46 protein-coding genes and 1 pseudogene (1 of these 47 running past the window's edge) are annotated in these 57,671 nt (G+C 33.8%); 35 read left to right on the top strand and 12 right to left on the bottom strand.

Annotated features, from left to right (window positions below; all coding sequences use genetic code 11):
* Positions 1-1,253, top strand: partial view of a choice-of-anchor J domain-containing protein gene (locus tag SLH52_RS09580; RefSeq protein ID WP_320209036.1) — the 3' portion only. 829 nt of this gene lie to the left of the window's left edge; the window shows 1,253 of its 2,082 coding nt (coding positions 830-2,082); the start codon falls outside the window, past its left edge; the stop codon is at positions 1,251-1,253.
* A 382-nt stretch (positions 1,254-1,635) separates the two neighbouring features.
* Here the strand turns inward: SLH52_RS09580 and SLH52_RS09585 are convergent, their stop codons facing one another.
* Positions 1,636-2,295, bottom strand: coding sequence for a hypothetical protein (locus SLH52_RS09585; RefSeq protein ID WP_320209037.1), 660 nt, complete (start codon positions 2,293-2,295; stop codon positions 1,636-1,638).
* A 383-nt stretch (positions 2,296-2,678) separates the two neighbouring features.
* On the opposite strand from SLH52_RS09585, the pseudogene SLH52_RS09590 reads away from it, so the two are divergent.
* Positions 2,679-3,276: pseudogene (locus tag SLH52_RS09590) on the top strand (GNAT family N-acetyltransferase).
* A 55-nt stretch (positions 3,277-3,331) separates the two neighbouring features.
* Positions 3,332-3,523, top strand: a complete 192-nt coding sequence (locus tag SLH52_RS09595; RefSeq protein WP_320209038.1) for a YwbE family protein — start codon at positions 3,332-3,334, stop codon at positions 3,521-3,523.
* Between the two features lie 154 nt (positions 3,524-3,677).
* On the opposite strand, the gene SLH52_RS09600 is transcribed toward SLH52_RS09595, so the two are convergent.
* The gene (locus SLH52_RS09600) at positions 3,678-4,121 is read right to left on the bottom strand and encodes an SRPBCC domain-containing protein (RefSeq protein WP_320209039.1); all 444 of its coding nucleotides are present in this window, start codon (positions 4,119-4,121) and stop codon (positions 3,678-3,680) included.
* A gap of 217 nt (positions 4,122-4,338) precedes the next feature.
* Here SLH52_RS09600 and SLH52_RS09605 point away from each other — a divergent pair, with 217 nt between their 5' ends.
* Together SLH52_RS09605 and SLH52_RS09610 are read left to right on the top strand one after the other, a co-directional pair.
* On the top strand, positions 4,339-7,071 hold the full coding sequence (locus SLH52_RS09605) for a GTP-binding protein (RefSeq protein WP_320209040.1): 2,733 nt from the start codon (positions 4,339-4,341) through the stop codon (positions 7,069-7,071).
* A gap of 231 nt (positions 7,072-7,302) precedes the next feature.
* On the top strand, positions 7,303-8,769 hold the full coding sequence (locus tag SLH52_RS09610) for a protein adenylyltransferase SelO (protein WP_320209041.1): 1,467 nt from the start codon (positions 7,303-7,305) through the stop codon (positions 8,767-8,769).
* Positions 8,770-9,260: 491 nt separating this feature from the next.
* Here SLH52_RS09610 and SLH52_RS09615 read toward each other — a convergent pair whose 3' ends face one another.
* Entirely contained in the window at positions 9,261-10,433 is a 1,173-nt protein-coding gene (locus tag SLH52_RS09615) for an oxalate decarboxylase family bicupin (RefSeq protein ID WP_320209042.1), read from the bottom strand.
* A 396-nt stretch (positions 10,434-10,829) separates the two neighbouring features.
* Here SLH52_RS09615 and SLH52_RS09620 point away from each other — a divergent pair, with 396 nt between their 5' ends.
* Positions 10,830-12,617: a S9 family peptidase gene (locus SLH52_RS09620; RefSeq protein ID WP_320209043.1), complete on the top strand. Its 1,788-nt coding sequence runs from the start codon at positions 10,830-10,832 to the stop codon at positions 12,615-12,617.
* 164 nt (positions 12,618-12,781) lie between these two features.
* Entirely contained in the window at positions 12,782-13,108 is a 327-nt protein-coding gene (locus SLH52_RS09625; protein WP_320209044.1) for a nucleoside triphosphate pyrophosphohydrolase, read from the top strand.
* A 151-nt stretch (positions 13,109-13,259) separates the two neighbouring features.
* Here the strand turns inward: SLH52_RS09625 and SLH52_RS09630 are convergent, their stop codons facing one another.
* Positions 13,260-13,679: a hypothetical protein gene (locus SLH52_RS09630; protein ID WP_320209045.1), complete on the bottom strand. Its 420-nt coding sequence runs from the start codon at positions 13,677-13,679 to the stop codon at positions 13,260-13,262.
* A 257-nt stretch (positions 13,680-13,936) separates the two neighbouring features.
* Here SLH52_RS09630 and SLH52_RS09635 point away from each other — a divergent pair, with 257 nt between their 5' ends.
* Positions 13,937-14,158, top strand: coding sequence for a YdbC family protein (locus SLH52_RS09635; RefSeq protein ID WP_320209105.1), 222 nt, complete (start codon positions 13,937-13,939; stop codon positions 14,156-14,158).
* Positions 14,159-14,715: 557 nt separating this feature from the next.
* Positions 14,716-15,378, top strand: a complete 663-nt coding sequence (bluB, locus tag SLH52_RS09640; protein WP_320209046.1) for a 5,6-dimethylbenzimidazole synthase — start codon at positions 14,716-14,718, stop codon at positions 15,376-15,378.
* Positions 15,379-15,626: 248 nt separating this feature from the next.
* On the opposite strand, the gene SLH52_RS09645 is transcribed toward bluB, so the two are convergent.
* The gene (locus SLH52_RS09645) at positions 15,627-16,412 is read right to left on the bottom strand and encodes a nucleotidyltransferase domain-containing protein (protein ID WP_320209047.1); all 786 of its coding nucleotides are present in this window, start codon (positions 16,410-16,412) and stop codon (positions 15,627-15,629) included.
* A 265-nt stretch (positions 16,413-16,677) separates the two neighbouring features.
* Between SLH52_RS09645 and SLH52_RS09650 the strand changes: the two genes are divergently transcribed.
* The 5 genes from SLH52_RS09650 to SLH52_RS09670 all read left to right on the top strand — a co-directional run bounded on the left by SLH52_RS09650 (position 16,678) and on the right by SLH52_RS09670 (position 23,171).
* Positions 16,678-17,439 carry an aminoglycoside adenylyltransferase domain-containing protein gene (locus SLH52_RS09650; protein ID WP_320209048.1) on the top strand — a complete coding sequence of 254 codons (762 nt, stop codon included), beginning with the start codon at positions 16,678-16,680 and terminating at the stop codon, positions 17,437-17,439.
* Between the two features lie 63 nt (positions 17,440-17,502).
* Positions 17,503-18,231, top strand: a complete 729-nt coding sequence (locus tag SLH52_RS09655) for a hypothetical protein (RefSeq protein ID WP_320209049.1) — start codon at positions 17,503-17,505, stop codon at positions 18,229-18,231.
* A complete protein-coding gene (locus SLH52_RS09660) occupies positions 18,224-18,979 on the top strand; it encodes a hypothetical protein (protein ID WP_320209050.1) in 756 nt (251 codons plus the stop codon). Before SLH52_RS09655 ends, SLH52_RS09660 begins: the two co-directional genes overlap by 8 nt.
* A gap of 25 nt (positions 18,980-19,004) precedes the next feature.
* Positions 19,005-19,178, top strand: a complete 174-nt coding sequence (locus SLH52_RS09665; protein WP_320209051.1) for a hypothetical protein — start codon at positions 19,005-19,007, stop codon at positions 19,176-19,178.
* 315 nt (positions 19,179-19,493) lie between these two features.
* Positions 19,494-23,171: a chitobiase/beta-hexosaminidase C-terminal domain-containing protein gene (locus tag SLH52_RS09670; protein ID WP_320209052.1), complete on the top strand. Its 3,678-nt coding sequence runs from the start codon at positions 19,494-19,496 to the stop codon at positions 23,169-23,171.
* A gap of 68 nt (positions 23,172-23,239) precedes the next feature.
* Here the strand turns inward: SLH52_RS09670 and SLH52_RS09675 are convergent, their stop codons facing one another.
* Positions 23,240-24,508 (bottom strand): MFS transporter, encoded by a 1,269-nt coding sequence (locus tag SLH52_RS09675; RefSeq protein WP_320209053.1) that lies wholly within the window; start codon positions 24,506-24,508, stop codon positions 23,240-23,242.
* 237 nt (positions 24,509-24,745) lie between these two features.
* Between SLH52_RS09675 and SLH52_RS09680 the strand changes: the two genes are divergently transcribed.
* Complete coding sequence (locus SLH52_RS09680; RefSeq protein WP_320209054.1) at positions 24,746-25,588, top strand: SDR family oxidoreductase; 843 nt, start codon at positions 24,746-24,748, stop codon at positions 25,586-25,588.
* 319 nt (positions 25,589-25,907) lie between these two features.
* Here the strand turns inward: SLH52_RS09680 and SLH52_RS09685 are convergent, their stop codons facing one another.
* A complete protein-coding gene (locus SLH52_RS09685) occupies positions 25,908-26,792 on the bottom strand; it encodes a helix-turn-helix domain-containing protein (RefSeq protein ID WP_320209055.1) in 885 nt (294 codons plus the stop codon).
* A gap of 153 nt (positions 26,793-26,945) precedes the next feature.
* Between SLH52_RS09685 and SLH52_RS09690 the strand changes: the two genes are divergently transcribed.
* From SLH52_RS09690 to SLH52_RS23360, 9 genes are all read left to right on the top strand, one after another.
* Complete coding sequence (locus tag SLH52_RS09690) at positions 26,946-27,086, top strand: hypothetical protein (protein ID WP_320209056.1); 141 nt, start codon at positions 26,946-26,948, stop codon at positions 27,084-27,086.
* A gap of 369 nt (positions 27,087-27,455) precedes the next feature.
* The gene (locus SLH52_RS09695) at positions 27,456-27,683 is read left to right on the top strand and encodes a hypothetical protein (RefSeq protein WP_320209057.1); all 228 of its coding nucleotides are present in this window, start codon (positions 27,456-27,458) and stop codon (positions 27,681-27,683) included.
* 131 nt (positions 27,684-27,814) lie between these two features.
* Positions 27,815-31,096 (top strand): lantibiotic dehydratase, encoded by a 3,282-nt coding sequence (locus SLH52_RS09700; RefSeq protein ID WP_320209058.1) that lies wholly within the window; start codon positions 27,815-27,817, stop codon positions 31,094-31,096.
* Complete coding sequence (locus SLH52_RS09705; RefSeq protein ID WP_320209059.1) at positions 31,093-33,006, top strand: ABC transporter ATP-binding protein; 1,914 nt, start codon at positions 31,093-31,095, stop codon at positions 33,004-33,006. The genes SLH52_RS09700 and SLH52_RS09705 overlap by 4 nt, the downstream gene beginning before the upstream one ends.
* 32 nt (positions 33,007-33,038) lie before the next feature.
* Positions 33,039-34,442 (top strand): lanthionine synthetase C family protein, encoded by a 1,404-nt coding sequence (locus SLH52_RS09710; protein WP_320209060.1) that lies wholly within the window; start codon positions 33,039-33,041, stop codon positions 34,440-34,442.
* A gap of 100 nt (positions 34,443-34,542) precedes the next feature.
* On the top strand, positions 34,543-34,749 hold the full coding sequence (locus tag SLH52_RS23355) for an FDLD family class I lanthipeptide (protein WP_413785505.1): 207 nt from the start codon (positions 34,543-34,545) through the stop codon (positions 34,747-34,749).
* Positions 34,750-34,848: 99 nt separating this feature from the next.
* Positions 34,849-35,049 (top strand): hypothetical protein, encoded by a 201-nt coding sequence (locus SLH52_RS09715; protein WP_320209061.1) that lies wholly within the window; start codon positions 34,849-34,851, stop codon positions 35,047-35,049.
* Between the two features lie 404 nt (positions 35,050-35,453).
* Positions 35,454-35,654 carry a hypothetical protein gene (locus tag SLH52_RS09720; RefSeq protein WP_320209062.1) on the top strand — a complete coding sequence of 67 codons (201 nt, stop codon included), beginning with the start codon at positions 35,454-35,456 and terminating at the stop codon, positions 35,652-35,654.
* A gap of 86 nt (positions 35,655-35,740) precedes the next feature.
* Complete coding sequence (locus SLH52_RS23360) at positions 35,741-35,932, top strand: FDLD family class I lanthipeptide (protein ID WP_413785506.1); 192 nt, start codon at positions 35,741-35,743, stop codon at positions 35,930-35,932.
* Between the two features lie 856 nt (positions 35,933-36,788).
* Here the strand turns inward: SLH52_RS23360 and SLH52_RS09725 are convergent.
* The gene (locus tag SLH52_RS09725; RefSeq protein WP_320209063.1) at positions 36,789-37,793 is read right to left on the bottom strand and encodes an LLM class flavin-dependent oxidoreductase; all 1,005 of its coding nucleotides are present in this window, start codon (positions 37,791-37,793) and stop codon (positions 36,789-36,791) included.
* A gap of 592 nt (positions 37,794-38,385) precedes the next feature.
* On the opposite strand from SLH52_RS09725, the gene SLH52_RS09730 reads away from it, so the two are divergent.
* Entirely contained in the window at positions 38,386-38,697 is a 312-nt protein-coding gene (locus SLH52_RS09730; protein ID WP_320209064.1) for a helix-turn-helix domain-containing protein, read from the top strand.
* 105 nt (positions 38,698-38,802) lie between these two features.
* Here the strand turns inward: SLH52_RS09730 and SLH52_RS09735 are convergent, their stop codons facing one another.
* Positions 38,803-39,420, bottom strand: a complete 618-nt coding sequence (locus tag SLH52_RS09735) for a TetR/AcrR family transcriptional regulator (RefSeq protein WP_320209065.1) — start codon at positions 39,418-39,420, stop codon at positions 38,803-38,805.
* A gap of 168 nt (positions 39,421-39,588) precedes the next feature.
* Between SLH52_RS09735 and SLH52_RS09740 the strand changes: the two genes are divergently transcribed.
* The 5 genes from SLH52_RS09740 (at position 39,589) to SLH52_RS09760 (ending at position 44,805) form a co-directional block, all read left to right on the top strand.
* A complete protein-coding gene (locus SLH52_RS09740; protein WP_320209066.1) occupies positions 39,589-40,566 on the top strand; it encodes an NAD(P)-dependent alcohol dehydrogenase in 978 nt (325 codons plus the stop codon).
* A 233-nt stretch (positions 40,567-40,799) separates the two neighbouring features.
* On the top strand, positions 40,800-41,216 hold the full coding sequence (locus tag SLH52_RS09745; RefSeq protein ID WP_320209067.1) for a DUF6326 family protein: 417 nt from the start codon (positions 40,800-40,802) through the stop codon (positions 41,214-41,216).
* A 996-nt stretch (positions 41,217-42,212) separates the two neighbouring features.
* Positions 42,213-42,413, top strand: a complete 201-nt coding sequence (locus SLH52_RS09750) for a hypothetical protein (protein WP_320209068.1) — start codon at positions 42,213-42,215, stop codon at positions 42,411-42,413.
* 45 nt (positions 42,414-42,458) lie between these two features.
* The gene (locus SLH52_RS09755; protein ID WP_320209069.1) at positions 42,459-42,614 is read left to right on the top strand and encodes an aspartyl-phosphate phosphatase Spo0E family protein; all 156 of its coding nucleotides are present in this window, start codon (positions 42,459-42,461) and stop codon (positions 42,612-42,614) included.
* 424 nt (positions 42,615-43,038) lie between these two features.
* Positions 43,039-44,805: a methyl-accepting chemotaxis protein gene (locus SLH52_RS09760; RefSeq protein ID WP_320209070.1), complete on the top strand. Its 1,767-nt coding sequence runs from the start codon at positions 43,039-43,041 to the stop codon at positions 44,803-44,805.
* Between the two features lie 565 nt (positions 44,806-45,370).
* Here the strand turns inward: SLH52_RS09760 and SLH52_RS09765 are convergent.
* Complete coding sequence (locus SLH52_RS09765; RefSeq protein WP_320209071.1) at positions 45,371-46,570, bottom strand: ornithine--oxo-acid transaminase; 1,200 nt, start codon at positions 46,568-46,570, stop codon at positions 45,371-45,373.
* A gap of 356 nt (positions 46,571-46,926) precedes the next feature.
* Between SLH52_RS09765 and SLH52_RS09770 the strand changes: the two genes are divergently transcribed.
* Together SLH52_RS09770 and SLH52_RS09775 are read left to right on the top strand one after the other, a co-directional pair.
* Positions 46,927-48,324 carry a sigma-54 interaction domain-containing protein gene (locus SLH52_RS09770; RefSeq protein ID WP_320209072.1) on the top strand — a complete coding sequence of 466 codons (1,398 nt, stop codon included), beginning with the start codon at positions 46,927-46,929 and terminating at the stop codon, positions 48,322-48,324.
* Positions 48,325-48,739: 415 nt separating this feature from the next.
* The gene (locus SLH52_RS09775) at positions 48,740-50,896 is read left to right on the top strand and encodes a PAS domain S-box protein (protein WP_320209073.1); all 2,157 of its coding nucleotides are present in this window, start codon (positions 48,740-48,742) and stop codon (positions 50,894-50,896) included.
* A 69-nt stretch (positions 50,897-50,965) separates the two neighbouring features.
* Here SLH52_RS09775 and SLH52_RS09780 read toward each other — a convergent pair whose 3' ends face one another.
* Both SLH52_RS09780 and SLH52_RS09785 read right to left on the bottom strand, forming a co-directional pair.
* On the bottom strand, positions 50,966-51,712 hold the full coding sequence (locus SLH52_RS09780; protein ID WP_320209074.1) for a MerR family transcriptional regulator: 747 nt from the start codon (positions 51,710-51,712) through the stop codon (positions 50,966-50,968).
* 577 nt (positions 51,713-52,289) lie between these two features.
* Positions 52,290-53,852, bottom strand: a complete 1,563-nt coding sequence (locus SLH52_RS09785) for an ABC-F family ATP-binding cassette domain-containing protein (RefSeq protein WP_320209075.1) — start codon at positions 53,850-53,852, stop codon at positions 52,290-52,292.
* Between the two features lie 764 nt (positions 53,853-54,616).
* Here SLH52_RS09785 and SLH52_RS09790 point away from each other — a divergent pair.
* From SLH52_RS09790 to SLH52_RS09800, 3 genes are all read left to right on the top strand, one after another.
* Entirely contained in the window at positions 54,617-55,279 is a 663-nt protein-coding gene (locus tag SLH52_RS09790; protein ID WP_320209076.1) for a phosphatase PAP2 family protein, read from the top strand.
* Between the two features lie 458 nt (positions 55,280-55,737).
* Positions 55,738-56,655 (top strand): hypothetical protein, encoded by a 918-nt coding sequence (locus tag SLH52_RS09795; RefSeq protein WP_320209077.1) that lies wholly within the window; start codon positions 55,738-55,740, stop codon positions 56,653-56,655.
* A gap of 191 nt (positions 56,656-56,846) precedes the next feature.
* On the top strand, positions 56,847-57,080 hold the full coding sequence (locus SLH52_RS09800; protein ID WP_320209078.1) for a hypothetical protein: 234 nt from the start codon (positions 56,847-56,849) through the stop codon (positions 57,078-57,080).
* Positions 57,081-57,671: the final 591 nt, after the last annotated feature.

The raw sequence follows: 57,671 nt of genomic DNA on the forward strand, positions 1-57,671 counted from the left end.
ATTATGCAGAGTACTTAACTGGTTATGGACACCCGATGGGTCATGTTAATTACTTCTTAGATCATCCAGAAAATTCACTTGTAGAGTGGGATGAGTTCCTAGCAGCTGGAATGGCTCCAGAAACGTTAGCAGATTACGGCCAAGCGTATTTACTACAGCTTTACTTAAGTGAACAATTTGGAAAAGAGTTTATTCAAGAGTTAATCAAAGACGAAGATAATGGTATAGAAAGCGTAAACAACCAATTGTCAGCATTTAATACAGGTATTGATTTCCCTGAACTATTTAGTAGATTTAACACAGCACTAGTTATTGATAGTTCTAAACCAGGAAATGGAATTTATGAGTTTGAAAGTATTGATCTACAGGTAAATTTTGAATCTGCAGCTGATTTTGAGAAGGATGGTGTTCCAGCTTGGGGAGGGAACTTCAAAGTTATTGAATTAGATGATAAAATTCGTACAATTAACTTTGATGGAATTGATTTCCTTCCAATCCCTTGGGAATTAGCTCAAGATCCACTAGGATCAGGTAATGAAGTATTGTGGGCAAGCGAAGGCGATGAAGTAGATAATTTTATCGTTTTAGAAGCTGACCTTAGTAATGTAAACGAGGCAACGTTGCAATTTGATAATTATATCGATATTGAGGAACAATGGGACTTTGGGATTGTACAAGTTTCAACTGATGGTGGCGAAAATTGGACAAGCCTAGCAAATGAAAATACTCGTTCGGATATCGTACCAGAAGGTTATCCAAAGATTAAAGAGAACCTTCCAGGGTTTACTGGACATTATGATGATTGGCAAAAAGAAACATTTGATCTTTCTGATTATACTGGTCAAGAGATTTTAGTTGGTTTCCGTTATATGACTGACTGGGGATTCAATGATTCAGGTTGGTTCATTGATAATATCGAAATACCAGAAATCGGCTATGTTCATGATGGAAATTCTTTAGATGGCTTACGATCAATTAATGAAGTAAAAGGACAATATGTTGAATATGCTGTAACGTTCATTAATGAAAGAGCCGTTGGCAAGAATGGCAAAAATAAAAAGTATAAAGTTGTCAATGTAGAACCATTTAATGTAACTGACGAAGATGCTCTAGAATTACGTCAATTATTTAAAAACGGTAAAAACTATATGATCGTCTGGTATGCACCACCTGTTGGTACAAAAGGTTTCGTTGATTTCACATACGAAATTATTACGAAAAGTGATTCAAAAAAAGACAAGAACGGTAACTAAAGTTTGTACCATGTAAATAAAAGAACTAAGCTCAACGCTTAGTTCTTTTTGTTTTTATCAAGATTATGTTCCTCTATACATACCAACAAAAGTGTATAGGATATTCTTACCTTTACAACTATATCAACTATAATTTTATAAAGCGTTTAACATAAATCGAACAAAAACAGGTAAGAAACAAGGAGAGATAAAAGAAAAGAAATACTTAGGGTAACTGGAATATGTCGATCTTGACAAAAAGTCAATTGAGTTTGGACAGAGTTGAAAGTTCGTAAAACAAAGGTTGAAAGAAAGTGAGTAGCATAAGCGCTACATATAAATCCATAAAATAGGGATGATTAATATTAGAAACGAAATAGCATTTGTTTCAAACCCAATGCCTCTATCCCTTTTTTTTAATATGTAAGACTTGAGATTTTGGAGAGATTTTGTAGCTTTCTTTATAATAAAGTGTGTTTATTTTACAACTCTTGCCGATTTCTACAATATTCCCTTCAACAACATCGATTTCTGCATGTGAAAGATTAATATTTTCACCTTTAATAAACTCGCTTACTAGTTTTTTTTTCTTAACTAAGGGGATAGTTTTTCTATCCCGTTCCACAATAATTTCTTTAGCAATTAACTTATTTATATGACTATTGGCTGATAATTTGATATGAAATTGCTTTGCAAATAACTCTTTTGCAAACACGACTCCGTTACATTTCATTTGGTCTGTTTGAAGTATTTGATCAATTGTAACACTGCCTGAACTTACAATCTTTTGTGCTTTTCCATTCGTAATATGTAAATTGCCCATATTCTCTATTTCAGCTATTTCAACATTCCCTTTTATTACACAAGAACCCGCATTTTTTAAGAGATCAGCAACAACTTTTGAGTGAAAGGAGCTAGATCCATGTGATGATATTACTTTAACGTTTACATCATGAGGAATAGTAACAGAACCGCGAATGTTTAACTTTTCTAGTTGGGCGTCTATGTCTTTCAATTTGCCACTCGTAACAGTAAGTTTCTTATCCTTCTGTTCCTTTTTCATAGTTCACACCACCAATAATTTAGTTAATATATATTGTGGAAATATTTATGTAACTGTAGATTTTATTTTAACATAGGGTACTCATTCTATCGATCGTTCTATAAATTTGTGATAATTTAATAAGGCTCTTTTCGTAAACTTTGTTGTTATTTTTTCTAAAAATGGACAGTAAGATAAGTTTTATAAGATTATTAATTATTATAGTAGAAAAGGTGCCACGAAACCTAGATGTATACGTGCTTAAATCTTAGAACGTAAAGCAACAATAAATGCGAAAACACCCTTTAGAAAAGACCCAAGTCATAAAGTATTGGTAAGTTTTTCACTTTCTTCACATTAATAGTGGAATGGACGACTTTCATGATCATTTATAGGAGGAAATCATGCATATTAGAAACTATAGTTCAAAGGACGAAACAGGCTGGGTAAGGTGTAGAGTATTATCATTTTTGGACACAGCTTACTTTGATAATGTAATAAGAGAAAAAGAAACTTACAACAACCCTGCAATTGAACTTGTGGCAGTAGAACAAGGTCAAATTGTTGGATTAATAGACAATGAGTACGAATTGGTGGAAAGGACAGTATGTTCAAGAGGAGAAGGTTTAGGAGGAATGATTTGGCATATAGCTGTTCATCCTGATTTTCGTAGGAACGGTATCGGTAATTTACTATTATGTGAGGCAGAAAAGATAGCCATAGAAAAAGGCTTAAATCGATTAGAAGCATGGACTAGGGATGATCCTTGGGTGCATAAATGGTACAAAAAAAAATCAGTTTATAAATGTAGAGTCCTATTTGCATGTGTATATTGATGGTAGCCTAGGAATGAAAGATACAATAGCAGCTAAAGTGTCAGCATTACATCCTGATCAAGCTTTTGCCTATTATAATGGTGAAGATAAAGATAATATAAAAACAAAGTACAAAAGAGTTCATGAATGTACTTGCTTTGAAAAAAGCCTTATCAATCATATATAATTGTTATAAATTTGCAAATACCGTATTACATAATAAAGGAGAACAGGTGATAACAATGAACGGTCAACAAAGGACAAACATTAAACGAGGGCTTGAAGTAGAGATTGTGTTAAAAAAAGATCAAATGACTGGAACACTAACCAGAGGTATTGTAAAAGACATTCTAACGAACTCACCTCATCACCCCCATGGTATTAAAGTAAGGTTAATTGATGGTCAAGTTGGAAGGGTGCAGAGAATCTTATAAATAGAAACTGTTTTCAACTAATGTTTGTGGTAGTAGTTGTTCAGCTTAGTAACAACGGAATATCCATAAACCCTCGTCTAGTTTAGTAATAATAGCAATAATTTATTAAGTTGATTGGACGATACTCCTATACTATTGCAATTTCAACTATTGTTTATAAATCCTGTTTATAAACAATTCCTTCTTCAAGGTATATCTTTAATAGGGTAAGTGCTTCTCCCCAACCTGTTGCACACCCTATACATGCCTTGAGGTCTTTATCCGATCTAGTATAACCAGTTTCGGTGAGGTCAATTAATGTACCTTCTTTATATGGCTCTAGCTTAAAAGTAACTGTAGTATGTTTTGTTCCTGGTGACCATTGAAAAACAAATTTTTTATTAGGGATACTCTCAATTATTTTCCCACCATCTTCAAGGTTTGCATTTTCAATTCCGAAATTACTCCATTTGAACCGAATATCACCCGTACCTTCCGCATTCATATGTAAAGATGTTTGGTCTGTAAACCATGCATTCCAGCCATCTGCAGAAGTAATCGTTTTATATACTATTTCTTTTGGAACTTTAATATATGTTTTATGGTGAATTGTTAACACTGTTCAAGCACTCCCTTCTGTTATGAATCTATAGTATTACATTAACATAAATTGTTAATAAGTTATTCATTTCTTGTGAATCATTACAGTTTTCTCTTTGTTTGTAACAAAAATGAAAGTGTATTGAAATCTACTTTGCTTATAATTTTGGTAGAATACAGTAACAGCGGTCAGTTTTGGCTTTATGGCTTAGCAATAAATACATCGGAGGAATGTCATGACTGTAGAACAACAATTAATTAATAAGTCTTATTACGAGACTTTTATGGGAGATTATCAATCAAGTTATCCTATTCGTGTGCTTGGTGAGCTTTTTGTTAACGAGCAGCAACGTGAACAGCCTGAGTTATCTTTTATTAGGTACGCTCAAGGGGAGGTTTACTACTTAAGTAATGATTACGAAGCAGCCATTTTTAAATGGGAAAAGGTTGAAAATGAGCTTAAACCTTGGGCTCAGAAAAATATTGCAGATGCATACCTTGAACTACAGATGTATGCTGAGGCTGAGCATGTTTATTCTTCAATTATAACAACCTCTAATACACTTACTTCAGAAATTTCTTTAAAGTTACATACTCTTTACATTGAACAAGGAAATACACAGTTAGCGAATAAAGCTATTAGAGATGCTGTTGCATTTAATCCAGATTATACGAATGTAACGAAGTTAGCTCAAAATTATTTTGAGGAACAAGAAGATTATTTTAGCATGATTGAGCTTGTAAAAAATGAAGCAGTACGATTAGGATCAATCGAGTGGTATAACACTTTAATGATATATATAGATGAAGGTTGGGCAAAATCAATAAACCCCGATCTTTTTAAAGAACCTTTGCTTATTTTGTACCAAATTGATTTATCTCATTTTGAGTCAATGGTCCAATCACTTTGGATGAGCTATAAAGACGAGGAATACTATTTTGGTTGGATTACAGTGATAAATGAGATATTAGTTGGAGAGGATGATGAAGACAACAAACTTCGTAAGTGGGAGAAGTTAAGTGAACTATATAAGAAATCATATATAGATTTTCTTCATGGACCATATTCAATTAAAGAGTTAGCAACAATTGTCCCTATCTATTTACACGTATGGAAACATATTACACCTGATAATAAAGCGATGTTTGTATCTGCAGCGATCTTATCTTGGAATGAGGTTTTTAATGGTGACATCCCTATTGATATTGTTCGACAATGCGAACAACACGTTTTAACAGATCATCTGTATGAGAACGGGCTTGAGGATAGTCTAACATTATTTGATGACATCTTAACTTGGTCAAACCAACACGCGTTACATGTAGGTAATCGTTTGAAGTGGATTGTAAACGAACTAACAACTTTACAAACACAACGTGTGCTAATTGCAAGTGCATTTGAAAATGGGAAAGCAACTTTTATCAATTCCTTGGTTGGCGATCATGTTTTAGCAGAGAATCGATCTACACCATTTGTCGTATTTAACAATGGAGAGAAGAAGGAAATCAAAGAGGTTTTGGATTCGGATGTTAAAGAAATTTCAAGTTTAAGTGAATTTCATCAAACGCTTTCTTTTGGTTCGATTGACACGAATACAATGTTTGATTTTAAGCTACCATCTACATTTCTACAACAACATCAAATAACAATGATGAATACGCCAGGTTTCTTAAGTCATAACCAAATGTTGTTTAAATATTTATCACTTGCAGATTCATTAATTTTTGTTCTTGATAGTAGCAATATTTTGACAGAAAAAGAGGTGGAATTGTTAATTAAGCTACAAGAAATGAATCCGTCTTTACCTGTGCATTTTGTTTCAATGACAGTAGAAAGAGATTATTATAAAGATATACATGAAGAAACGATAGCTGATACTAAGGCTATGATTCACAAGTATTTCCCGAATGCTCGAATTTTCTCATATACGAAACATGAAATGAACAAATCGAACTTTAATGAATTAGCGAATGCGGTGAAATCAGGTTTAACTAATAAAAAACTCATTCATGAACGTACGAAAAAGATTCTCTATTATATTCGAGAAACGATTACTTATATTTTGCAAAAACGCATTGAGAATGAACAAGCGTTAACGAATGAAATACAATCACAAGAAGAAATGGTATTGAAGCTAAATGGGGCAATTAACCAATTAAGTGATATAGAGAAAGAAAAAGTACAAGTGATTATAAATATGTTCAGATCGCGGAAAGAAGAGTATAGATCGGAATTGGAAGACAATATTCCAAGAATATTAAAAGAATGTTCAAATATGATTAGTGAGCGTAGTGATTTAGGAACGATCCATCATCAAATTAATGAAGAAATGAACATGAGAATACAACAATATATTGAACAAACGATTTTACCTAAATTACGCGATTCTATTGAACAATGGGTTGAAATCTCGGGAGAAGTACTACGAGATAGTCAGGAATTTTTAACTGAAATGAGCGTTGAATTTAACAAGATATATGAAGAAGAAAAAGTGAAATTAGAATGCGACTTCAAAATATTAGATGATTGGCGAAGAGATGCTAATAGATTGGCAGTAAAAACACATTTTACAAAACAGAATATCTTTTTGAGGCGAACTCCTTCTCAGATGATGCTGAAGAGTGCTGGAAAGTTGTTTGGAATGCTGCAGCCAAATAATGAAATGATATATAATAAATACAAAAGTTTTGTTGAAAATGAGGATTACGTTGATGTAACAGATGCCTTTACAAATCAATTGCTAGAAAGGTTCAATTGGTTTGAACAATCATTAGCAGAGGATATATCCTCTTTCTTTACACAACCGCATCAAGTGTTAGATGATAGTTTACAAGAGATGAAACAAGAAATTGACCAAAATTCTGAAACGTTAATGAATATGAGATCAAATCCGCATTTAGTAGATGACCCTGTATCGTTATTTACTTTAAGACATAAACTACAGGAACAGTTAATAAAAAACAAATAAAATGATTGATGGGTGCTACTTATCGTTATTTAGATTTATACTGAGATGAGACTTAAGTGTTGTTGTCAGGCCGTTTTTGTAATATAGCTGCTATTATTACTAAATTAGAACTGAAAACTGAGACTATATACGGTTGTCAATTTACCGAAAAACTATAATCAATGCAAAAACAGTGATATAAAATTGTAAAAAAATTAGGACTACAAAAATATGTATAGCAAAGGAGTTACAATGACAAGTAAAAAAGGAATCGGATGGAGCTTAAATCATAGTTATGCTCGTTTACCGAAGTCATTCTTCTCTAGTTTAAGCTTAAACCCTGTACGATCACCTAAGTTAATAATACTTAACGAGCAAGTTGCAGCTACACTAGGGTTGAACGTCCAGGAACTACAAAGTGAAGAAGGGCTCGCGACACTTGCAGGTAATGATGTTCCTGAAGGTGCTCAGCCTATTGCACAAGCTTATGCGGGACACCAATTTGGGCACTTTACTATGCTAGGGGACGGTCGGGCTTTACTAATAGGCGAACAGCATACACCTGAAGGTGAGCTTGTTGATATTCAGCTAAAAGGTTCAGGTAGGACGCCATATTCCCGTGGTGGTGATGGTCGTGCAGCTCTTGGACCGATGTTGCGGGAGTATATTATTAGTGAGGCGATGCATGCTCTAAATATCCCCACTACACGTAGTTTAGCAGTAGTAACAACTGGTGAGCCAGTTATACGTGAAACGGATTTAGCAGGTGCTATATTGACTCGTATCGCTGCTAGTCACATCCGTGTTGGTACTTTTCAATATGTTCGGAATGGGTGTACAGTTGAAGAACTCAAAATACTGGCAGATTATACTTTGGATCGGCATTTTCCTGATGTCGGTGCCGATGAAAATCGATACGTTGCATTACTTCAGGAAGTAATCGAACGCCAAGCTATACTTATTGCAAAATGGCAGCTTGTTGGCTTTATCCATGGAGTAATGAATACTGATAACATGACCATTTATGGAGAAACGATCGATTATGGTCCTTGTGCCTTTATGGATCATTATGATGAAGCTACGGTGTTCAGTTCGATTGATACACAAGGACGCTATGCTTTTGCTAATCAACCAATGATAGGTGGATGGAACCTTGCAAGGTTTGCTGAATCTTTGTTGCCCCTACTACATGTTAATGAGGAACGAGCAATTGATATCGCTCAGGAGAAGATTTCAGCATTTAATGGTATATTTTATAGTCATTGGCTTTCAGGTATGAGAGCAAAGCTTGGCCTGTTTAATGAAGAGGAACAGGATGAACTACTTATTAAAGATCTTTTAACAATGATGCAAGAGAATCGTGCTGACTATACGAATACATTCCGTGCATTAACTTTTGATACTTTACAAGATAATGTAATGTTTAAGACAGGGGAATTTGTTACTTGGTATGAAAGATGGCAAGCGAGGTTAGAAAGGCAACAAGAATCGAGCGCTGCATCGAAACGGTTGATGAAGGGTAGCAACCCTGCAATCATCCCCCGCAATCATCGGGTAGAGGATGCGCTAGACGCAGCAGTAGAAAGAGGAGATTATAGCGTGATGGAGCGGCTACTACACGTTCTTTCGAACCCATACGACCACACTTCGGAGCAGGTTGAATATAGCACACCACCAGAACCATCAGTCAAACCATACCGAACGTTTTGTGGTACATGATTGGGTGGCGAAATCGGTTTTAATCTTAAAACCTCAATAAAACTAAATAAGTTCCACTAATAAGTGTTGAGATTCCCATATTAGTGGAACTTTTAAAAGGTTTCAGCCGTCAAGTAATTCTGTTATTAATTATGATTATGTATATATTGCTTATTTTGTAGTCAACAATAAAAACGGCACTATCCTAAATGCTAAGCTGTCCATATGTGAGTAATAAACACTATAATATAACAAGATTTTAATTGTAAACAGTGAACATACTACAGAATAATGTCTTTATCCAGAACTTTATCAGTGTTTTCGAAAAGTGTCGAATTTATTTGAAGGTCCTTTTGTGTATTTCAATCAGGAGAAGACTTAAAAAGAAGGCGTTTTTTACAATGACTGCAACAGCAACCCTAGAGCCGTACAAAGCCTTTACTGTTCAAAATGTATTGATTTTTTATTGTGAAGGAAAAGAGGAGATCAATAACAATTTACGTAATTAATATTTACGTATTAGTATATTTTACAACTGGCCACTTCTCTTTTCGTAAAGCGTTCATTAGATCTGGCCCAACATGCAAATTAGCTTTCACTAACTCATGTGGTGTGAGAGCTAACCATTGATTTAAAGATATATCTTCAAAGCGGTTACTCTTAAAAACTTCTAAAAACCAAAGACTTTCTTCTCCGATGTTTTGTATATAATGTCCGAAAGCAAACGGGACATAACCGACATCTCCAGCCCGATAATTAAAGGTTCGCGCGGTACCTTCTGCTGCAAATACTGTCATTCTTCCTTTACCAGTAAGGTAATATTGCCATTCATCTGTGTTTGGGTGCCAATGCATTTCTCTCATGGCACCAGGCTTGATTTCAACTAGAGCAGCTGCAATCGTAGTTGAAACAGGAAAATTGGTAGAATCAACGATTCGAACAGTTCCTCCAGAAGTTATAATTGGCTCTTGTGCCATTAAACGATGCGTAAAGCTCTTAGGAACAGTTCCATAGGGGCTTTGAATAGCTTGAATGTTAATAGGCTTAGGAACTTGTGCTTGAAACATGTATCGTTGCTTGGTAGGTATATGAGCAAAAGCACTTTCAGATACTCCAAAGTTATTAGCCAGTATATCCTTTGGTGTATGAGCAAACCAGTCTGAGAGCATAAAGGTATCGCTCTCCGTAAAATTTCCATCATCAAAAACGAGTAAGAATTCACAGCCTCCATCCAATCCCTGAATCGAATGTGGAATGCCTGGTGGAAAATACCAAAGGTCACCTGCCTCTACATCTGCAATAAAGTTTCTACCATCCTGATCAACTGCTGTAATCCGTGCTTTCCCTAGAAGTAAATAAGCCCACTCGGCTTGTTTATGCCAGTGTAACTCACGTACGCCACCGGGGGTTAGACGCATATTGACACCTGCGATGGTAGTTGCAATTGGTAGTTCTCTAACAGTCACTTCTCGTGCCCATCCTCCGTGATATAGATTCATTGGTGTATCAGAAAATGAGAACTTTAGATTAGGTATTCTGCCAGCATCAGTCTTAGGAGGGACGAGCATATCTGGGTTTTCAATATCTCTCAAAATGTCTCTAGGTCCAAGATCAGTAGCACCTGCTCCATCTTCCCTAATTGGCTGAGGCACATCGTCCGAATGAATCTGATGTCGTTTTTTCATTATGAACACTCCTTGATATGTGATCCTAACGTTGGTTGTTTATGATATATAGTTTATGAATTCGATGTTACCCATATGTCCATTGAAAAAGTTATAATAATCATAATAAAAAAATTAAGAAAATTAACAAAAAACACTTGAAAGTGACAATGTCGTCACTTAAAATAAAGTATGAATAGTGAGCATATTACATAATAACTTATGGCTCTTTTCGTAAAACTTTGTTTTTTTATTACAAAATATACAGAATGTTTAGTTTTATGAGAGCTCAGTAATTGTAAAAGTAGAAAAGATGCCGCGATCGCTAGATGTATACGTACTTATATCTTAGAACGAAAAGCAACAACTATTGTGAAAACAGCCTAAATGAAATCTACTAATTAGGGGGAAGATGGAGTGGAAACATTTAAAAAACCAGATGTAGAACAATTTTTACGAGCATATAAAATACAAGATTTTGTTGTAAGTAGTGATGAAAGTCAACTTATTTTTAGTACGAATATTAGTGGTAAGTTTAATTTGTGGGCAATGGATTTACCAAATGAATTTCCATATCCACTTACATTTAATGATCAAAGCTGCCATGGGCTTCAGTATGACAAGAATGGAAAATTTGTAATCGTAGCATTTGATCATGAAGGGGACGAAAATGCTCAAATTTATATGATTCCTCCACATGGTGGCGAAATACAGCCAGTTAGAACCTCAGAAGGTAAACGTCACATTTCACCAATTTTATCAGATGATGGCAAACGTTTATACTATACATCTTCAAAAGATGAACCGACTTTCCTAAAGAGTTATTGCTATCACCTCGATTCAGGGGAAGAACAGGTCGTTCATGATGGGGAAGGTGCGGCTACATTTTTACTAGATATTAGTCCTAGTGAAGAGAGCTTTATTATTAGTAAGCTTTTCTCTAACACTCACAAGCTATCCTATGTAAAAGTAAATGAGGAGATCATTTCCTTAACACCAGAAACGAGTGAGCAGCACACTGTAACAGATGCTATATATGTTTCAGAGACAGAAATTTTTCTAATAACTGATTATGGTGAGGATTTTTCATATATTGCTAAATTTAATATTGAAACTAAAGAGTTTAACAAACTAGTTTCAGTACCTGGTGCAGGGTTCAAAATGATTAAATATGATAAACAACATAAACAACTATACGCTGTTAGCGAAAAGGGTGTTGAAGATCTTCTATATCGATACGAAATAGATTCGAAGCAATTAGAAGAGGTTGAGAGTCCAGTAGGAGAGGTTCAAAAGTTAACTGTTACAGAAAGTGGTCATTTATATTTATTAGGCACTTCTGCTACGAAGCCAGCAAATATTTATAAAAAAGAAAGTAACTCACATACATGGAAGCAGCTAACAAACAATCGTGTGCTCGGTGTAGATGAGCAACAGTTAGTCGATCCCGAAGTAATTAAGTATGAGTCGTTTGATGGACTCGAGATAGAAGCACTCTTCTTTAAAGCAAAAGCTACAAATAGTAATGGTCATGTTATTTTTTGGCCACACGGTGGACCTCAGTATGGTGAACGTAAATTCTTTAGAGGTGTGTTTCAATATTTAATTAGTGAAGGGTTTAGTATTTTTGCACCTAATTTCCGAGGCTCTACTGGATATGGATTAAAGTTTACAAAAATGGTTGAAGGTGATTGGGGACATGGTCCACGCCTTGATAATATTGAAGGGTTAGAATACCTAATTAAAAATGGCTATGCAGATCGAGATAAGATTTTCCTAATAGGTGGAAGCTATGGTGGCTACATGTCGTTATTGCTCCATGGAAGACATCCGGAATATTTTAAGGCTGTAGTGGATATTTTTGGTCCTAGTGATTTGTTTTCGTTTATTAATTCTGTACCTGAGTTTTGGAAACCAATCATGGATCAATGGGTTGGAAACCCGGAAAGAGACAAAGAAAAGTTAATTGAGTATTCTCCGATTACATATTTAGATAGCATGAACAAACCAATGCTTGTTATTCAAGGAGCAAACGACCCACGTGTTGTAAAAGCAGAATCAGATCAAATCGTAGCTGCACTACAAGAAAAAGGTCGAGATGTTGAATATATGGTGTTAGAGGACGAGGGACATGGATTTTCAAAACTGGAGAATGAGTTAAAAGTGTATAGAACTGTATCAGCATTCCTTGAAAAATATATGTAATGTGAGTAAATAACTATGGGGCTGTCAAATTAGTCAATACTTGACTTTTTGAGGCTCCTTTTGAATGTGTATAATAGTTTTTTCACCTTTAGCTTTGTTCCCTTTTATATATTGTTCAGCAAATCACATTTAAGAAAAGATCAATTGTTCAAAGGAGAGTCTTTATGCCCTTGTATAACAAACTCGTTCGTGATTACATTCCTAAAATTATTGAAGAATCAGGAAAGAATTATCGAATTAAACACTTATCAGATGAAGAATATACGGAAGAATTGAAGAAAAAACTAATAGAAGAGGTGCAGGAATATCTTGATGCTAAAGATCATGAATCTGCTGTAGAAGAGTTAGCTGATGTACTTGAACTCATACATGCATTAGCAAAAGTTCATCATGTAACCATTGAAAAAGTTGAGGAAAGGCGAGATTTAAAGAACCAAAATAGAGGTGGCTTTAAAGATAAAGTGTTTCTCATTGATGTGGAGGATCATTAAGAAAAGTAAAACAACTTGATTTCAAAGCTTGTAGAACCGAACAGCTATGTTTACCCCATCTTATAATTAGGAAGGGGTAAACATATGTCAGGTTAACATCATTTGCTTATCTTTCAAAGACTTCTTAGTAGCCTAGAATAGAACGACATAATTAGTTACCTGATACTACATCGATAGGTATTTCTTGACCATTACTAAAAAACCGAATGTATTCATAATCCTTATCTTTATTTATCTTATACAATACATGATTATTTAATGTCTTATTAGTATAATCGTCAGTTTGATCTTTGTTAAACCGAACGTTTATTGTATCATCAGTAGCTTCTACATTAAAATCCGTATAGTAAGTAGCTGGATCTCCTTGTATTACATTTTTTCCGTTTAAAAGCACATAAAGTGCTTTTTCGCCATCAAAAAAAAGATGAACTCCATTTTCGCTCTCCACCGATTCGAAAAATCTCTTAACATCTTTATCAACATGGTTCATAGTTGTTTCTGAAAAAGTTAAACCTGAATTGCATCCTACTAAAAATAAAACAAGTGTAAATAGTGATAAAAGCTTTTTCACTAATAATCCCCCTCATACTTCATATCTGTATTTTACATTAAATGGGTGATATGATTGTGCTAAATTTTCCGTTAACTTATTAGATATTAATATTCTTATCTCTTTTTAAAAAGTTTTTACTATATACCCTATGTTGAAAATAAAGATTATAATCGAATTGTTTGTATACATCGGAGGTAGGGAAGGTGCATTGGGTTGTTGTCATTGTAATTTTATTTTATTATAGAAAACAAACTATACAACAATGGGGTGATCATATGGCAAATATAAAATATGAAGTAATAGATAACTTTGGAGTTCTTTCTGAGTCAGCGAAAGGTTGGACAAAAGAGCTCAGAAGTATTAGCTGGAACGATAGAGAGCCGAAATTTGATATTAGAGAGTGGTCTCCTGATGGCGAAAAAATGGGTAAAGGTATCACAGTTACGAAAGATGAATTGATTAAGCTCAGAGACATGTTAAATACGATGGAGCTGTAAGTCCTAGTGTTTTTTAAATTTATTCAAATCGAAAGTAATCTATCGTTAATATTATTTTCCATGTAGCGGTTGTTTGCATGATATCGATTACTGCTATAAGAGCGAAGAAGAGATTACATTCTTTTATTTTTATCAGCCTGTTCACTTAAGAGCTTCAATTGTACATAAGTTCTTACAGAGCAATGTGTTGAAATTTCTTGAGGCTGACTTTTGTGTCAGCCTCTTAGTTATGCGCATTTTATCCTATAACTGAATATTAAGGAATCATTCTGTATTTAATAATGGAGATGAGGATGTTAAATTTTGTAAATTTTAATGTTTACGAAAGGATCTCTTGTAACTATTATTAAGTGGTTTTATACGTTTGAAAAGATACTCAACGCTTGATTTATAATTATTAGTATGACAAGAAACATTTAATGCGCAAACAGTCTGTTTATTTTACGCTTTTTGGGAAAACATGAATAACATTTAAGGTGTCCTATCATAAACTATAACTAAACCTATACATGCTATAATTGCAGTACACAAACAATATTTTGATTGAAGGTGATGTGATGTTCTCTAATGAAGAACGAGATGCCGTTTACAAGGTCATCGGCAGAAGAAGAGATATTCGATCCTTTTTATCTGATCCATTACCTGTAGATGCTATTCAACGAATTCTTCAGGCAGGGCATAGCGGTCCATCAGTTGGATTTATGCAGCCATGGAATTTCATTTTAATAACTACAGATGAAGTGAAAGAACAGTTAGCTTGGGCGGCGGATAAGGAACGTAAAGCATTGGCCATTCATTATGAAGGGAAGAAGAAAAACAACTTTTTAGATTTAAAAGTTGAAGGTTTAAAGCAAGCGCCACTAACGATTTGTGTTACATGTGACCCTACACGCGGTGGTTCACATGTACTCGGGAGAAATTCGATACCTGAAACGGATATTATGTCGGTTTCATGTGCCATCCAAAATATGTGGTTAGCCTCTTGTGTCGAAGGAATTGCACTAGGTTGGGTAAGTTTTTACAAAAAGAATGATGTTAGAGATATACTAAATATTCCACCTCATATTGACCCAGTTGCACTTCTATCACTTGGTTATACAGATCATTACCCTAAAGCTCCTTTGCTAGAAATCCATAACTGGGAAAAGCGTCAAGATCTACAAAAATTAGTTTTCTATGAAACATGGGGAGTTAAAGGGGAGTTGCATGAAGAAGTTTAGTACTTCGGATTGGGATCAACCAAAAATTGATATTGTGTAATGTACTATGCTCAGTTCTCATTACGGAATAGATGTATATATGGACAACCGCTTGCTGCTACGTGTGAGCAAGCGGAAGAGCACTTGTAGATGAAAGATCCGAATAAAATAGTACGCTGACCCGTAAATATGTGAAACTGACTCGAAAAAGGAGTGAAAAGACCTGTAATTATGTGAAACTGACATAAAAAAATAGTAAGGGCAAACTCTTATTTATTTTTACCTATAGAAAATCCACTAAATAGACGTCCTCCAGAGGGAAGTAACACGCTTTCTACCAATGCAATGACTTTTTCTTTATTATTCGTTTGATAGAATAAATCAAACGCTTCGACATAGTCCTTCGTAAACGATTTATCAAAATGATTTAAAGAGCGAACAATCCATTTGGACGTACCGATCCATTGCCTATTCGTTCTTAGTACAAACTCGTGGACCAATTCAGCCAACTTATTGGCAATAAAGATAGCTTCGAATCTATTAGAGCAGCCAATAAAATCATCAAGGGCATCAGTAATGAAATATCGTTTCATCATGATCGTCTCTTCGGACCACCGCTCTGGCCCTGTGCTTAATATTTCATTAGCCTCTTGTTTGATTTGAATTATGATGTCAGAGTCTTTTATAACAATCCCTTCGGAAACCATTCTTTGTAAAGTTGGTCTTGCCCTTTTATAATCAATATCAAAAAATTTCTTATAGGAAGATAAATTATGAACAAAAACCTCGATAGGCCAATCTAAATAAATGAGTGATTCTCGATATGAACGATCAATATGTTTGTCAAAAATAACGATATCGAGGTCAGATGTCTCTGTCGCCTCACCTCTTATGACACTTCCTGCGAGTATAGCTGCATGACAAATTGGAAAATGACAGTGTATAAATTTTCTTGCAGCTTCGATAGGACTTAGTCTATTAGCTAAAGCTTTGCCAAGTTCACTACTTGTTCCTGCACTATAAGTAATACTCCTGGTATTGTGAATATCATCCATAATATTCCTCCAAAGTATATTCTATTTTTGCAATTAATTATATAATATAAACTGGTAATTTATATAGGCTCTTTTAGTAAACTTTGTTGCTATTGTTATCCAATTAGTACCAAAAATAGTGGTTTTCCATGGTTAGTCATTGTTGTACAGAAGGAAAGATGCTACGAACTCTCGTTGTGTACGTGTTTGGCTCTTAGTACGAAAAGCAACAATTAATGCGAAAACAGCCTTTATATAACATTCAAAAAATAAGACGAGGTATGAAATGAAGCCCTTTAAACTATTAAATCAAATCATAGATACATATAAGCGTATATTAGATAATAATCTAGTAGGTATATATTTACATGGTTCACTAGCGATGAACTGCTATAACGATTCGAGTGATATAGATTTTGTTGTTGTCGTAAAGAAACCAATCGATTTTTCTACAAAAAAAGAACTCATTCATGCCATTATTCATTTAGAAAATGTTCCACCTAAAGGAGTGGAAATGAGTGTCATTCTCGAGAGATTTGCAAATGAAATCGTACATCCAACACCGTTTGAGTTGCACTATTCAAATTTTCATAAGGAAAAATACTTATCGGACAATAATTATATATGCGGAGGGTATACAGACCCTGAATTAGCGGCCCATTTGACTATTATTTTTCATAGAGGAAAGTGCTTATATGGAAAAGAAATTGAAGAAGTTTTTACAGAAGTACCAAGAGATATTTATATCGATGCTATTTGGTACGATATTAAAAATGCCAAAAATGAAATTGTGGATGATGCAGTCTATTTCACTTTAAACTTGTGTCGTGTACTTTATTATGTAACAGAAGGTGTTATTTGTTCAAAACTTGAAGGTGGGAATTGGGGTCACGAAAACTTGCCTCAACAGTATCAAAAAATAGTTGATGATGCTGTAAAAGTGTATATAGGTCAATTAGGAAAAATGAATATTACAGACGAAAGCTTATTAAGCTTTGCGGATTATATGTTACATGAGATAAGAAAACACATCATGCCTATTAAGTAGGGTACTTCCTTACTAAGAAATATACACATTTTCGAAAAGTACCTTTATAAGGAGCGTGATTTGGTGACATTTACGTTTGATTTTTATAAGAATGTTCCTATGCTTATTTCAACACTCATTGCATGGGGAGTAATTGCTTATATTTGCTTGAAATTATCTAAAAAAAAGGAAAAGATAAGAATATGGAAAATTATTGTCATACTTCTAGTTGGGATGTTCTCTCTAGCAATCAATTGGAATATATTCAATGAGCAAGTAAAAATAGCAATCTTACCTATTGGCGTGTGGATATTATTTCTAGTTTATCGAAGAAAAATAGATAAGTGGAAAAATTATCGAGTTTTCGCATGGACAGGGTTTTTAGCGAATTATATCTTCATTTTTACTACGCTATTAACAGTTCCTATTTATCATTTGTTGTATCCAAGTGATGAGCTATCGACCTATATTTCTAATGTAGAAGATGCTCATATGATAAATACACATATGTCTGCACCAGTTAATACATTAAATAAAGCTATGTTAATTGAACAAATTCCTTCATTTACACTAGAACTAGATCCTGATGGAGAATGGTATGAAAGTCGTTACTTAAGAGTTGATGAAAATGACAGGAAAGAAAGATTTCCGTACTTACTTTTGGATACTAAGCCCCAATGGGGAAGTGGACTGTTAACGATGATTTATATTGAAGAAAATGGGAAAGGGCTTCTCATATCGACTCCTGAAAAACAATTGTACTTCCACTCTACAAAATCGATTTTTGAGAGGGGAGAAAAAATAAATGACTAAAAAAAGATTTAAGATTGTTATTTCTGTAGTTGCCATTATCACTTCATTTGTTATTGTTTATACGATTTATTTTACAAAACCATCTGATTTTCCAACAAATGAACAATTGATTATTGAAATGAACAACCTTTTTCCTGAAGGAAAAGTTAGTAAAATTCAAGATAAGCTTTATTTAAATGAAAAGAATGTATTTGTACCTTTTATTTCAGAAAATGATACATATGGTACAAGCTATTGGGTATGGAAGAAGCGTCAATGGAGTATGGTTAGCATTGATACTGAGGGTGGACCAATCATGTGGCAAGCTAATAAAAAAGACCCTCATTCATATTATATTGTATGGAACATTGACTCAGATGAACAAGTCGCTTACATTGACTTTTATTTAACAAAGAAGCGAAGCTATAGTGTTAAAGAAGGGGTACATCATTATTACAGACCAAGTATATTGTTGAAGCAAAATGTTTCTATATTGGAAGAACCTTATGGTGCAATGCCGATACCTTTTGAATGGTCGACCTTCATGGAAGGTGAGAAAGAAATAGAGTCTGCCAAAAGTAGCAATACATTGTTAGGGCAATTTTATTATTTTAATAGATATATGCTGATTGGATATATATTATACGATGAAAATCATAAGGAGACAGCATTACAAAAATCTGTAAATGGACATCGCTTCTCAACGGGGAATATAGATTTTGAATATATTTTCAGATTAAACGAAAATGAAATTAAAGAATATAACTAACAATCTTGACAGGAAGATGATCGTTATGGAAGTAAAACTCTTGATTGCTTCACATACAGAAGTATATAAAAGACATCGATTACAAGCTTTACTAGCAAATCCTGAAATGAAGAAGAAAAACAATATTCGGTTGTGGTATATAGAACTTAGCTTAATAACTCTTTTACATTCGGTGCTGTTAGTATATAGAAACTTATAAATATATTTAAAATTGTGGCATTTTAACAATGTAAAGATGCCACAAATGTTACCTGGTTACATGAATAAGTTTTTAACTCGTTAAACAATAGCCAATACGAAAATAGCCTTGCAAAAAAGAACGATGATTTAGAATTTTTGCTCTTTATGAATCCCAACATTTACATCTAAAAACATTACTCAATACCTATATAAATCCTGTTATAATGAAATAGGAGCAAATGTAAGAAGTCATACATCAGACTTCTTGTTCTAAATTTTTTTGTTCTAAATGTAAACGCATTCAATAGAACATAATTAAGGGAGGAGAATGCAAGTGTCTAAGCTTACTAGAAAACGAACAAGCTTCGTATTGGTGGCTTTATTAGTCTTCAACTTATTTAACGTTGGACTTGTAAGTCAATCGTTTGCAGCAGAATCTTTTGTTGAAACGTTTGACAACTCTAATGCAACTGGAAGTTATGGAACAGACTCATTTGTTGGAAACGATGGAGTGACTTGGTCATATGTTGCTTCACGTGATGAAGGTGATTATCCGATTGATGATAAGGGGTTAATGTTACGTCGTTCAAGCGACAATAGTAATATTATATCTAGCCCTATTCAAAATGGGATTAGTTCTTTTTCAGTAGACCTAAAGAAAGGTTTCACTGGAAGTGGTGACCGACAAGTAGAGTTATTTATAAATGGAGAATCAAAAGGATTATCTGAAGCATTTGATGACACTGATGTTCATGCTTTTTCGGTGGATGAGTTAAATATTGCTGGAGAGGTAGAAATTCAGTTAGTAAATGTAACAGGTAAACAAATCGTAATAGATAACATTACTTGGACAAGCTTTGATGGAGAAGTTACACAAGCTTCAATAGTAAAGGCTTCTGTTAACTCTGGAGAAGTAGACGCTGGAACAGAAGTAACGTTGTCAACATCAACTGATGATGCAGACATTTATTTTACAACTGATGGTACATTACCAACGGAAGAAAGCACATTATATGATGAACCAATCACAATTACTGAAGATGTAACGATTCAAGCGATCGCAGTAAAAGAAGGTTTGGATGCAAGTAATGTAGCTTCATTCTCATATACTGTAAAAGCACCACTTGAAGTGCAACCAATTGCTGATACACGCGCACTTGAAGTAGGTAGTGAAGCAAAAATTGAAGGAATTGTCACTGCTTCGTTCGTGACAGGTGGAAAAACAAATCTTTTCGTACAAGATGATTCAGCTGGAATCGTTGTTCGTGGCGACATTGCAGCAAATGTTGGTGACCGCATTTCAGCAGAAGGTACAATGAATCATTATTTTGATATGGCTCAATTAGAAGTAGATGCTGTTGATGTAATCAGCAGTAATGAAGGTGTACCAGTACCACAAATCATATCGTCAGCTGATTTAACTAGCACTACAGGTGAAGCTGTTGAAGCTGAATTAGTAAAAATTGAAAATGTAACAATTACTGAAGTAGATAGTAATGGAAATTTCACTGGTGTAGATGTAAACGGTGAGTTTAAACTACGCCCACAAGATCGTAGTCTACTAGAAGTAGGTAAAACGTATGATAATATCACTGGAGTAATTGATTATAACTATAGTGAATATAAGCTTACACCACGATCTGCAATAGATGTAGTTGAAGATACATTCTCGGTATTTGCTAACCCAGCATCTGGCACAATTGAAAAAGGATCAACAGTTGAATTATCAACTTTAGTAGAAGATGGAATCATTTACTATACAGTAGACGGCACAGATCCATCAACTGTAAGTGAAGTATATAGTGAGGCTATAGAAGTTACAGAAGATGTAACAATTAAAGCGATTGTTGTCAAAGACGGAGAAACAAGTGATGTTGCTGTGTTCGATTACCAAGCAATTTTACCGCTTGATTCCCTTAATATTCATGATATTCAAGGTGTAGGACATGTTTCCTTATATGATGGAGAAATTGTTAAAAATGTAAAAGGTATCGTAACACACTTAGATGGCTCAAATGGCTTCTTCATGGAGTCTGTAGAAGCTGATGACGACATTCGTACATCAGAAGGAATTTATGTCTACTTCAAAAATTCTGGTGTGAAAGTCGGCGACCTAGTATCTGTTACAGGTGAGGTTGAAGAGTTTAAACCACGTGGTTACGATGACGCAAAAGATTTATTAACGACAGAAATTAAAGGATCTACTGTAACAGTTGAAGCATCTAATCAACCATTACCAGCACCTGTTGTAATCGGAGATGACCGTATTCAACCGACTAAGGTGATTGATAATGATGCATTTGCTGAATTTGATCCTGAAGAAGATGGCATTGATTTCTACGAAAGCTTAGAAGGAATGCGTATCGTATTAGATGGTGCGACAGTTGTCGGACATCCTAAGTACGAAGAAGTTCCAGTTGTAGTAGACAGTGCAGTTGACTCATATCGTTCTGAAGCTGGTGGTGTAATCATTTCACCAGAAGACTTCAATCCAGAGCGTTTGTTAGTGAAGCTTGGCAAAGATATGGACCTTAAAACAGGTGATCAATTTGCTGGACCAATAACTGGTGTTCTAAGCTATGATTACAGTAACTTTAAGCTAGTATTAACTGAAGATCTACCAGAAGTAATTGACGGTGGATTAGAAAGAGAAATTACTAACATTGAAAAAGCAGAAGATAAATTAACAGTAGCTTCATACAATGTCGAAAACTTCTCTGCTGAAACTGATCAAGAGAAAATTGACAAAATTGCTCATTCAATTATTGAAAACTTAAAAACTCCTGACATTGTTGGATTAATAGAAGTACAAGATAATGATGGACCAACTGATAGTGGTACAACTGACGCTAGTTTAACGTATGAAGCGTTAATTGCAGCAATTGAAGCAGCTGGTGGACCGACTTATAAGTACACAGATATCGCACCAGAAGACAAGATGGATGGTGGACAACCAGGTGGTAACATCCGTGTAGGATATATTTATAACCCAGACCGCGTAAGTCTAGTTGATAAACCAGCTGGTGATGCAACAACTGCTGTAGGATACGATGAAAATGGCTTAACAATGAACCCTGGACGCATCGACCCTACAAATGAAGCATTTAGTAACTCTCGTAAATCACTTGCAGCTGAATTTGAGTTCAACGGTGAAAGAGTCGTTGTTATAGCGAATCACTTAAATTCAAAACGTGGTGACGGAGCGTTATATGGTAGTGAACAACCTGTTGTTTTAGGTAGTGAGCCTAGTCGTGTTGACAAATCACAAGTATTAAACGACTTCATTGAAGGTGCATTAGCAGTAAATCCAGATGCAAACTTTGTAGTACTTGGAGACATGAACGATTTTGAATTCTCTGCTCCATTACGTACGCTAGAAGGTGACGTATTAACAAACATGATTGAAGAGTTACCTAAGGAAGAACGCTACACATATATTTATGAAGGTAACTCACAAGTGTTAGACCACATTTTAGTATCAAACAATGTAGCAGCTAATACTGAAGTAGACATTGTTAACATTAATACAGACTTTACAGAAGCGTCAGGTGCAGCGAGTGACCATGACCCAGTATTAGTTCAAATTGGTTTTTCAGAAGACACTGTTGCACAGCTTGACCGTTTAGTAGCTGATTTTAAAGCTGAGAATTTACCTGCTGGTGAACTAGCATCTGTAATAGCTGATTTAGTCATAACAGACGAAATGGATGAAGCTGAAGTGAAAGCCACACTTTTAGATGTTATGTTAGCTGATGTAACTGACAAAAAGGAAGCACACCAAATAGAGAAATCTGCTAAAAATATTGAACGCGATTTGGCTAAGATGAAGAAAGAAGTTAATAAGCACGGTATGTCAAAGTTCTCAAAATATGTAGATAAAGTAGAGAAAGAATTAGAGAAAATGTTAAAGAAAAGTTCGACAGTAGATAGCCATAATTTCGAAAGGTTTATGGAAAGATTCCCTATTGTACCAAGGGTTTATAAATTTTTTACCTACGTTTTTAATTTATAAATTCGGGATTCTTATTGTATTTTTGTGAGGATGACCTAGGTCATCCTCTTTTTTCAATGATTTAGCAATTATACAACCGTTGAGGATGTTCGGTCCTTCCTCTTTTCGTAGCTCTTAAGGATTCCTAATCTCGCGAATGCTATGCCGATAAAAGCAAATAATATGTAAAGAAAGCTCATTCCAATTCCACCGATTTGTTGTCCAACAATGATACCGAGTGCCCCGAACATTTTGCCAAATTGGAAAATAAATCCATTAAATGCCATATAAGCACCACGGCGATTGTCTTCTACAATGTCTGCTAGAATCGATTGTCTAGTTGGAACAAACAATAGTTCACCGATGGACAATATAATAATCGCAATAAACAACAATAAAAAATCGTTTGAAAAAGAGAGAATCGCATAGCCAGCTCCAAATAGTAGGCACCCGGTATACATTATTGGCTGTTCTGCTTTATTTTTTATAAATTTTGAAACAAATGAAGTAAACAATACGATGATTAACGTATTCCCCACGAATAATAAACTTAAGAGTTTTACTCCATCTAAGGAAAACTGTATATTTCCAAATAGAGACACAACTGTTGGAATAATTTCCCCTTCTAATCTTACTGCGATAAAATTATTTCTTTGGTGTTCTAGTGATAATATTGCTATCCCACCAATGGTAAATAAGACAAACGGTATATCTTTTATCACAGTTTGATAGCTTAGTAGTAGTGGTTTTATTCCGTACGGTTTCAACGCCTCCACTGTTTTTTTTGAAGTAAATGTTTCTTTAATAAGAGTGATTGTCATCGTTAAAGTGATGATAGAGATGAAAAATAATATGATTAGTAGCTCGAAAAAATGAGTTTTAAAAAGCCAACCTCCAACCAGTAATCCGAGCATAATTGATAAATTGACAGCCCAGTAGTTGATTGAATACATTAAAGTACGAGTTTCTTTCGTACTTACATCGATTAGCATCGCTTCAGCTGCTGGATTTATAAGCCCTGAAGCCACACCCATAATAATGACCATTAAAAATGTAGCCAAAGGTGATGTGAAAATGGGGGAATTTACTGTGATCATACCTAGAAAAGCGAATACCTTCATCCATTCACCAATGACCATCATTTTTTTTCTACCAATTGTATCAGCAAAATAGCCTCCATATAAACTAGAGAAAAATTGGATAACGACTTGAGTTAATATAAAAAATCCTGCATAAGTAGCGTTTAACTCTCTCGTATAATAGATTGCCATAAATGGGAAAATCATTGAAGCGATTACGCGACTCAAAAACGACGTATATATTCTAATACGAATATTGGGATGTAACTCTTTCAACATTAGATTTTCCTCCTTCCCAATAATTATCCTTTGTTCGACAAGTGATAAAAAGGGTATATTGTAATATATACAGAAAATAAATTCTGGTAGTTATTATATGAAAAATTACCCATATATTAATAATGTCATATTTTCCATATCAAAAAAACAATAATTTACAATGTGAAATTATGGATAAAACAGTAATCTAACATATGAGTGTTATGAATTTATCATACAAAGAAAGGTTGGAAAGTGATGATTAACAAGACAGCTATCGTTACTGGATCTTCAAGCGGGTTTGGTTATGTAACGGTTATCGAGCTAGCAAAGGCGGGTTTTCATGTGGTCGCAACTATGAGGGACCTTACAAAATCAGCACAACTTGAACAGGAATTAAATAGTCACAACTTACTCGAACAGGTAGATATAGAATATGTTGATGTAACGAGTCAAGAATCTATTAAGAAGTTAGTAGAAAAATGCTCAAAGTACAACAGTGTAGATTTACTCGTCAATAATGCAGGCTTTGCAGTGGGAGGCTTTGCTGAGGAAGTAACAATTGATGAGTATCGTAAGCAATTTGAAACGAATGTATTTGGCTTGATGGCAATGACTCAGGCAATTCTACCTATAATGAGGAAACAGAGAAGCGGTCGGATTATTAATATGAGTAGTGTTTCTGGTTTGATAGGGTTTCCTTCTATATCTGCTTACGTATCTTCAAAGTATGCAGTAGAAGGTTATAGTGAGTCGCTACGCATAGAATGTAAGCCATTCGGAATCGATATTGTGTTGATTGAACCTGGTTCATATGCCACAAATGTGTGGAAGGTGGGAAGATCCAATTCTACAAGCATAGGGAGTGAGGACTCTCCTTATACAACACATTTAGCAAAAATTGAAGAAAGGCTAGCAAAGGAAGAAAAAAACTTGGGGAATCCTTTAGATGTGGCAAAGATGATTGTATCTGTGGCAAATAAACACAATCCAAAGCTTCGTTATAAAATTGGTAAAGGTGTAAAAATGAACGTGTTCATGAAACATTTAATACCATGGAACATATGGGAAAAGAATATTTTACGGTTATTATATAAGTAGAATGGTAGAGAAAATAGCATCTTAGCTGAATGCTGCTATATATTTGTAACCTTACAGTCATATACCATACGATGTGTAAATATAAGGCTTTAAATTTTAAGATTTATTACATAATGATAGGAAGTGAGTAGTAGTACTTTAGAGAAAAGGTATTACATTTTTCCAAAGCTATTACTCACTTTTTGTTTTTGGTTGTGAAGTTATACAATAGGTCAATTGCATATAAATATTTTGTGGGGTGTAACGACAAAATATAAAGTGAAGACATACATATCATGAACATAGTTACATAATTAAAATGGTAAACATAAGTAAAATGTTATTCTCCTAATAACTCAATAATACTTCTATTTGCAATATCAGCAAAATGAAACCGACCTTCAATTTCGAAAAGGTTTTTAGCTTTTATGAAGTGGTCATATGCATTTTTTTTATTCTCTAATTGTTCAAAGCTTTGTGCAGTTATATGATGTAGTTCTCCTAATAAATATAAAATTTCTTCATTAACGCATAAATTGAGTCCTCTTTGACTGTAAGTAAGAGATTGCTGAAATTCGTTAATTTTGTGTAATGACTTGGCCATACTATAGCAAAGTCTAATTTCTATATGTAAATCATGTTGGGGAAGATCTTGTAGTTTTACAAACGCTTCTTTATAAACCTCTATAGATTTTAGATAATCTTCTGTTTCGTTATATATTATGCCAATACTATTTAATATTTCTATTTGTTGTAATTTTAAGATTGGTAACTCTTTATGCTTTCCGTAGTATAAGGCTTCAAATAATAATTCTAGGGATTTTTCAACATTTTTGTAAACGTAAAATTCTACAATTCCTTTATGCCATAACAAAAACTGATGATTAATACCGATTCTAAAAGTAGGAGAATTACTTTCATCATTAATCATTGATTCAACTTCAGTATAATTCCTCTTTCGAATAGCATCTCTAATTTGTTTCTTAACTTCCGTAACATAATCAAATCTAGGTGTATACGCTAAGTTATAAAAATAGTTGACATCTAACCCAAGTGTCTCGGCAATTTCATATAAGGTTGTGCATAATGGCAAGACTTCTCCTCTTTCAATTTTACTAATTTGGGCTTGAGTTACTGTTCCTTGTGCTAGTTGAATTTGGGTAAGCCCTGCTTTTTTTCTCAAGTAACGAATTTCTTCACCTATTATTTTTGCTATATTGTCCATTTTTAATCACCAAATATTCATAAAGTTATATTTTGTAAGAAATATAGAGGATTTTGTATATTTACACATGAAAATTATAGCAGAATATAGGTAATTTTGTAAGATTTGAAATTATCTTTTTGTTATTATAAATATTAGAGGGGGTGTAATAAAATGAAAAAAATACTATCTATAATTCTATTATCAACTTTATTTGTCTTTGGGCATGATGTTTCTACTTTATTTGAAAAAAGTAACACCGTTTTTATTGCTTCCATTGACGACATTGATGAAGACTTGCCAAATCAGCATTAAAGGAACGATTCTAATTATTTACTAATACTTCTTTTTCTAGTTTTACAATGAGAAGATAGTTTAATAATATATTTTATCTAACATGAAAAATTGACTTTAAAAAAGGAGCATGTTTTGAAATCTAATTCAAAACATGCTCCTTTTTAGGACATTTATACTAATTCTATGTCCCATTTTTTTATAATAGCAAATTTTATATAACTATATGAATATTTTATACGAAACATGTAGTATTTGGTTTCAATTAAACAAATAAATGAAAAACCTTGTTGATTTTATGGAAATATCAGAATTTAATGTTTTTTCAAAAATATGTTTCAATATATTTACAGGCGCCTGATTAAAAAATATAGGAAAGAGGAACTAATTATGAAAGATATTTTTGATTTAGACATACAAATTAACTCAAGTGGATCAACTTCATTAGCTGCATCCGGTTCATGTGATGGTGGTATATGCATTAGTTTTGCTGAAACCTGTGGTGGTACTGAAACTTTAACTTGTCCTACTAGTGATTGTGTAACAGATAATTGTGCTTCTGACGATTGTACAACTAAATTTAGTATTTGCGGATGTGGCAGCACTAGAATTTGTTAAAGTTGGGAATTTAAAGTATTGATGTAACTAAAGGCATACTACTCCGTATTAGGAGTGGTATTGCCTTTACTTCATAAATATACTCTAAGTGAAATTAAATGGAAAGAACATCGGATGAGAGGAGTTTTTATATGTTAGTTGCTGAAAACAAAACAGAAAATAAAGTGAAAGAAAGTGCATATTTTCAAGCTTTAGATTTTTTTATGTTAAGATCTCCATTGCTACCATTAGAATTTTACATGAACACTTTTAATCTAAATATAGATAACTATGAAGGTCAAAAAGTTGAGATGATCGATAGATTAATAGATTTATCACAAAATCCCTATATTCGAGAAAGTATCGCTGTGTCTAGCCTTTCATTACTAAAATCACTTCCTAATCTAGCTAATGACAACAATAATAAGAAAAAGGATCAAGCAATAAAAGGCTTTATACGCTATTTCATTCGCATGATTAGTAGACCTACACCTTATGGGCTTTGTTCTGGTGTTTCTTATGGAATTATCGGTGATTCAACACAGTTAAGCGTTAAGGGTATTTCCAATCATCAGAAGAAATCCCGTCCTGATATGGAATGGGTATTAAAGCTAATTAAGTCAGTTGAAACAAATTCAGACATTGTTCATCAACTTCATATTACGACAAATTCTATGGTTTATTTTACAGGTAGCCGGGCAAAGCTCCCTTATGTTAATCGGTATGGAGAAATTGCAGGAGCAAAAGGCATAGAACATTCATCAATTCGCGTTACACCAGTTGTTGAGTTAGTACTTGAACAAGCAAAATCTCCTATTCTATATACCCAATTACTGAAAAAGGTGCAAGAGGCCTACCCTACTACAGATGTGAGTAAAATCAACCAATTCCTGATGCAGTTGTTCCAACAAGAGTTTCTCATCAGCAACTTGAAACCACCGATTACGATTGGTGACCCTTTTAGCTATGTCATTAATCAATTAAGAAAACTAAACGGACTTGATCATTTGCTTGAGCAGTTAAATGAAGTTCAAAATAAGTTGCATCATTATAATTGTATGCCGATTGGTCAAGGTGAAAAAAGTTACAAAGAGCTTGTTGCGACGATGAATAAAGTGATGAAAGTGAAAAATCCAGTACAAGTTGATATGAAAATAGCGACTGATGATATCATCTTACCTGTACATCTACAAGGTGAAGTATCTAAGGTTACAGAGATACTGTGGAGGTTATCTCCCGATAAGCGAAGCTTTACCCATTTAGAAACATATAAAGACAAGTTTTTAGACAAGTACGGTACAACAAGAGAAGTACCAATTCTCAAGCTATTAGATGAAGACATGGGCTTGGGAGCACCGCCAACATATAAGAGTCCAATGAGTCGGATGAGGGCTGAAAGTCAAGGATCAAACATTTCAACTAAGAGAGAAAGTCTATTAATGGAATGGGTTTTAAAAGCACAGAAAAATAAACTGCTTGAGATTGAAATTACAGACGACATGATTCAAGATTTAGAACCAATCCCTCCAAATATAAATCATACACCGTCATCTCTAGAATTATATTTTACATTAGCATCCTCAAGTAAAGAAGAGATAGACAAGGGGAATTATGATATTATACTTTCGCAAAACTCAGGATCAAACGGGGGTGGGAAAACGTTTGGAAGATTCACTAATATGTTAGGGAATGAGATTTACAATAAATTAGAGCATATCCATGAAATTGAAAGTTCATACCAAGCAGAAGATATTTTTGCAGAATTAGCTTATCTTCCAGCAAGTGGAAGAGCTACGAATGTAGCAATTACTCCAAGTGTCCGCCCTTATGAGATTACTTTCGGCACTAATTCATCAAAAGGAGAGGAAAATACTATTCCATTAAATGATATTTTAGTGGGTATTACTATGGAAGATGGCAATTACTCTTTTTATTTGCGGTCTAAACGTTTAGGAAAGAAAATAGTTCCTAAGTCAGGACATATGCTAAATATGATGATGGGGCCGAATGTATATCGTTTTTTAAGGGAGCTTGGCAATGAGAACGAAAGAAGGTGGGAATCATTTTCGTGGGGTACATTAGATTCATCACCATTTTTGCCTCGTCTTCGCTACGGTAAAGCAATTTTATCTTTGGCAAGGTGGAAAATGTCGCCTCATAGTTTGTCAAGTGACAAGTCACTTAGTCATGAAATATGGTTCAATCATTTACAGTCTTGGAAAACTGAGTGGGAGGTTCCGCGATATGTTTATTTAACCGAAGGGGATAATAGGCTACTCCTCGACTTAGAAAATCCATTAACTGTTTTAGAATTACGGCGGGATTTTGAAAAACTAAAAGAAGGTCAGCACTTATTACTAACAGAAGCTGGATTTGATCTATCAGATTCACCATTAGAGGGAAATCAAGGAAACTTTATGATGGAGTGTGTCTTCCCAGTTGTTCGAAAACAATTACAAACAGATTTTTCAAATGATGATATTAAGCAAACAGATCAATTATCTAACGAAAGAAATAAGGAAAACGCCTCTAATATAATAGAAGAAAAATCAAATGTAACATCCGAATTGGAAACCGTTCATCGAACTTATCTACCGGGAGGAGAGTGGGTTTTTCTAAAATTATATGGCTTATCTAGTCGAATTGATGAGTTTATCGTTTGGCATATGAAAACATTGACCGAAAAGGTAGCAGCAAATCAATGGGCAGATCAATGGTTTTTTATGAGATATGCCGATCCAGAGCCACATATTCGCTTACGTTTTAAAGGAAAACCAGATACCCTATATACGAAACTAATCCCGCTCATTCATCAATGGGGAAAGAATTTACAGCAGGAAGGATTACTATCAAGTATGGTCATTGATACTTATGATCCAGAGGTGGAAAGGTATGGTGGAGCAACATTAATCGAAGTGGCAGAAAAAGTTTTTGAAGCTGATAGTGTGATGGTGACAGAATTACTTCGGCTAAAAAGAGAAAACCTAATTTCCTTAGACCTTGACCTTATTGCGGTCATATGTGCTATTGATATTATGGAATGTTTTTCTCTATCATTCAAAGAACAATTAAGCTGGTTTAATGAGAGATTTTCGCACAAAGATTATTTAAAAGAATTTAGACAAAAGAGAAAAAATTACATGGATCTTGGCAACGCTTTCAGTGAATGGGAAAAATTAAGGAGCCATTCAGAGGGAAGGTTAGTGTATCGCTGCTTAAAAATGCGTCGAGACATAATTCGACAGTATGCGGAACAAGTTTACCTTAATCAACAACGGGGAGAATTAATTAGTCAACCAGAAAATATTATATCTAGTGTCATTCATATGACGATGAATCGCTTCGGTATTAGCTTTAACCATGAACGAAAAGTAATGTGCCTCACTCGACATACATTACATAACCTTAGATATTTGAGGGGGATTCGAGATTGAACAAGCAAATGGAGTTTGACTACACATCGCTGAATTGGAAGAACATCTTTCGTTCATTTAGTTATTGGCCTAGAGTTTTTCAGTTGTTGTGGACAACGAAAAAAAGTTATTTTCTTGTCATTCTCTGTCTAACTTTGTTAAAAGGATTATTTCCAGTATTTACATTACTTGCGACACAGGAGCTTATTAATTCGATAGCAATCGGATTGGATCAAGGATTTAAGGTAATTGTTACTGCTTTTTTAGTATTAATAGCAGTGTCATTATTTGACATGATCTTAACTATAATTTATCAGTATTTCGATACTTTGCTTCAACGTTTATTATCAAACAGAATTAATCGATTAATTTTAGAGAAATCTGTAGAAATGAATTTAGAAGATTTTGAGAGCTCATTAATACAGGATGAGCTAAAGCGTGTTCAAAATGAATCTGGCTCTCGACCATTTCAAACGTTAAAAACGATTCTCGGAATGATAAGTAGTATCGTCACTTTACTGTCTACTATCATGGTCATTGTAGTTTGGAAGTGGTGGGTAGCACTAGTTCTAGTTCTAATACCTTTCCTGTCATTTATTTCATTTTTGCGCTTAGGGCAGGAGGAGTTTCTGCGCCGCTGGAAAAGAGCAGAAAAAAATAGAAAATCATGGTATTTTAGTTATTTAATCACAAATGATAAATCAGCTAAAGAGGTTAGAATATACAATCTAGGTAGCATTTTATTAAAAAGATATAATAAAATAATTGAACATTTTTATCAAGAGGACCGCTTACTTCTCATTAAAAGAATAAAAATTTCAACCATATTTAGGCTCATTACAATGGTTATTAACTATTCTATTGTTTTATTAGTTCTATGGTCTGCGTACCTTAAAGAAATATTAGTAGGGAATGTAGTAGGTTTGATTCAAGCTATTCGGTTAACTGAATCCACCGCACAAGGAGTGGTGGAAAGTATTATTTCCCTTTGCCAAAATAATCTGTACTTAGAGCAGCTCTTTAATTTTTTAGATATGCCTATAACTGAGCATCAATTTCGAATGGATAATCAAGTCATCAATCATAGTAAAGGGAATGATAGCTCTTTATTGAAAGAGAAACTGGCAATTCCTCTTTCAACTGTAGAAAAAATAGAATTTAAAAATGTTTCTTTTAAATACAAGGGATCTGACTTTTATGCTTTAAAAGAAGTTACTTTCTCAGTGAGTAAGGGAGAAACTTTAGCAATTGTCGGTAAAAACGGATCTGGGAAAAGTACGTTAGTCAAATTACTAACCCAATTGTATACAGATTTTGAGGGAGAGATTTTGATTAATGGGATATCAATTCGTCAATATAATAAAGATATTTTGCAAAGACATTTTGGGGTTGTTTTCCAAGATTTTGTTCAATATGAATTGCCAGTGAGAGAGAATATTGGTTTTGGAGATTTAGACAAGGTAATGGATAATGAGAACATTGAAAAGGCCGCTGACCGTGCTGGAATCGAAAACCTAATTAAACAGCTTCCTAACGGTATTGATACCCAACTTGGGAAATGGTTTAGTGAAGGACAACAATTATCTGGGGGACAATGGCAACGAATAGCTATAGCTAGAGCTTTTATAAGAAATGCCGATCTGTACATTATGGATGAACCTAGTTCTTTTCTTGATCCATTGGCTGAGAAAGAAGTATTCAAGAAATTTCAAGAGCTTGTTTTTAATCGAATTGGACTGTTTATTACACATCGTTATTCAACGGTTCGCTTTGCGAATCATATTTTATTGTTGGATCAAGGGAGCGTTGTTGAGCAAGGAAACCATAATGAACTAATGAATTTAGGTGGTCGCTATGCTCAATTATACGATGCTCAAGTCTCCTCCTTTTTCGATAAAGAAGATTCTAAGAAACAGGTATCTATTAGTTAAATACTATTAATGATCTAAGAAAGGACTATAAAATGATGATAAATATTGAGCAGCAAGCAGCCTCCGAATTATCTGAGGAGCAATTAACAAAAATAAATAAAATCGTTGTTGATTTAGCTAAAAGATTAGAAAGTTCAGAAATAGTAGAGGAAAACATAAGGCAGTGGAAGCAATCTGATGGGGAAAGTGTAGATAATGTAGAATCTATTATTTCTAAAGAGTTAAATATTTACTTGGGTTTAGGATTATCAGGAGGTATGGCTGGATATTGTTTATTATTTGGAGAGTTGGATAGGTTTTCACCAGATGATGGATGGGATTTGATAGGTCATCAGTATATGGTTCAAATTCAACAGAAGGTACAAGAACAAGGGATATCTACCTTTTCACTATATAGTGGATTAGCCGGAGTCGGTATGGCAGCATTTGCATTATCAAGACAAGGTACCAGATATACCAGCTTAATCACGACAGTCCACAATCATATTGTAGCTAATTTACCTAGCTTTATAAAGTACTTGACCAATAAGTTAAATCAAAATGACATTAAAATGAATGATTATGATGCGATCGAAGGTGCAGCAGGTCTGGGTCGCTATTTATTATTATATAAAGAGAAGCCGGATATTAAAGAAGCGTTAGAAAAAGTAATACAGTATGTGATAAGGCTATCAGAGTTTAAGGAGGTGAATGGAAAAATTGTACCTGGATGGCATATAAGAAGCGAGAATCTTTTCTTGGCTAGTGAAAGGGAAAAGTTTAAAAATGGTAATTTCAATGTAGGTTTAGCTCACGGTATTCCAGGTCCGTTAGCCTTCCTTGTTTTAGCCAAAAAGGAAGGTATAGAGGTAAAAGGTCAGGTTGAAGCTATTGAAAGAATTGTAAATTGGTTACTAGAATGGCAAAGAGAAGATGAGTTTGGTCCAATTTGGCCACTTACCGTCTCTTGGGAAGAATTAATAGATGGGAAGCTTAGCAAGAACAATACATATCATCGAGAAGCATGGTGTTATGGTTCTCCAGGAGTAGCAAGAACGATATGGTTGGCAGGAGATGTGTTGGAACGCAAATCGTGGAAAGAGCTAGCAATAGAGTCTTTTAAAGCAACATTTAGTAGACCGATGAATCAATGGCATATTAATACTCCTAATTTTTGTCATGGTTATATAGGATTATTACAAATAGCTCATAGGATGTATCTTGATACAAGAAATAATGAGATTTTGGAAGGGCGTAACAGGCTCATAGATCTAGTATTAGATATGTACAACCCCGAATTCCCTTTCGGGTATTATGATATCCGACCATGGGAAGGTGAAGAAACACTTATCCATAATCCAGGATTGTTAGAAGGAGCTACTGGATCTGCATTAGTACTCTTAAGCTTAATCAATCAAAATAATTCTAACTGGGATTCAATGTTTCTTATTTCGTAAAGAATGTTATGCCTTATGACAAGGTGAAATAATATGAGAATCAGTGAAATGAAACTATAAGTTGTTACCATAAGATAATGGAACAAAAGGAGAGTATATTATGAACAATGATATTTTCGACTTGGATTTGCAAATTAATAAAGGTTCAACTAAAACACTAGCAGGAGACACGGACGATTGTATCTCTGCTAGCACATGTACATGCATAACATGTAATCATTTGTGCCTGTCAATAGATTGCGAAACGAACGATTGCAATAACACTAGATTTAGTAATTGTGGTTGTGGAACGAGTGAAATATGTTGAAGAAAATGTAGTAAGTTCTCTTTTCACTGATTAAATTGAATACTGAAATGATTGGAAAGTGTGAAGAGTAAAAATTAAAAGCTAGGGGGAAAGTACAATATGAACAAAGATATTTTTGACTTAGATTTGCAAATTAATAAAGGCACAAATAAAACACTAGCAGGGGACACGGACGATTGTATCAGTTGGAGCACATGTTCTTGTGATTGTCCTTGGCTTGTTACGAATGGTTGCGAAACGAACGATTGCAATAACACTAGATTTAGTAATTGTGGTTGTGGAACGAGTGAAATATGTTGAAGAAAAAATAGTGATTTATCCACTTCTTCAACTAATCAAATAGAATATTATAATGATAAGAAAATGAGAAGAGAAAATATTAATTGCTAAAGGGGAGAGAAAAGAATGGACAAAGATATTTTTGATTTAGATTTATTAATTAAGTCGAATTTACATTCAAATAATACAATAGAGGATTCAAATATATGTGTTACAATTCCAGCACATAAATGTAATTATTCATCGGAGTGTATATCCAACGATTGCAATGTGACTGAGTTCAGTGATTGTGGTTGTGGTACCAGTGATATTTGTTGAGGAAAATGTAATTAGTTAACCAATTGTTATAAAACTGATTCAAAAGTTAAATGATTTGATGTGAAATGAGAAGTTATAAAATTTATTGCTAAGGGGGAGAGTACAAGATGGACAAAGATATCTTTGATTTAGATTTGCAGATTAATAAAGGTTCAACTAAAACACTAGCAGGGGATACGGAAGAATGTCTCAGTTTTTATAGTGGATGTGGTTGTAGCATAATGGTTTGTCCTTCAAATGATTGCGAAACAAACGATTGTACAACAAGATTTAGTATTTGTGGTTGTGGTACCAGTGATATTTGTTGAAGAAAATGTAGCAAGTTATCCTCTTTTCACTGATTAAATGGGAAAGTGTGAAGAGTAAAAATTAAAAACTAGGGGAAAAGTACAATATGAACAAAAATATTTTTGACTTAGATTTGCAAATTAAGTCGAGTTCAAATTCAAATAATACAATAGAGGGTCTATCAGCTATATGTTTAACAACGCCATCATGTAATTGTTATTCAGAGGAGTGTATATCCAACGATTGCAATGCCACTGAGTTCAGCGATTGTGGTTGTGGTACCACTGATATTTGTTAAGAGATAAATACTAATAGTGATTTTTTACCTAGTTATCCGTATTTATAGTTTCTTGAGAACAAAGGGTCAGACCCCCTAAATTAAATGAGACTATCAACTCTTATCAAAATAATAGATTTGGTAAGCCTGACCCTATTGGATTATTCTTTTATTCTATAAAGGTTGCATCTTCAATGTAGGTATTATTAATCCTTACTTACTTGTTTTTTTCTTCGCCATTCCCGCATTAAGTCATAGAAATGCCAAAGGGATAGGTCTTTTAGAAAATCTGGATTGTGCATACAAGTTCACCTCTCAATTTGAAATCTGTTTATAGTTACACGTTAATAATGGCTATTTTTGGCTTTTACGAAAAATGAGCCTTGTTAATAAAACCGGAATATTATTAACCTACTTAATCGATTGATATGCTTTTTCATCTTAACCATCACCTTCCTAAATAAAATAAAAAAAAGACCGTTATGGTCTTTTTAATTTATATAAATACTTAGTGGAGTACCTCAAAAAAATGATAAAAGAGAGGCACAAAAAAGTATTTAACACTATTGTAGAAAAATATGGTTAGCTTGAATATAAAGCGCCATATTTATTCTATCATCATAAAAAAACCATAGAGAGGCTCTCTATGGTTTTATATGCATCATAAATATGTTCTATTAAAGTATAGAATCCAATAGAGGCCGATTATTACAATTTATTAAGTTCGTTGATTTATTTATTTCGTTTATCATGTGTAGACCTCCTTAGTATTTCTATCATTATCCAGTATATTATATATTTGGAAGGTAGTAAATAGTTATATTGCAAATATTTATTCTTTCATTAAAGACAATAGTCAATGTTGTATCATTATAAGTTAATTTGTATTTCCAAAAGCATCAGCGATGAGTTCATAGGAGCGTACTCGAGCATCAAAGTCATGCGTAATAGTTACAATCATTATTTCATCTGCATTGTAAGATTCTTTTAATGATTCTAGTTGTTCTTTTACTTGGATTGGGTTACCTACGATCATTCTCTTACGATTTTCTTTCATTCTCATGTAATCCATCTCAGTATAATTATATTCTTGCGCTTGTTGAATACTAGGAACCCCACGTTTACTCTCGCCCTTTTCTAACAATAGTGCTGCTAAATCAATACTTTTGTTTATGCTTTCTGCTTCTTCAATCGTTTCAGCACAAGTGACAAAGACAGCAACACTTGTATGAGGCTGTTGATTCACGGGAGAACGTTTAAAATTATCTTGATATTGACGAACGACACCTTGCCCACCATTACCATTAATAAAATGAGCAAATGTATATGAAGCGCCTAATTCGGCTGCCAATTTAGCACTACCACCACTAGAACCTAACATCCAAAGTTCAGGTGCTGTTGATATTTCAGGTGTTGCTATTAACCCAGGGTGTAGCTTATATTCTTCAACTTCGTGTAAATAACCGACTAATTCCTGGATTTGGTTTGGATATTGATGGAACTTCTTCGTATCTCCTCCTGTTAAGGCCATTGTTGAAAGTGAATGGCCACCTGGAGCTCTACCTACTCCTAAATCTATGCGGTTTGGGTAAAGCGCTTCAAGCATACGGAAATTTTCAGCCACCTTATATGAGCTATAATGTGGAAGCATGACCCCACCTGAACCTACACGAATTTTTGAAGTTTTTGCAGCTATATGTGATATAAGCACTTCTGGTGTGGAACTTACAAGATTAGTAGAACTATGGTGCTCAGCAACCCAATAACGATGATAGCCTAACTTTTCTGTTATTTGAGCGAGCTTCACTGTTTGATTGATCGCCTCGACTGGTGTCACACCTTCAGGTACGGGTGATTGATCTAACACACTTAATCGGACCATTTATCTCATTTCCTTTCATAATAGAATATTATAGTAACTTTATATTATTTACTTACTTAATGTAACTAACTATTTCTTTATGATATAATGAAATAACACATCTGTCAAAATATATAAGTCCTTTGTAACTTTCGTGTTATGATGACAAATTAAGAATAGTATCATGAGATTGAAAAACGAAAAGATATACAATTCTATATGGGCATACATGTATTTATTAATGTTGTACAAAAAGCGACAATATATGTGAATACAAAGCTCTTTTCATAAGGCCCTTTCGATAAACTTGGCTGCTATTGTTACTTATACGGTTGTCATCGTTTTTCAGAAGAAAGCCGCCATGTACTCTAGTTATATACGAGGCAATTTCTTAGTGCTAAAAACAACAATCAAGGTGAAAAACATCCTTTCAAAAACATTGTTACTGTGTTCACAATATCATATCAAATTACAGGTTTACGCGATTGTCAGCGTTAAATAGAAGAAAAGATGAGGAAACATCTGGTTGATTACGAGCGCAATTATTTCTTAGCAAAAAACAAATTAAGGTGAAAACAGCCACTTATATAAGCACTTCTTGGGGGTGAATTATTTGGAAAGATCAAAGTCATGTGCAAACTTCCAACACACATGTGATTTATTAGGAAAGCGATGGACTCTTTTAATTATTCGTTCGTTATTGTCAGGTTCGAAGCGCTTTAAAGAGATGACAGATGACATTGATAACATTAGTCACCGTGTATTAGGAGAGCGCTTAAAAAATTTAGAGCAAGATAATTATGTCGTTAGGCATGTCTACCCTGAAACTCCAGTACGGATTGAATATGAGTTGACGGAAAAAGGTAAAGACTTAGCTGAAACGATTACAGCGTTGGAAAAATGGGCAGAAAAATGGACACATTGAGTAGATAGTATAACAGTAGAAATCTCTATCGCTTAAATATAAGTGATAGAGATTTTGCGTGAAAAGTCAACTTTCATTTGATTTTATGAAAGTTTGATTGTGCAACTAGCATGACGCTTTGTTTTCAAATCTGCTTAAAAAAGTTTTTATTATTTCATCTTTTAAGGGCTTAAACTGTTCATTACTCTGACAGGGTTGGAAAAGTGCAGGCCATGTTAAAGCTCCTTCAACCATGGCATGAAAAATTTGGGCAGCCATGTATGGGTCAGGTACTATCATTCGTCCATCTGCATCTGCAGATGTTAACCATGCTACGAGATTATCGTGAGGAGGGCCATATTTAGTCTTTGTTTTCTTAAGTAGCTGATAATCTTGCATAAATACAGTAGTAAGTACTTTACACAATGCTAGTCGATTAGGGTCATTAACTAGAAAAAGTTCTGCATCAGCAAAGAGCTCAAGCTGTTCTTCTATCGTTTTATCAGGACTATAGCTTATGTTTTTTAATAATTCTTGTTCAGATAAAAATCTTTTGAACACTGCTTGGAATAGATCATCTTTATTTGAAAAATGATTATAAACTGTACGTTTAGAAACTCCTGCATGATGGGAAATACGATCCATAGATGCCTTTTCGTATCCTTCTACTTCAAATGCTTTAATAGCCCCGTCCATAATAGCTTGACGTTTTTTTGATGTTTCCAAAACTTTTTTGTTATCCATCGCTTCATACTCACTTTCTTAAAAATTTTACATAAACTACACCGTGTAGTGCAAAATAGGTATTGACTATATGTAAACTACACCGTATAGTATACACTAAAGATGAATAAAATTCAATAATAACCAAAATTTGCTATACCAAAATGAATAACATGAAGGAGGAAACTGATGAAAGCTATTGTTTTCACTAAATACGGGTCACCTGATGTTCTTCAATACAAAGAAGTAGCAAAGCCGATTCCAAAGGAAGGGGAAGTACTTGTAAAAGTGAATGCAGCTGCTGCTAATCCACTTGATTGGCGTTTTATGAGAGCGAAGCCATTTTTAGCTCGTATAGAAAATGGTCTCTTTAAGCCTAAAAACATGCAGCTTGGTGCAGATATTGCAGGAAAGATCGTTAAGGTTGGTAGCAATGTAACACATTTTAAGATAGGTGATGAAGTATTTGGAGAGAAGTTTGAAACAGGCTTGGGAGGTTTTGCAGAATATGTATCAATCCCTGAAGGTGCATTGGTTATGAAGCCTGCTAACATATCTTTTGAGGAAGCAGCTGCTGTGCCAATCGCTGCCCTTACTGCATTGCAAGGCTTACGCAACGAAGGGAAAATTCAACCAGAGCAGAAAGTGTTGATTAATGGTGCGTCAGGAGGATTGGGGACATTCGCAGTACAGATATCGAAAGCAATAGGGGCAGAGGTAACTGGGGTATGTAGCACAAAAAATGTGGATTTGGTACGCTCTATTGGTGCAGATAACGTTATTGATTATACAAAGGATGATTTTACTAATAACGGAATGGAATATGATCTCATTTTTGATGCTGTAGGAAATCGTTCTGTTTCAGATTTAGAGAGGGCGTTAAGAACGAATGGAACTTGTGCTATAGCAGGATTTACGAATATGGCTCGTTTAATTGAAATTAACGTCAAAGGAAGACGGGTTTCTCGAACAGGCAGGAAGACTATCGGTATGATGAAAACGGTTCATACGAACAAAGAAGATTTGCTTTATTTAAAGGAGCTACTTGAATCTAAGAAAGTTGTACCAGTCATTGATAAATGTTTCCCGTTAAATGAAGCAGCTGAAGCGCTTAAGTATCTTGAGACCGGGCGTGCTAGGGGAAAAGTAATTATAACTGTAGAGTAACTATACTTGCTGGGTGAAGTGATTAAATTATCGTTCTACTTATACACAAAAATTAGTACTTTGTTCATTAAAAATTTGAGGAAATTAGATATGCTTTAGATAATTTATTAGTCTTTTGAGCAGAAAGGATGTTACGATCATTAGTTATTTCATGTAACTCTAAGTATGAAAACATAAATGCTAAATACAATAACAGCATTTAGAATAAGATTGTTTAAGAAAGGAGAATGAGATTGCATACAGAGAAAAAAATAATTGATCTTGATAGAAAAACAACACTTTCAGCATTGTGGATATTTGTATTGTTAAATGTCGTTTTTCGGGATATACATGAATTATTTAGACCTGGACTTCTACAGGAAATGATGATGGGAAATGTGAATGGAACGTTAATTACCGAAGAGCTTTTATTGGTATTTGGAATACTGTTAGAAATTCCTATTGCTATGGTAATTCTCTCGCGAATATTGCAATACAGAATTAATCGCTTAATAAACATTATTGCTAGTTTCATTACAATGATTATGCTAATCATCTTTGGTGGTATAAATGATCTAGATGATATTTTCTTTTTAACTATGGAAATAATAGCTTTAATCGCAATCATATGGTGTGCATGGCGTTGGCCTAACCCTAACCCTTCAAAGTAACCTGCTTTATTTTACCTTCTAACAATATCACCACACTACGACCCTTTTACTATCATTAATACACCCTACTCTTGTAAATCAATCTATGTAGCAAAAAATTCGAACATACTTGACGCCTTTGTTAATAATTGAAGGCGTTTTTTTTGCATGAATATTATAAATAGCTTTTGTTTTTTTGTGAGATATTTGTGAGACAAGATTGTTATAATATGTCGAAAATAGAAAGGAGTATTACATTAGTGCTAGCTTTGTATTAAGAAAACATCATTCAAATTGCTATTCAACCAAACCACGTTATCATCCTATTGGACAATTTCACATCTTAGCCTAGCCATTTATGTTTGCTGCAAGTTGGCATTACACCATGGTCCCCTTTTGGAGTTTGAGTACTTTTTTCACTTGCATTTGAGTAACTGTTACCTACTATGTGTTTTTATAGACTATAGAGAGGAAAAGATGTCCTGAACCTTAGTAATATTCTTGTTTAGCTCTTATTACGAAAAGCAACAAGGAAAAAGCCTTTCTAAACATCATATACATGCCACCAACTATTGTAAGGTTCTGTCATGATATTTAAGTGCATGATTTGGCTAATGTAATTTCTAGATTATATTTTAAATTATGTAATAGTAAGGAAAATACTTATATGTAAAAACAAGATAGGTAATGAAATTGAGTATCACATAGGCATTGAAATGACAACGTTAACAATTGATATTATGATCGTTCCTTATACCTGTAAAATATATATTTTTAGCTCATCATGTAATTTATGTTGCTCTTTTTACTAAGGATTATAACAAGTGGTTCATACAGCGATCATCATTGTAAGGAAAAAAGATGCCACAAATACATCATTTTTCTTAGGAAAAAAACAACTAAATTGTTTAAAAGAGTATTGTAAATCAACGAATAATTGTTAGTTGTATAGATTTTTAAAGGTTTTAAAGAAGGTAGTGTTGTTTCAAGATAACGAAAAAAATAAAGGGGGATGTTATGGAATATAGCAATATACTAAAAGAGCTCATTAGAAAATCAGACTATGAATCTATTGTAAAAATTGAAAGAGAAGTACTGATTAAACTCCTTGAAGAAGTACAAAATATAACTGCTTTAAATAGTCTTTTAATGTCATTTTTAGACAACAAGCTCAAGCTAATAAACCAAGAGGGAAACTCCTCTAAAACAAACAGTTGAAGTGTATTTTGATTGATAAAATTGTGCTGCAAAGGAGTATTAACAATGAATCAATTACAACGAACTATTGAACAAAAAAGAGAGGAGATGACAAGAATTGCAACAAGAGAGGGACTTACAAGCCAAAAAGTCATTAGATGTAGTCAAGAGCTAGATCAATTGATTAATCATTATCTGATTTTCTATAAAAGGTTGAGTTAATTTTTATTTATGAATGTGCACTTTCTGTTTTTACAAATGCTCTTTTCGTAAACTTTGATGCCATTTTACTAAAAGTGGACAGTAAGGGGAGATTTTTTCTGAGCCTCATTATTAAAGTAGGAAAGATGCCAAAAAGGTAGATATATACGTGTTTTAAATGATAGTACGAAAAAATAATTTATGCGAAAGCATCTTATACAAATATGGAGCGAACGAAAATGAGGTCTATAAACAATAACACAGCACGGAGATATTAAGCAGGCTCTTTTTTGGTAAACTTTGATGCCATTTTTACAAATGTTAATTATATTCATATTTATTTCTTAATAAATCGAGAGAACTTATCAATGCAAAAACAGCCATTAATGAACAGCAGACAGCATATTGCTATAGAACTTTCCTAAGCTCGTAAAGGAGACAAACAATGTTTAAGAATACTTCAGTTAAGAAAAAATTATTAATACTCTTTTGTACACCTTTATTATTATCTTTATTGTCCAGTTCTATATTACTGTATTTAAATGATAGAAATGTAGAGAAGCTTATACAGTCTTTGTATGATACGTCATTTCAAACAAACTCCTTAATCTTAGATGCCGATAAGGATTTATATCAAGCATTAGTTGGGTTCCAGTCGTTAACAATAGAGGGGAATTCAGATGAATATATAGAAGAAACACGTCTAGATATTCAAAGTAACATTACAAGAGCAGTTGAAAAAGTTGACGAGTCTTTAACTATTATTCAAGAGCAAAGCTTACAAGACATTACACAACCATCTATCGAGGATAACACTCAGGAAGATACTTCATCTCAAACTGACACTAATAACATAACGATTCAACAGCTACTATTAGATTTTAAGGAACATTTTGGGGTTTGGGCTAAAATCACTGAAGAAAAGGATCCAAGCTATACTTTGTATAAGGATTCACTACCTGTTTTTGAAGCGGCACGTGATAACTTAAAAATATCTGGAGATATATTAAATGATTATGCACTAAATAATATTGATGATATACACCTTTCAAACAAAACAACTAAAATATGGTTTTTTTCCATTTTTTTATTCTTCTTCTTAATGATTACTGGAGGTGGTTTACTTTTCATTAGTGGAATGATTAGAACAATACATGAAATTTTGTTTAAAATACAGGATGTGAGTGAAGGTAATCTTCAAGTTGAATTAAAAAGCAAGTATACGAATAGTGAACTCGGGAAAATGTTAAAGGGTTCAGATGTAATGGTTTCAAAATTAAGGGAGCTCATTTTTAGTATTAATGAACATTCTAAAACTGTTCAAAAAGCTTCTATTGAGCTAAGTCAAAGTAGTAAAGAATCTTCAGCTGCTACTAACCATGTAGCTGATAATATACAGACTATTACTGGAGGAATAGAAGTCCAAGCAAACATGATAGATGAAACGAGCACATCCGTGGAAGAAATGGCAACAGGTGTTCAAAAAATCGCTGAAAGTACTTCGTATATCTCGATGCTTTCAGAAAAAACAGATCATCAGGCAGATAAAGGAAATGAAGTAGTTATACAACTGCAAAATCAAATTGAAAGTATGATGAACACAATTAAACACTTAGCTACCATTGTTACTTCGTTAAATCAACGTTCTGACAAAATTGGCTCTATCATAGACAATATAACAACATTCGCTAATCAGACAAATCTTCTTTCATTAAATGCCTCTATTGAAGCAGCAAGAGCTGGGGAACAAGGGCGTGGTTTTGCAGTAGTTGCTGAGGAAATTAGAAAACTGGCTACAAGTTCATTGGAATCTGCAGAAAGTATTCAAACATTAATTGTTGATACCCAAAGTGAAATTTCTAATGTAACAGAGAGTATGAAATCTGCAGTAGAAGAATCAGCGAAAAGCAATCAATCCATGGTAGAGGTTAGTGAAGATTTTAAAATCATTTCAAAACATATTAAAGATATGGGTGATCATATTCATGAGACCTCAGCAATTACACAACAACTAGCTGCAAGTTCACAAGAGGTCGCCTCATCCATGGCTAATTCTAAAACAACCTCTCATGACATTTTTGCAAAATCACAAAATGTTGTTGCTGCTGCTGAAGAACAGTTAGCCTTAATAGAAAATATGGATGCTGCTGCGCATGAATTAATGAAGGTAGTAGATCAATTAAACAAGTCCATTGCCATTTTTAAAGTATAGTTATTTTAGTATGGAGCGATCTAAGTTTATATGAATGTTCACTTAAAATGGCGAAAGCGTGTAAATACTATTTGAAAAATTCTAATGTCTAATAATCGTTCTATTTGTTATTTTTTTGATTTGATGCTATTATATAAAATTTTCAACGGCTACATAATCCGCACCCAATTATTTAATAACGAAAGCTAGTTATAAATGGTGATAAATTTGCAACAAAAAATCCGAAAACAGCCTAATCAAAGGAATATGAATAAGGTTGTGTTCGCATTAATGGTAGCTTCTCATACTATGAACTACACACGTATACAATGATCGTTCGTGATATCTATTATTATACATCGATAAATATGAATTTAATCTATTTTTAATTGAGGTAATTTCATGTATATAACAACATAGTTCACAAAAAGAGTCTTGAATATTACGACCTTTAAACGAAGAACATTCAGTCAAGGTGGTACAATAGTATAAAAAAATGCTCCAACGCTTGTTTGAGGTCAACAAGATGTTGGAGCATTTTGTATTTGCTGCTTATTTAGTTTTGTTGTAGTGATTGACCATAGCGTTACATTCCTAATACTTTTTGGATACGTTCAATCGCCCAGTCAAGCTCATCTTGTTTAATAACAAGTGGTGGAGCGAATCGGATAACATTTTCATGTGTTTCTTTACATAGTAAACCTTCTGCTTTAAGTGTTTCACAATATTTACGTGCCGGTTCATGTAACTCTACTCCAATAAATAACCCTCTGCCACGTATTTCTTTTATCATTGGATTATTAATTTCTTTCAGCTTATCTGTGAAGTAATTTCCTAGCTCTAATGATCTTTCTGCAAGATTTTCTTCCTCTAACACTTCTAATGATGCGAGTGATACCGCACATGCAAGTGGGTTGCCACCAAATGTTGATCCGTGTGATCCAGGGTTAAATACATTAAGAATGTCTTTATTTGCGACTACACAAGAGATTGGGAATACACCACCACCTAATGCTTTTCCGAGAATCCACATATCTGGTTCTACGTTTTCCCATTCTGTAGCAAACATTTTTCCTGTACGTGCTAAGCCTGCTTGAATTTCATCAGCAATAAATAATACATTCTGTTGCTTACAAAGATCATAAGCTTCTTTTAAGAATCCATCTGGAGGAAATACGATGCCCGCCTCACCTTGAATTGGTTCAAGTAAGAAGCCTGCAGTGTTTGGCGTAATGGCTGCTTTTAAAGCTTCTAAATCACCATATGGAATTAATTTAATACCAGGAAGCATTGGGCCGAATCCTCGCTTATATTCTGCCTCTGAAGATAGAGATACAGCTGTCATTGTTCGCCCATGAAAGTTACCTTCACAAGCGATGATTTCAGCTTGATCTTGTGCAATACCTTTAACTTCATAACCCCAACGGCGTACTGCTTTAATTGCCGTTTCAACTGCTTCGGCACCTGTATTCATAGGTAAAGCCATTTCTTTACCTGTCATTTCACAAATTTTTTCATACCAAGGACCTAGTTGGTCGTTATGAAAAGCACGTGAGGTCAATGTTACTTTATCAGCTTGATCTTTCAGAGCTTGAATTATTTTTGGATGACGGTGCCCTTGGTTAACTGCAGAATAGGCACTTAACATATCCATATATTTATTACCCTCTGGATCTTCAACCCAAACACCTTCTGCTTTTGAAATAACGATAGGGAGTGGATGGTAGTTGTGAGCTCCGTACTTCTCGGTTTGTTCAATGATGCGATTTGAAGTTGTTGTGTTCATCAAATTCTCTCCTTCTTTTACTTAAAAATAGTGTAGTAATTTTCAATGCAATTTTCATGCCAATAAAAGGCTTTTCTTACACTATTGTTTCCCATTTTAACTGTAATAGTGGCTTTATATGATATTCCTTGCTTTACTGAAGAAAAAACGATACGAAGTCTAGTTGTGTATATGTTCATTTCATAGAAGGAAAACAACAGTTAATGCGAAGTAGACTTGTATCATTAGTATTTAACAAATATAAATATGTATTTGTGCAAAAAAAATTTGCATCAAGTTATTACACTGTGTGATTAGTGCATAATTATATTGCGGCTGTCAAGTTGTTCATTTACAATATTATTGTGGTGATGAAGATGAATAACAAGGAACATGAAAATAAGCTTCTGTTAATATTTGATCAACTTGTAGATGAAATTGATATCGGTGTTCATGTGATAGATCAGCATGGACGAACGATTATATACAATAAAAAAATGGCACAAATAGAGGGCATGGAACGTGAAGATGTGTTACACAAAAATTTATTAGAAAGCTATACATTTCAGGATCAACAGTCAAGCACACTCATACAAGCGCTGCAACATTTGCAAATAACAAGGAATGTAAAACAAACATATTTTAACCTACTAGGAAAAGAAATTACAACTATAAACGATACCTTTCCAATTAGCGATAGTAAAAAACAAATGATTGGTGCGATGGAAATTGCTAAAGATGTAACTAAACTTGAGAGACTTATACGGGAAAATATGCAGAAAAAAGGAAATGCAACTTTTACATTTGAACATATTTTAAGTGATAGTCAGGTGATGAAGGAACTAATTGAGACTAGTAAACGAGCAACACGAACTTCGTCTTCCGTACTTATTGTAGGTGAGACTGGAACAGGAAAAGAACTATTTGCTCAAAGCATTCATAACGGTAGCTCTCGATCTGCAAAACCCTTTATTTCACAGAATTGCGCTGCACTACCTGATCATCTTATTGAAGGGTTATTATTTGGTACGAAGAAGGGTGCTTTTACAGGAGCAATAGAGCGGCCAGGGTTATTTGAACAAGCGGAAGGCGGGACATTACTTCTTGATGAAATCAATTCTTTGAATCCAGTATTACAAGCCAAGCTATTACGTGCACTCCAAGAAAAAAGTATACGGCGCATCGGTGACACGAAAGATACGCCAATCGATGTGCGGATTATAGCAACAATGAATGAAGATCCAATAGATGCAATTGCTGAAGGACGATTAAGAAAGGATTTATTCTATCGATTAAGTGTAGTGTCAGTATTTATTCCGCCATTACGTGATAGAAAAGAGGACATTAACCTGCTATTAAATAGTTTTATTAAAAAGTATAATAAACTGTTTGGGATGAGTGTTAAACAAATCGATGAACAAGTAATGAGATCTTTTTATGATTATGATTGGCCTGGAAATGTAAGAGAATTAGAACATATCGTAGAAGGTGCAATGAATTTTATTGATGAGAATGAAGACATTACATTTGCACATTTACCAATTCAATTTAGAAATAAACCTCAGTTCAAACAGCATGCTATTCAAGTTGCTTTAAATAAGGAGGAGTCATTTAAAACACTTGAAGAATATATGAATAATGCGGAGGTTGAGTATATTAAAGAAGCTCTTCAAGTCAATGATTATAATATATCTAATACTGCAAAAGCTCTTGGCATGAGTAGACAGAGCCTTCAATATCGACTGAGAAAATATCAAATTAACAAGCACTTTTAGTAACTTATCGCTTTTTTAATACCTTTGAGTAGTTAGGTATGTTTTTCTAGTCTTTAGAAAGGTGCTTTTACGAAAAATTTGTTGCTTATAAGAACAGTTGCCACAAAAGGTTGTTAAATTTCTCAGTTAACTCTTAGTATGAACACCAACATTAATGAGACAAAAACGTTTCCTGTCTTTGATTTAGGTTTCTTTCACAAACTTTGTTACTATTGAGCCTAAGTACATGAAAAATGCTTGGTTTATATGTATTTTTTTCTTAGAACGAAAAACAACAATCATTGAGAAAACAGTCTAGGTTTACGAAACACAGCTAAGTAGTTTTTCTGTATAAGTAGATTTTAGACCTTCCATGTAGCAAACAATTCCATTACAATTATAGTGTAAACTTTAAATGAGGGAGTCTGGATGATAAATGGAATATATAGTTGACTCGTTTAATCCGTTTCTTATTTTATTGTCAATTATACTAACTATATTAGCTACTTATACTGCTATAGATTTATTATTAATATATAAAAAAGCAGAAAAAAATAAACGACGCATATTTATTAGTGGATCTATTTCTATGGCAATTGGCATTTGGATCGTTAATTTTTTAGGTATACTTGCTAGTGCTCCAAAAGGGATAAAGATATTTCACATACCTCTGGCGACTTTTTCTTTCATTCTAGCACTTCTGTTTACCGCAACTTCCTTTTCCCTAGTAACTAAGAAATCCACGAAGTTTATACATATTTTTATATGTAGTTTAGTAATGACCATTGGTCTTGTCACTAGCCATATTATTGGTATCTCAGCTGTGTCTGATGTTGTCTATAATTTATTGCTAGTTGCTTTATCAAGTATGATTGTATTAGGAACTTTTGTATTTACTTTTTGGATATTGTTTCAACTGCCAACACAGTCTGCAACAATTCGGACTTGGATCACACCGATTTGCTCATTTCTAATTACTTGTGCAATTGTACAAAATCATTTTATTTTAATTAGAGCATCTAACCTCCAGTTTCAAGGAGGGGATGGGTTGGTTCAAAATGCGAATCAAGATGTCACAGCTCTATTTGTTGTACTTGTATTTTCTATAATGATTTTTTCAGGACTTTTGGCGAATAGCATTTCATTAAATAGAAGAGTAGCATCTAAAGAGACATATGCAAAGGACATTACAACCGCGTTAGACGAATCTTCTATTGTGGCTATTACTGATGCTAAAGGATCTATCACATATGTGAATGATAAATTTGTGCAAATTTCCAAATATGAGGAGCATGAATTAATTGGACAGAACCATAGAATTTTGAATTCAAACTATCATTCATCAATTTTTTTCCGAGAGCTATGGCAAACGATTGGTCACGGTGATGTATGGAAAGGACAAATTAGAAATAGAGCAAAGGATGGAACCCATTATTGGGTAGATACAACGATTGTGCCATTACTTAATAGCAAAGGAAAACCTTATCAATATGTATCGATTAGAAATGATATTACAAGTAAAAAGCTGACAGAGCTTCAATTGAAGGATAAATTAAAAGAAATAAGCGATATCAAATATGCATTAGATCAATCAACAATTGTGGCAATTACTGATCGTCAAGGCTTTATTACTTATGCAAATGATGAATTTTGTAAGATTTCTAAATACGATAGAGAGGAGTTGCTCGGCAAGAATCATAGCTTGTTGAACTCTGGATACCATTCCGCTGATTTTTTTAAAAACATGTGGCAAACGATAGGAAATGGTGACATATGGAAAGGTGAAATTCGTAATAAAGCTAAAGATGGATCATTTTATTGGGTTTATACAACAATTGTACCTTTTATTAGTGAGGATGGAAAACCGTATCAATATTTAGCGATTAGAAATGACATCACAGATCAGAAAAAAACGGAAGATATGCTTCATCGACAAGATAAATTAGCTGCGGTCGGTCAATTAGCAGCAGGTGTTGCTCATGAAATTCGAAATCCCCTCACTTCAATGAAGGGCTATGCAGAATTTCTAAGAGAGGATGAAAATAATATTGAACGACAGGAATTCCTCGATATTATTCTTGATGAAATTGAACGAGTGAACTCTATTGTTGAGGACTTTATGGTACTTGCAAAACCTAATGCACCATTGTTAAAAGTGAAGGATATTATACCTATGATAAATAATGTCTTATCATTATTAGAATTTGAAGCTAAAAAAAGGAAAGTAAAACTTAAATTCGAATATAACGAGGAAGCAATAAAGGTCGCATGTGATGAAAATCGCTTAAAGCAAGTTTTCTTAAACTTTATTAAAAATGGTATAGAAGCGATGCCGAATGGTGGAGACCTTATTGTAAGAGCGGTCATTCTCGATGAGCATGTTCAAATTTCCATTCATGATACTGGTGTAGGCATTCCAGAAGAAAAGATGAAGAAGTTAGGTGAACCATTTTATACGACAAAAAAAGATGGAAATGGGCTTGGGCTAATGGTTAGCTTTAAAATAATTGAAAGTCATTATGGTAAAGTTTTTATTGAAAGTGAAGAAAACAAAGGAACAACCTTTAATATTTTGTTGCCTAAAACGGCTTAGCATAGAAAAGAGGGCAGGAGAGTTCTGCCCTTTTTGTATGTGGAAATTTTCTAGGTTAAATGATAATGGTTATTTCTTCATGTTATCTGCAAAAATTTCCATTGATTTACACATGAATTTTGCTAAGCCTTCACCATATTTGTCAATATTCTTTGTGAACCGTTCATCATTAACATACAATTGCCCTAATCCTTTAAATGCCTCAGGAGAATAATTTCCTATCTTATTCAAAAAATCATACCATTCTTTAATTGCTTCTTGTGCTACTTGTGATTCAGGTGAACGGTCTCGAAGTAATGCAAGTTTCATATACACTGAGTCCCACTCTTTGGAAAAATGCTCCCTTTCATCTTTAGACATATTTGTTATACTAGTGTTTACTGTATCCACAGCTTGATCTCCCCAACGTTTACGTGCTTCCTCCTCGTAGGGATTATGACTAAAATCAAAGCCTTCGAATTTTTCTTTATTCGTCATGTGAATTTCTCCTTTCATATGCTTGATTGTTTTATTAATCGTTGTAATCATGTTATCTAGTCGACGTCGCTTTTCTATTAACATTTGTTGGTGAAGTTCTAACGCTTCACGCCGGTTAAATGAAGGGCTATTAATAATCTCGTTAATTTTTTTTAAAGGGAAGCCAAGCTCTCTAAAAAAGAGGATTTGTTGTAATGATTCAAGATTATCATCGGTGTATAGCCGATAACCAGCTTCAGTCACTTTAGCTGGTTTTAGCAGTCCAATTTCATCATAATGGTGTAGTGTGCGCACACTGATACCTACCAAATCTGCAACTTCTTTAACTCTCTTTGACATGGTTATAACCTCCCTTCAACTTTTACTATAAAGTATAACGTAACGTTAGAGTCAATATTAAAAAGGGAGTTTTTACATAAATAATTATTTTCGTGATTTTTTTAAAAAACGATGACTGTACGAAAACTTCTAGTTTAGGAGCAATAGCAACAAAGATAATGGAAAGGCATAAATAAAGAGAATAAATAGCCTTTTGAACATTAAATTTGTATGAAAAGAAGAAATAAGTATGGATGTAGAAGATTGTAAGGCATCTTTTACTTTTGTAAAACGATGGAGGCAAAATAGCTTACTTCTTTGTTGGGTTTTACGAATTTCCAGCAACAAAACAAAGTTATATTCCTATTTTATAGAAGGAAAGCTACTACGAAACAGAGGTTGATTATGTATTTTTTCTTAGACCAGATTAACCATTGACCTGAAAACAACAATAAAGACCGTAAGCTGTTAACTTAACGGTCTCAATCGATTTTATATTAGTTTTTATGAATGCCTAGCTCTACAGTCTTGGCGTAATTTTACATCAAAGCCAACTGCGTAATAGTGTTAGCTGTGGTTAAATTAGGTAGTCTCTTATTTATGCTTGTTCAATAGTTTGGTTAGCCCATTCTTCAACATTCCAAACTTTTGTTACCCAATCCTCATAGAAGTCAGGTTCATGACACACTAGGAGAACCGTTCCTTTGTATGCTTTTAACGCTCGTTTTAGCTCTTCTTTGGCAACGACGTCTAGATGGTTAGTTGGCTCATCGAACAGTAACCAGTTACTTTCATTCATGAGTAATTTACATAGACGTACCTTTGCTTGTTCTCCTCCACTTAATTGATTGAGTGGTCGTGAAATATGTTCGTTTTTTAAGCCACAACGTGCAAGTACTGCCCTTACCTGGTGTTGGTCTAATTGAGGAAACTCATTCCAAACGTCATCAATCGGTGTAATGCTTTCAACTTTTACTTCTTGCTCAAAATAAGATGGATAGAGAAAATCTCCTCGTATAGCTGATCCACTTAATGGATTGATTGTTCCTAGTATCGTTTTTAATAGTGTAGACTTTCCTACTCCGTTACAGCCAACGATGGCAATCTTTTCTCCTCGCTCGATCGTCATTGTTAACTTAGGCAATAGAGGATTGGCATAGCCTATTTCAAGGTCTTTTCCTTCAAAGACAAAACGACTGCTTCCACGTGATTCTTTAAATTCGAATGTTGGTTTCATTGCCATTTCAGGGCGGTCAATCCTCTCCATCCGATCTAATTGCTTTTGGCGACTTTTTGCTCGTCCAGTAGTTGAATATCGTGCTTTATTTTTTGCAATAAAATCTTCTTGTTTTTTAATATGCTCTTGTTGCTTTTCATATGCTTGAAGGTGTTGATTTTTATTGATGTCCGCCATTTCTAGGAATTTTTCGTAGTTTGCGGTATACCTTGTTAACTTTGAAAATTCGAGATGAAATATGACATTTACAACCCTATTCATAAATTCTGTGTCATGTGAAATTAACATAAAGGCGTGAGGGTATTCTTTTAAATAATGGCTAAGCCAGTTTATATGCTCAACATCTAAAAAGTTAGTCGGCTCATCTAGTAATAGTACTTTCGGTTGCTCTAATAACAGTTTAGCAAGTAATACTTTTGTGCGTTGCCCCCCACTTAGTGTGGCAACATCTCGTTCTAAACCAATGGCATCTAGGCCAAGTCCACGAGCTGCCTCATCAACTTTCAGATCAAGTGAATAAAACCCTCCAGCATCAAGCTGATCTTGAATATCGCCCATTTTTTCTAGCAAGACTTCTAATTCCTCTGGAGAGGCTGTAGCCATTTGTGCTGTTATTTCATTTAACTGTTTTTCTTGTTCAAAAAGCGGTAAGAAAGCATCATTTAACACGTCTTTTATCGTTTTTCCAGGAGTTAACACTGTATGTTGATCAAGGTAGCCATATTCAACATTCGGTGTCCATTCCACTCTACCAGTATCATGGATTAATTGTCCGGTAATTATATTCATTAACGTCGATTTACCTACACCGTTTGCTCCGACTAGCCCAACATGTTCTCCAGCTAATAGTCGTAGAGACACATCCTTAAAAAGTGTTCGATCTCCAAAACTATGACTTAAGTCGTCAATTGTTAATAAACTCATTGATATATTCCTCCATTAAATATCTTAAAGAAGCATCTCGACTCATAATACTAAATAGGAGTCGAGATTGCTATTGTTTTCAATTTTGAATAAACAGCCTAATTATATAGGTTTTTTCTGTAGTTTCTTCTGTCAATCATAACATATAGAATGAAGAAGCAGTATCGTGGATATATTCCAATTTTATCTCGATAATACAAGGCCAAAGCGTAGTAAATTAATTTATCAGAATAACAGTAAAAAAGACAGGTTTTGTGTTGTGTGATGAAGACTGGCTTTGCATTTATTGTTGCTTTTAATCATAGGCAGTTTTCGGATAGAATTGTTTTTCGTACAAAAAATAAACATGTAAACTAGTTTTGGGGGCATCTTTTTAACTTTTACAATTATTGAGTTCTCATAAACTCATCATACTGTCCATTTTTAGTACAAGTAGCAAAAAAGTTTACGAAAAGAGCCTTCAAAAAAGTTAAGGTACTAGATCCCGTCAGAATAAAGAAGGCTTTTCAATACACTGAGTAAATGTATAAAAATATATTTTATCAAAAATTAAAAGCATGGTCTGTCATTCATATTACAGAATGTAAGTAGTTGATTCTTTATAATAAACGCTAAGCTGAGTAAAAGATATTAAAATCACAAGCAAATATAATGATGTGCTTGTGTAGATACTAAGGTATTCGGTCAAGAGATACTAATAGATTAGGTAAACTACATAAATTAATTACTTCAATAAAACTTAAAAGGGAGACTGAATTATTAATATGAACATCAAGTCAAAGCTTAAGGGCAATCTATCTCTAATCGTAGTCATAGCACTATGCGTTGTAATGGGTTTAATATTTCTCTTGCTTGCAAACATGATAAAGGGAACAGAGTTATTATTAATAGATAAGGTAATTAGTGATATTTTTATTGTTGAACACCAATCACTTATTTTTAAAATGTTTGAATTTATCGCCTGGTTTGGTTCTACAACAGGTATCGTTACACTCGTTGTTGTTATGATAATATTCTTAAGACTCAAGTATCGTGATTTTAAGGGAATTATCCTTCTTGTAATAATGGTTTTGTTCTCAAATGTGCTTAATAAAATGTTAAAAGAATTTTTTCAAAGGGAGAGGCCTGACATTCATCCAGCCATACAAGAGGGTGGTTTTAGTTTTCCTAGCGGTGGAGCATTGATAGGATTAGTAGCTTATGGTTTAGCTACATATTTAATTGTACATAAACGTACAGTACTAAAAGAAAAAATCATCATAGGCTTTTGTGGAGGGGTACTAATAATGTTAATCGGTATTAGTCGGATTGCATTGGGAGCACACTTTCCAACAGATGTCATAGCAGGCCATATGCTCGGGCTAATTTTATTAATATTAGCTATATATTTACATAACTACATTCCAAATACCTTTTTGAAAAAATAAACAACGTAATACAAAAGTTGTAGTTGTGTACGTTTTGATAAATTAATTTGAAAAACAACTTAAATTATACATTAAATTATTATATAAATACCCTAGCCTCATACAAAATGGCTAGGGTATTTATATTTTTGGAGCTCAGATAATCATCACCTTTCAGATGATGTCCTCGTTCATAAATTTCAGTAGAATAACTGGATAAAATTAACAGATGTTAATGTAAAGTTGACAATTATATGCTTTTTGTTACAGAGTTATTTATTCTAGTAGAATAAGTGTACGAAAACTAATAAAATATATAAAAACAGGATAAATATGGATTGGGGGGCATGAGTAATAAATGATGAGAGTAAGTAGAAAGCCGATAAAGTCACATATAAATATGTTAAAGACAATAAAGCGTAGGTAATTGAAATGAGTAAATTGTAGTCAAATATTTATACTAAGGGTATGGAGATTTTATGATAGATAATAGATTAGAATATGACATAAATAGTTTTCAATCAGAAAAACAAGTGAAAGAATTACTACGTTCTTGCTATGGAGATGATGAACAGTCAAAGGAGTATTTCTTAAGAGGATTCAAGAGTACCATGAAAATATGTTCCATTTCTGTTTCATATAATAAGAATTTAGTCGGGATGGCAGTAGCTTGGAAATCGGTATTCCACCCATACTGTACGTACATATCTATAGCTGCTAAGCCATTATATATTGTTGACATGCATAAATTACTTAAACAACTTCAGTACTATTGTGACGATATGCTTCCTTTACAAACATCAATTTGGGAAACCTCGCTTAAGCTAAAGAATTTCTATGAATCAACGGGTTTCAAAGAAGTTAGAAGAACGTATAACAGTTTATTAGATCTTTCATCTGTAGCTGATTTGTCAGTGATTGTAAACGAATTACAGCTTAAACATGCTGAACACTCGGTAGTGAGCCTTTCGGATATTAGCTTTAACAACAAACTTAAAGAAGAAATTGTTATGCTCATAAAAAAGACGTATGAATCAACACATACTACCAACCCATTAGGTATTCATGACTTAAATAAATGGGAACAATTAATTTTTAACGAAGACACCTTTTTAGAAGGTAGTTACATTATAGTGCATAAAAGCAATGTATTGGCATTTTCGCTTTTACACTATTCAGATGATATGAATAAACTAGAATTTGGATGGCGTGGAACAAAGAATGGTATAGATGAAAATTTAATTTTACTACTGACAGCCTATCAAATTCACTTCGCAAAAACTAGAGCATATACAGCAATTGAAGCTGAAATCGATAATACTGATCCATATTCTGTAGCAATGGCAAGTTTTTTTCCGTTTTCACCTTCGCCGACGCTCATAACATATCAAAGGTAATTGGAGGATACCTAATATATTATAAAATTTTTTGGAAATTGTTTATTTTATTCAGCATGATTATTCAGGTTGTGTTGATAAACGAGGGTAGGATCATCCAAATAATTACCTTTCTAAAATTCAGAGTCTAGAGGAGGACAGTGGTTTAAACCCACACCAATCACTGTACAGATCGTAATTATAGTCTTTGTATGAATAGCATCAAAAACTCTATAGAAATGACAGAAGATCCAATTGCATTGAAATCTCTTGCGGTTTTACGTGATGAATGGGAAAAACATCAATGGAAGGGGTTCGTTAAGTTTGATTTCAGTGACTTTAAGGAATTAGCCATCTTTTCAGGTGCAAAATCCCCAAACAAAATTATTATACTTACAGATGTATATTGTGGAAGTTCAGGTGATTCTTTTGTTGAACTAAGTTAAAAGTCTTCAAAGGTCACAGTAATTGGCAGACCTACAGCTGGTTTAAATGACTACTCTAGCCTTGCAGTTATGAAATGGGATAATTTGTTCGAGCTATATGGTATCCAACTACTAGGTTAACTAGAATTGATCAAGGTAGGTGGATGTCAGGTGTAGGTATTAAGTCTAATGTTTATATTCCTTGGACACCGTTACATATTGTTGAAGACATAGATTTAAAGAAAGCACAAAAGATTTTAATGAAGTAAAGCATTCATTAAAATGGAATGAAGTAAGATCTGATTTACGACTTTTACAAAACAATTATTGTTCCTTAGAGTTCATTTGATAAAAACAACTTACATTCATGATATAGTCATTGTTACTTAGACGCTTTTAAATTAAAAAGCGTTTTTCTTTATGTAAAGCCAGTTCGGGGCAAAGAAATTATACTTTGGACTAATCCAACTTATACGGTAGCTATGACGCTTTGAGCTTTTACATTGATGATAAAACCAGTAGAATTATCATTGTTGGTAACATGTGCTAATACATACAACCATCTTCTTTATCATATGATTAACTTTTTTTATGTTAGATCAACTGTTGAGA

The sequence above is a fragment of the Cytobacillus sp. IB215665 genome (genome assembly GCF_033963835.1).
In the GTDB taxonomy this organism is placed as follows: Bacteria; Bacillota; Bacilli; order Bacillales; family SM2101; genus Nanhaiella.

Coding starts and splice junctions, on each gene's coding strand:
- SLH52_RS09685 (WP_320209055.1), bottom strand. CDS start 26,792: ATGGACAATATAGCAAAAATAATAGGTGAAGAAATTCGTTACTTGAGA.
- SLH52_RS09715 (WP_320209061.1), top strand. CDS start 34,849: ATGAACAAAGATATTTTTGACTTAGATTTGCAAATTAATAAAGGCACA.
- SLH52_RS09605 (WP_320209040.1), top strand. CDS start 4,339: ATGACTGTAGAACAACAATTAATTAATAAGTCTTATTACGAGACTTTT.
- SLH52_RS09660 (WP_320209050.1), top strand. CDS start 18,224: ATGACTAAAAAAAGATTTAAGATTGTTATTTCTGTAGTTGCCATTATC.
- SLH52_RS09740 (WP_320209066.1), top strand. CDS start 39,589: ATGAAAGCTATTGTTTTCACTAAATACGGGTCACCTGATGTTCTTCAA.
- SLH52_RS09695 (WP_320209057.1), top strand. CDS start 27,456: ATGAAAGATATTTTTGATTTAGACATACAAATTAACTCAAGTGGATCA.
- SLH52_RS09610 (WP_320209041.1), top strand. CDS start 7,303: ATGACAAGTAAAAAAGGAATCGGATGGAGCTTAAATCATAGTTATGCT.
- SLH52_RS09800 (WP_320209078.1), top strand. CDS start 56,847: ATGAATAGCATCAAAAACTCTATAGAAATGACAGAAGATCCAATTGCA.
- SLH52_RS09750 (WP_320209068.1), top strand. CDS start 42,213: ATGGAATATAGCAATATACTAAAAGAGCTCATTAGAAAATCAGACTAT.
- SLH52_RS09755 (WP_320209069.1), top strand. CDS start 42,459: ATGAATCAATTACAACGAACTATTGAACAAAAAAGAGAGGAGATGACA.
- SLH52_RS09725 (WP_320209063.1), bottom strand. CDS start 37,793: ATGGTCCGATTAAGTGTGTTAGATCAATCACCCGTACCTGAAGGTGTG.
- SLH52_RS09700 (WP_320209058.1), top strand. CDS start 27,815: ATGTTAGTTGCTGAAAACAAAACAGAAAATAAAGTGAAAGAAAGTGCA.
- SLH52_RS09765 (WP_320209071.1), bottom strand. CDS start 46,570: ATGAACACAACAACTTCAAATCGCATCATTGAACAAACCGAGAAGTAC.
- SLH52_RS23355 (WP_413785505.1), top strand. CDS start 34,543: ATGAACAATGATATTTTCGACTTGGATTTGCAAATTAATAAAGGTTCA.
- SLH52_RS09710 (WP_320209060.1), top strand. CDS start 33,039: ATGATGATAAATATTGAGCAGCAAGCAGCCTCCGAATTATCTGAGGAG.
- SLH52_RS09785 (WP_320209075.1), bottom strand. CDS start 53,852: ATGAGTTTATTAACAATTGACGACTTAAGTCATAGTTTTGGAGATCGA.
- SLH52_RS09585 (WP_320209037.1), bottom strand. CDS start 2,295: ATGAAAAAGGAACAGAAGGATAAGAAACTTACTGTTACGAGTGGCAAA.
- SLH52_RS23360 (WP_413785506.1), top strand. CDS start 35,741: ATGAACAAAAATATTTTTGACTTAGATTTGCAAATTAAGTCGAGTTCA.
- SLH52_RS09625 (WP_320209044.1), top strand. CDS start 12,782: ATGCCCTTGTATAACAAACTCGTTCGTGATTACATTCCTAAAATTATT.
- SLH52_RS09615 (WP_320209042.1), bottom strand. CDS start 10,433: ATGAAAAAACGACATCAGATTCATTCGGACGATGTGCCTCAGCCAATT.
- SLH52_RS09775 (WP_320209073.1), top strand. CDS start 48,740: ATGGAATATATAGTTGACTCGTTTAATCCGTTTCTTATTTTATTGTCA.
- SLH52_RS09665 (WP_320209051.1), top strand. CDS start 19,005: ATGGAAGTAAAACTCTTGATTGCTTCACATACAGAAGTATATAAAAGA.
- SLH52_RS09645 (WP_320209047.1), bottom strand. CDS start 16,412: ATGGATGATATTCACAATACCAGGAGTATTACTTATAGTGCAGGAACA.
- SLH52_RS09680 (WP_320209054.1), top strand. CDS start 24,746: ATGATTAACAAGACAGCTATCGTTACTGGATCTTCAAGCGGGTTTGGT.
- SLH52_RS09720 (WP_320209062.1), top strand. CDS start 35,454: ATGGACAAAGATATCTTTGATTTAGATTTGCAGATTAATAAAGGTTCA.
- SLH52_RS09795 (WP_320209077.1), top strand. CDS start 55,738: ATGATAGATAATAGATTAGAATATGACATAAATAGTTTTCAATCAGAA.
- SLH52_RS09735 (WP_320209065.1), bottom strand. CDS start 39,420: ATGGATAACAAAAAAGTTTTGGAAACATCAAAAAAACGTCAAGCTATT.
- SLH52_RS09690 (WP_320209056.1), top strand. CDS start 26,946: ATGAAAAAAATACTATCTATAATTCTATTATCAACTTTATTTGTCTTT.
- SLH52_RS09780 (WP_320209074.1), bottom strand. CDS start 51,712: ATGTCAAAGAGAGTTAAAGAAGTTGCAGATTTGGTAGGTATCAGTGTG.
- SLH52_RS09790 (WP_320209076.1), top strand. CDS start 54,617: ATGAACATCAAGTCAAAGCTTAAGGGCAATCTATCTCTAATCGTAGTC.
- SLH52_RS09675 (WP_320209053.1), bottom strand. CDS start 24,508: ATGTTGAAAGAGTTACATCCCAATATTCGTATTAGAATATATACGTCG.
- SLH52_RS09770 (WP_320209072.1), top strand. CDS start 46,927: ATGAATAACAAGGAACATGAAAATAAGCTTCTGTTAATATTTGATCAA.
- bluB (WP_320209046.1), top strand. CDS start 14,716: ATGTTCTCTAATGAAGAACGAGATGCCGTTTACAAGGTCATCGGCAGA.
- SLH52_RS09635 (WP_320209105.1), top strand. CDS start 13,937: ATGGCAAATATAAAATATGAAGTAATAGATAACTTTGGAGTTCTTTCT.
- SLH52_RS09595 (WP_320209038.1), top strand. CDS start 3,332: ATGAACGGTCAACAAAGGACAAACATTAAACGAGGGCTTGAAGTAGAG.
- SLH52_RS09650 (WP_320209048.1), top strand. CDS start 16,678: ATGAAGCCCTTTAAACTATTAAATCAAATCATAGATACATATAAGCGT.
- SLH52_RS09760 (WP_320209070.1), top strand. CDS start 43,039: ATGTTTAAGAATACTTCAGTTAAGAAAAAATTATTAATACTCTTTTGT.